Source organism: Pseudomonas sp. S2_B10 (genome assembly GCF_054668425.1).
The window spans coordinates 3,605,457-3,662,327 of the sequence record NZ_CP162768.1 but is presented as its reverse complement, the minus strand read 5'-3'; the positions used below and the strand labels follow the sequence as shown (position 1 = coordinate 3,662,327).

At 61.1% G+C, this 56,871-nt stretch carries 53 protein-coding genes (2 of these 53 running past the window's edge); 29 read left to right on the top strand and 24 right to left on the bottom strand.

Annotated features, from left to right (window positions below; genetic code table 11):
- From cobJ to AB4O45_RS16315, 7 genes are all read right to left on the bottom strand, one after another.
- Positions 1–379, bottom strand: partial view of a precorrin-3B C(17)-methyltransferase gene (gene cobJ, locus AB4O45_RS16345; RefSeq protein WP_460142672.1) — the beginning only. The gene continues 1,322 nt to the left of window position 1, outside the view; only the first 379 of its 1,701 coding nucleotides appear in the window; the start codon lies at positions 377–379; its stop codon lies beyond the left edge, outside the window.
- On the bottom strand, positions 379–1,113 hold the full coding sequence (locus AB4O45_RS16340) for a precorrin-2 C(20)-methyltransferase (RefSeq protein ID WP_370695113.1): 735 nt from the start codon (positions 1,111–1,113) through the stop codon (positions 379–381). The genes cobJ and AB4O45_RS16340 overlap by 1 nt, the downstream gene beginning before the upstream one ends.
- Positions 1,110–1,736 carry a precorrin-8X methylmutase gene (locus AB4O45_RS16335; RefSeq protein WP_056787678.1) on the bottom strand — a complete coding sequence of 209 codons (627 nt, stop codon included), beginning with the start codon at positions 1,734–1,736 and terminating at the stop codon, positions 1,110–1,112. The genes AB4O45_RS16340 and AB4O45_RS16335 overlap by 4 nt, the downstream gene beginning before the upstream one ends.
- Positions 1,729–3,027 carry a precorrin-3B synthase gene (gene cobG, locus AB4O45_RS16330; RefSeq protein WP_460160304.1) on the bottom strand — a complete coding sequence of 433 codons (1,299 nt, stop codon included), beginning with the start codon at positions 3,025–3,027 and terminating at the stop codon, positions 1,729–1,731. The genes AB4O45_RS16335 and cobG overlap by 8 nt, the downstream gene beginning before the upstream one ends.
- 154 nt (positions 3,028–3,181) lie before the next feature.
- Entirely contained in the window at positions 3,182–3,832 is a 651-nt protein-coding gene (locus AB4O45_RS16325) for a hypothetical protein (RefSeq protein ID WP_460059859.1), read from the bottom strand.
- 52 nt (positions 3,833–3,884) lie between these two features.
- Positions 3,885–4,922 carry a hypothetical protein gene (locus AB4O45_RS16320; protein WP_460059858.1) on the bottom strand — a complete coding sequence of 346 codons (1,038 nt, stop codon included), beginning with the start codon at positions 4,920–4,922 and terminating at the stop codon, positions 3,885–3,887.
- A complete protein-coding gene (locus AB4O45_RS16315) occupies positions 4,846–5,517 on the bottom strand; it encodes a hypothetical protein (RefSeq protein ID WP_150638214.1) in 672 nt (223 codons plus the stop codon). Before AB4O45_RS16315 ends, AB4O45_RS16320 begins: the two co-directional genes overlap by 77 nt.
- Before the next feature lie 225 nt (positions 5,518–5,742).
- On the opposite strand from AB4O45_RS16315, the gene cbiE reads away from it, so the two are divergent.
- From cbiE to AB4O45_RS16275, 8 genes are all read left to right on the top strand, one after another.
- Entirely contained in the window at positions 5,743–6,954 is a 1,212-nt protein-coding gene (gene cbiE / locus AB4O45_RS16310) for a precorrin-6y C5,15-methyltransferase (decarboxylating) subunit CbiE (RefSeq protein ID WP_460160303.1), read from the top strand.
- Complete coding sequence (locus AB4O45_RS16305) at positions 6,947–8,044, top strand: cobalt-precorrin-5B (C(1))-methyltransferase (RefSeq protein WP_460160302.1); 1,098 nt, start codon at positions 6,947–6,949, stop codon at positions 8,042–8,044. The genes cbiE and AB4O45_RS16305 overlap by 8 nt, the downstream gene beginning before the upstream one ends.
- Entirely contained in the window at positions 8,041–8,757 is a 717-nt protein-coding gene (locus tag AB4O45_RS16300; RefSeq protein WP_460160301.1) for a cobalt-precorrin-6A reductase, read from the top strand. Before AB4O45_RS16305 ends, AB4O45_RS16300 begins: the two co-directional genes overlap by 4 nt.
- Before the next feature lie 317 nt (positions 8,758–9,074).
- Positions 9,075–9,473 carry a DUF2946 domain-containing protein gene (locus AB4O45_RS16295; protein WP_041480684.1) on the top strand — a complete coding sequence of 133 codons (399 nt, stop codon included), beginning with the start codon at positions 9,075–9,077 and terminating at the stop codon, positions 9,471–9,473.
- 48 nt (positions 9,474–9,521) lie between these two features.
- A complete protein-coding gene (locus AB4O45_RS16290) occupies positions 9,522–10,001 on the top strand; it encodes a copper chaperone PCu(A)C (RefSeq protein WP_041480685.1) in 480 nt (159 codons plus the stop codon).
- Positions 10,002–10,022: 21 nt separating this feature from the next.
- On the top strand, positions 10,023–10,469 hold the full coding sequence (locus AB4O45_RS16285; protein WP_150638222.1) for a DUF2946 domain-containing protein: 447 nt from the start codon (positions 10,023–10,025) through the stop codon (positions 10,467–10,469).
- Positions 10,470–10,553: 84 nt separating this feature from the next.
- Complete coding sequence (locus tag AB4O45_RS16280) at positions 10,554–12,674, top strand: TonB-dependent copper receptor (RefSeq protein WP_256808221.1); 2,121 nt, start codon at positions 10,554–10,556, stop codon at positions 12,672–12,674.
- A gap of 144 nt (positions 12,675–12,818) precedes the next feature.
- A complete protein-coding gene (locus AB4O45_RS16275; RefSeq protein WP_256808224.1) occupies positions 12,819–14,192 on the top strand; it encodes a PepSY-associated TM helix domain-containing protein in 1,374 nt (457 codons plus the stop codon).
- 51 nt (positions 14,193–14,243) lie between these two features.
- Here AB4O45_RS16275 and AB4O45_RS16270 read toward each other — a convergent pair whose 3' ends face one another.
- Positions 14,244–19,112 (bottom strand): DUF4329 domain-containing protein, encoded by a 4,869-nt coding sequence (locus AB4O45_RS16270; protein WP_460160300.1) that lies wholly within the window; start codon positions 19,110–19,112, stop codon positions 14,244–14,246.
- Positions 19,113–19,413: 301 nt separating this feature from the next.
- Between AB4O45_RS16270 and urtA the strand changes: the two genes are divergently transcribed.
- From urtA to ureC, 11 genes are all read left to right on the top strand, one after another.
- Positions 19,414–20,679 (top strand): urea ABC transporter substrate-binding protein, encoded by a 1,266-nt coding sequence (urtA, locus tag AB4O45_RS16265; RefSeq protein WP_056787644.1) that lies wholly within the window; start codon positions 19,414–19,416, stop codon positions 20,677–20,679.
- 216 nt (positions 20,680–20,895) lie between these two features.
- Entirely contained in the window at positions 20,896–22,398 is a 1,503-nt protein-coding gene (urtB, locus tag AB4O45_RS16260) for an urea ABC transporter permease subunit UrtB (protein WP_150741643.1), read from the top strand.
- Positions 22,398–23,477 (top strand): urea ABC transporter permease subunit UrtC, encoded by a 1,080-nt coding sequence (gene urtC, locus AB4O45_RS16255; protein WP_056787639.1) that lies wholly within the window; start codon positions 22,398–22,400, stop codon positions 23,475–23,477. The genes urtB and urtC overlap by 1 nt, the downstream gene beginning before the upstream one ends.
- Positions 23,474–24,343: an urea ABC transporter ATP-binding protein UrtD gene (gene urtD, locus AB4O45_RS16250; protein WP_370593504.1), complete on the top strand. Its 870-nt coding sequence runs from the start codon at positions 23,474–23,476 to the stop codon at positions 24,341–24,343. Before urtC ends, urtD begins: the two co-directional genes overlap by 4 nt.
- 135 nt (positions 24,344–24,478) lie before the next feature.
- The gene (gene urtE / locus AB4O45_RS16245) at positions 24,479–25,177 is read left to right on the top strand and encodes an urea ABC transporter ATP-binding subunit UrtE (protein WP_150741644.1); all 699 of its coding nucleotides are present in this window, start codon (positions 24,479–24,481) and stop codon (positions 25,175–25,177) included.
- Positions 25,178–25,220: 43 nt separating this feature from the next.
- Complete coding sequence (locus AB4O45_RS16240) at positions 25,221–26,060, top strand: urease accessory protein UreD (RefSeq protein WP_256808234.1); 840 nt, start codon at positions 25,221–25,223, stop codon at positions 26,058–26,060.
- A 227-nt stretch (positions 26,061–26,287) separates the two neighbouring features.
- Positions 26,288–26,590, top strand: a complete 303-nt coding sequence (gene ureA, locus AB4O45_RS16235) for an urease subunit gamma (protein ID WP_003221215.1) — start codon at positions 26,288–26,290, stop codon at positions 26,588–26,590.
- A 9-nt stretch (positions 26,591–26,599) separates the two neighbouring features.
- A complete protein-coding gene (locus AB4O45_RS16230) occupies positions 26,600–27,133 on the top strand; it encodes a GNAT family N-acetyltransferase (RefSeq protein ID WP_095180934.1) in 534 nt (177 codons plus the stop codon).
- A gap of 5 nt (positions 27,134–27,138) precedes the next feature.
- Entirely contained in the window at positions 27,139–27,675 is a 537-nt protein-coding gene (locus AB4O45_RS16225; RefSeq protein ID WP_095180935.1) for a GNAT family N-acetyltransferase, read from the top strand.
- Positions 27,672–27,977, top strand: coding sequence for an urease subunit beta (locus AB4O45_RS16220; RefSeq protein ID WP_095180936.1), 306 nt, complete (start codon positions 27,672–27,674; stop codon positions 27,975–27,977). The genes AB4O45_RS16225 and AB4O45_RS16220 overlap by 4 nt, the downstream gene beginning before the upstream one ends.
- 139 nt (positions 27,978–28,116) lie before the next feature.
- On the top strand, positions 28,117–29,817 hold the full coding sequence (gene ureC, locus AB4O45_RS16215; RefSeq protein WP_041480696.1) for an urease subunit alpha: 1,701 nt from the start codon (positions 28,117–28,119) through the stop codon (positions 29,815–29,817).
- A gap of 60 nt (positions 29,818–29,877) precedes the next feature.
- On the opposite strand, the gene AB4O45_RS16210 is transcribed toward ureC, so the two are convergent.
- The 3 genes from AB4O45_RS16210 to AB4O45_RS16200 form a co-directional block, all read right to left on the bottom strand.
- On the bottom strand, positions 29,878–31,278 hold the full coding sequence (locus AB4O45_RS16210; RefSeq protein WP_460160299.1) for a hypothetical protein: 1,401 nt from the start codon (positions 31,276–31,278) through the stop codon (positions 29,878–29,880).
- A 203-nt stretch (positions 31,279–31,481) separates the two neighbouring features.
- A complete protein-coding gene (locus tag AB4O45_RS16205; protein ID WP_016771896.1) occupies positions 31,482–31,787 on the bottom strand; it encodes a chaperone modulator CbpM in 306 nt (101 codons plus the stop codon).
- A 23-nt stretch (positions 31,788–31,810) separates the two neighbouring features.
- Positions 31,811–32,755, bottom strand: a complete 945-nt coding sequence (locus tag AB4O45_RS16200; RefSeq protein ID WP_024011397.1) for a DnaJ C-terminal domain-containing protein — start codon at positions 32,753–32,755, stop codon at positions 31,811–31,813.
- A 290-nt stretch (positions 32,756–33,045) separates the two neighbouring features.
- On the opposite strand from AB4O45_RS16200, the gene AB4O45_RS16195 reads away from it, so the two are divergent.
- A complete protein-coding gene (locus tag AB4O45_RS16195; RefSeq protein ID WP_130929365.1) occupies positions 33,046–34,320 on the top strand; it encodes an Hsp70 family protein in 1,275 nt (424 codons plus the stop codon).
- A gap of 154 nt (positions 34,321–34,474) precedes the next feature.
- Here AB4O45_RS16195 and AB4O45_RS16190 read toward each other — a convergent pair whose 3' ends face one another.
- The 3 genes from AB4O45_RS16190 to AB4O45_RS16180 all read right to left on the bottom strand — a co-directional run bounded on the left by AB4O45_RS16190 (position 34,475) and on the right by AB4O45_RS16180 (position 36,986).
- The gene (locus AB4O45_RS16190) at positions 34,475–35,488 is read right to left on the bottom strand and encodes an AI-2E family transporter (RefSeq protein ID WP_016771899.1); all 1,014 of its coding nucleotides are present in this window, start codon (positions 35,486–35,488) and stop codon (positions 34,475–34,477) included.
- Positions 35,489–35,822: 334 nt separating this feature from the next.
- Positions 35,823–36,128, bottom strand: coding sequence for a PsiF family protein (locus AB4O45_RS16185; RefSeq protein ID WP_460160298.1), 306 nt, complete (start codon positions 36,126–36,128; stop codon positions 35,823–35,825).
- 63 nt (positions 36,129–36,191) lie between these two features.
- Positions 36,192–36,986, bottom strand: a complete 795-nt coding sequence (locus AB4O45_RS16180) for an AraC family transcriptional regulator (RefSeq protein ID WP_282387441.1) — start codon at positions 36,984–36,986, stop codon at positions 36,192–36,194.
- Positions 36,987–37,083: 97 nt separating this feature from the next.
- Between AB4O45_RS16180 and AB4O45_RS16175 the strand changes: the two genes are divergently transcribed.
- Positions 37,084–37,971: a DMT family transporter gene (locus AB4O45_RS16175; RefSeq protein ID WP_460094293.1), complete on the top strand. Its 888-nt coding sequence runs from the start codon at positions 37,084–37,086 to the stop codon at positions 37,969–37,971.
- Between the two features lie 96 nt (positions 37,972–38,067).
- On the opposite strand, the gene AB4O45_RS16170 is transcribed toward AB4O45_RS16175, so the two are convergent.
- Positions 38,068–38,946 carry an esterase/lipase family protein gene (locus AB4O45_RS16170; protein ID WP_282387437.1) on the bottom strand — a complete coding sequence of 293 codons (879 nt, stop codon included), beginning with the start codon at positions 38,944–38,946 and terminating at the stop codon, positions 38,068–38,070.
- Between the two features lie 282 nt (positions 38,947–39,228).
- Here AB4O45_RS16170 and AB4O45_RS16165 point away from each other — a divergent pair, with 282 nt between their 5' ends.
- Positions 39,229–39,759, top strand: a complete 531-nt coding sequence (locus AB4O45_RS16165; RefSeq protein ID WP_016771904.1) for a ferritin-like domain-containing protein — start codon at positions 39,229–39,231, stop codon at positions 39,757–39,759.
- Between the two features lie 119 nt (positions 39,760–39,878).
- On the opposite strand, the gene AB4O45_RS16160 is transcribed toward AB4O45_RS16165, so the two are convergent.
- The gene (locus AB4O45_RS16160; protein ID WP_315435382.1) at positions 39,879–41,954 is read right to left on the bottom strand and encodes an AsmA family protein; all 2,076 of its coding nucleotides are present in this window, start codon (positions 41,952–41,954) and stop codon (positions 39,879–39,881) included.
- Between the two features lie 383 nt (positions 41,955–42,337).
- Between AB4O45_RS16160 and AB4O45_RS16155 the strand changes: the two genes are divergently transcribed.
- From AB4O45_RS16155 to AB4O45_RS16125, 7 genes are all read left to right on the top strand, one after another.
- Entirely contained in the window at positions 42,338–42,721 is a 384-nt protein-coding gene (locus AB4O45_RS16155) for a hypothetical protein (protein WP_041480705.1), read from the top strand.
- A gap of 154 nt (positions 42,722–42,875) precedes the next feature.
- Positions 42,876–43,508, top strand: coding sequence for a TetR family transcriptional regulator (locus AB4O45_RS16150; protein WP_056787610.1), 633 nt, complete (start codon positions 42,876–42,878; stop codon positions 43,506–43,508).
- Positions 43,509–43,808: 300 nt separating this feature from the next.
- Complete coding sequence (gene ureE / locus AB4O45_RS16145; RefSeq protein ID WP_039756959.1) at positions 43,809–44,309, top strand: urease accessory protein UreE; 501 nt, start codon at positions 43,809–43,811, stop codon at positions 44,307–44,309.
- Positions 44,306–44,980, top strand: a complete 675-nt coding sequence (locus AB4O45_RS16140) for an urease accessory protein UreF (protein WP_460142659.1) — start codon at positions 44,306–44,308, stop codon at positions 44,978–44,980. Before ureE ends, AB4O45_RS16140 begins: the two co-directional genes overlap by 4 nt.
- 23 nt (positions 44,981–45,003) lie before the next feature.
- Positions 45,004–45,618, top strand: a complete 615-nt coding sequence (gene ureG / locus AB4O45_RS16135) for an urease accessory protein UreG (protein WP_460142658.1) — start codon at positions 45,004–45,006, stop codon at positions 45,616–45,618.
- 27 nt (positions 45,619–45,645) lie between these two features.
- Positions 45,646–46,218, top strand: a complete 573-nt coding sequence (locus AB4O45_RS16130) for a HupE/UreJ family protein (RefSeq protein WP_041480708.1) — start codon at positions 45,646–45,648, stop codon at positions 46,216–46,218.
- Between the two features lie 197 nt (positions 46,219–46,415).
- Positions 46,416–47,549: an AGE family epimerase/isomerase gene (locus AB4O45_RS16125; RefSeq protein WP_460160297.1), complete on the top strand. Its 1,134-nt coding sequence runs from the start codon at positions 46,416–46,418 to the stop codon at positions 47,547–47,549.
- A 95-nt stretch (positions 47,550–47,644) separates the two neighbouring features.
- Here AB4O45_RS16125 and AB4O45_RS16120 read toward each other — a convergent pair whose 3' ends face one another.
- From AB4O45_RS16120 to amaB, 8 genes are all read right to left on the bottom strand, one after another.
- Entirely contained in the window at positions 47,645–48,409 is a 765-nt protein-coding gene (locus tag AB4O45_RS16120; RefSeq protein ID WP_016771914.1) for an SDR family oxidoreductase, read from the bottom strand.
- An 829-nt stretch (positions 48,410–49,238) separates the two neighbouring features.
- Positions 49,239–49,955: an ABC transporter ATP-binding protein gene (locus AB4O45_RS16115; protein WP_016771915.1), complete on the bottom strand. Its 717-nt coding sequence runs from the start codon at positions 49,953–49,955 to the stop codon at positions 49,239–49,241.
- Entirely contained in the window at positions 49,952–50,824 is an 873-nt protein-coding gene (locus tag AB4O45_RS16110) for an ABC transporter ATP-binding protein (RefSeq protein ID WP_041480710.1), read from the bottom strand. The genes AB4O45_RS16115 and AB4O45_RS16110 overlap by 4 nt, the downstream gene beginning before the upstream one ends.
- Positions 50,821–52,122, bottom strand: a complete 1,302-nt coding sequence (gene livM, locus AB4O45_RS16105; protein ID WP_236168123.1) for a high-affinity branched-chain amino acid ABC transporter permease LivM — start codon at positions 52,120–52,122, stop codon at positions 50,821–50,823. Before livM ends, AB4O45_RS16110 begins: the two co-directional genes overlap by 4 nt.
- A gap of 3 nt (positions 52,123–52,125) precedes the next feature.
- Positions 52,126–53,040, bottom strand: coding sequence for an ABC transporter permease subunit (locus AB4O45_RS16100; RefSeq protein WP_041480712.1), 915 nt, complete (start codon positions 53,038–53,040; stop codon positions 52,126–52,128).
- 241 nt (positions 53,041–53,281) lie between these two features.
- The gene (locus tag AB4O45_RS16095) at positions 53,282–54,415 is read right to left on the bottom strand and encodes an ABC transporter substrate-binding protein (RefSeq protein ID WP_041480713.1); all 1,134 of its coding nucleotides are present in this window, start codon (positions 54,413–54,415) and stop codon (positions 53,282–53,284) included.
- A gap of 368 nt (positions 54,416–54,783) precedes the next feature.
- On the bottom strand, positions 54,784–56,067 hold the full coding sequence (gene amaA / locus AB4O45_RS16090; protein WP_460160296.1) for an L-pipecolate oxidase: 1,284 nt from the start codon (positions 56,065–56,067) through the stop codon (positions 54,784–54,786).
- Positions 56,068–56,264: 197 nt separating this feature from the next.
- On the bottom strand, positions 56,265–56,871 hold the end of the coding sequence (amaB, locus tag AB4O45_RS16085; RefSeq protein ID WP_024011383.1) for an L-piperidine-6-carboxylate dehydrogenase. Its footprint extends 884 nt past the window's final position; the window shows 607 of its 1,491 coding nt (coding positions 885–1,491); the start codon falls outside the window, past its right edge — the gene reads right to left on this strand; it ends in the stop codon at positions 56,265–56,267.

Here is a 56,871-nt window from a genome sequence, read left to right as displayed (position 1 = left end):
TGGTGATCGCCGGCGCCACTTGCAACGCCGCCGCGATCTCCCGGGCCATGACGTTGACCCCGCCGAGGCCACCGAGCAACGGCACCACCGCGCTGCCGTCTTCGGCCACCGCCAGCACCGCTGGTTCGGCGCCTTTCTCCAGCAACAGCGGCGCCAAGGTGCGAATGACAATCCCCGCCGCGCACAGGGCAATGATCGGCGTGTCCTGTTGATACAACGCGCGCAGGGTCGCGCCGAATTCCTGATAGCTGCTGTCGGCGCCTTCAACCCGTCCGGCAAGGCCATGGATTTGCGCCGCCGGGTAGACCTGCTGAATGCGCCGCGCCGTCGCGAGGCTGCCCTGGCCGAGAATGACGATGGCGGGAGTCGCTTGGCTCATCAACCTTGCCACCGTTCGCCCGGGACGATGATCAGCGAGAAGTACGGCGAGGACATCGGCTCGACCTGATCCATCGGCACGATCTTCTGGTTGGCCATGGTCGCGCGCTCGACATACAACGCACGCTCGGCGAGGCCGAGTTCTTCCAGCACCTGACGGACCTTGGGAAAGTTGCGCCCCAGTTTCATGATCACCGCCGCATCGGCATCGGCCAGACGCCGTTTTAGTTCTTCGTGGGGCAGCACGCCGGAAAGCACCGACAGGCTCTGATTGCGATACACCAGCGGCGCGCCGAGCACCGAAGCGCCGCCGAGCATCGAGCACACGCCGGGCACGACTTCGGCCTCGTAACGGCTGGCGAGACGATCATGCAAATACATGTAGGAGCCGTAGAAGAACGGGTCGCCTTCGCAGATCACCGCTACGTCGCGGCCGGCGTCCAGATGCTCGGCGACCGCCACAGCGGCTTCGTCGTAGAAATCACTGATCACCTGCTCATACGACAGCGGCGCCGGCAACGCCTCGGTGGTCACCGGATAGACCAGCGGCAGCAGGTTCTGCGCCTCGACCAGATGCGCCTCGATGATGCCGAACGCATTGCCCTTCTTGCCCTTGGCCACGAAATACGCGACCACCGGCGATTCGCGCAGCAGGCGCAAGGCTTTGACAGTGATCAGTTCCGGATCACCGGGGCCGACACCGAGGCCGATCAGACGTCCTTTGGCCTGCATCATTCGATCTCCGTGGCGAGGGCATTGACGGCGGCGGCGGCCATGGCACTGCCGCCCAGCCGGCCTTGCATGATCACGAACGGCACGCCGCGACTGTCGGCCGCCAGCGCCGCTTTCGATTCGGCAGCGCCGACGAAGCCAACCGGGAAGCCAAGGATCAGTGCCGGTTTTGGCGCGCCGGCGTCGAGCATTTCCAGCAAGTAGAACAGCGCGGTCGGTGCGTTGCCGATCACCACCACACTGCCTTCGAGGTGCGGGCGCCACAGCTCCAGCGCGGCGGCCGAGCGGGTGTTGCCCAACTCGCGGGCGAGCTCCGGCACGCTGTCGTCGCGCAAAGTGCAGATCACTTGGTTATTGGCCGGCAGGCGCGTGCGGGTCACGCCTTCGGAGACCATCCGCGCGTCGCAGAGAATCGGCGCACCGGCCGCCAGAGCATCGCGCCCGGCCTTGCCCGCGCCCTCGGAGAATTGCAGACCGTCGATGGCCTCGACCATGCCGCAGGCGTGGATCACTCGCACCGCAAGTTTTTCCAGATCGGCGGGAATGCGCGCCAGATTGGCCTCGCGGCGAATGATCGCGAAGGAGTTGCGATAGATCTCCTGACCGTCGCGGATGTAATCAAGCATCAAGGGGGCTCCGGGAGCGGGCGTCGAGCAAAGTCGCGGCCGCTTCAATAGTAAGGTTGCAGGCGTGCAGCGTGCCGAATCCGGGCTGTGCTGCATCGCGAAAATAGAGGTCGTAATGACCGGGGGCAACGGCCAGCAGCGTCGCTGGCGCGCAGTGGGCGGCGGCGCAGGAGCGCGAGCAACCCGACAGGTGCACGCTGAGGCCTGCGGGCAGCAGAGGTGCAAGTTGCCGGGCATCCTGTTTGGTGTCGGCAAGGCCTTTGCCGCAGCCATCGGCGCCGGTGCAGGCGATCAGGCGAGCCAGTGGCTCGGCCTCGGTCGTCAACAGGCCCAACGCCCGCAACTGCTCAAGCACGTTGTCGGTATCAGTGGCTTTCACGTTCGGCAGCAGCAGGCTCTGCCACGGCGTGAAGCGCAGACTGCCATCGCCAAATTGACGGGCCAGTTGTGCCGCGCCCCGCAGCATCGCCGGATCAAGTCGGCCCAGTGGCGGCACCGCGCCGACGTAGCAGAGACCTTGCGTGTTTTGCTGATGAGCGCCGATGTGCAGCGCGTCTGCCGACGTCGGGCGCTGCCAATTGCTGATCGCCTTGAGCGATACGCGCTCGCGCAACGACTCAAGGAACGCGAGCCTGGGCAACTCGTCGAGCAGATGGCGCATCCGTGTTTGCTCTGGCTGGGCCAGGTCGAGGAACAACTCGAGCGCGGCGACCACCAGCGCGTGAGCGTTGTCCAGGCTCACAGCGCCGAGCGGGCGATCGGTCGGGCAACCGGCCAGACCGAATGCCCAGAGGATTTCCCCGTCACGTTCGAACGCCGACAGCCACAGATCATGCGGATGTTCGAGCATCGCCAGCGCTTCGCCGCCATCGAGTTGCACGGCGAACTTGGCGCTCAACTTATGGAAACGTGGATGGCATTGCAGCGTGTCGAGGATTTGCCCGGCGAGCGGGCGTGTATCGATACGCATCTGCCGATCGACTCCGGCGGCCGGGCTGAGCATCAGATTGCGCACATCGTCGCCGGCAGCGTTCTTTGGCCCGAGGCCAGCGGCCAGCAAGCGCTCGATCAGCGCCGCCGATTGCGCACCGATACCACGAATCTGCAGGTTGCCGCGATTGGTCGCTTCGATCGCACCGCTCGCAAACGCTTCGGCGGCAGCGGCCACCGCATCGGCCTGATCGGCACTGATCGAACCGCCATCAAGCTTGATCCGGCAGATACCGCCGTCCAGTGCCTGGACGATACGCAGCAACCCCGGGCAGGCCGAGGGGCGTAAGGCAGTGGACATCGGGCGTTCGTTCAAGGGGCTGACCGGTTGTGTGGCAGAAGCGCTTCGCGGGCGAAGGCGCAGTATTATGCCTGCTTTGCCCACCGGTATGAAAAGTCTGCCCTCTGTCTCGACCGGTGGGGCAGGCAGGCGTCAGTTGTTGCCTCTGCCGCGCTCAGGTCAGGGCGATAATCTGCTTTTCGCGCCGCTCACCCAATAACGCAATAATCCTGGCTCTCGAGAAACAGTAATCATCGGCATCTATAAGAGCCTTGTAGCAATCAACAGCAACGTTGCCCACTATCTGCTCGGCATTGAAGCGTCGCTCAAGCACATTGCCCGGAACAGGCTCTTTGACGGCAAACGAAATGACGACCATCGTAATTGTTGATCCCTTGGATACGCTGCCAAGCATGAAGCGAATCGACTTGCCCTCTTGCAGAGTATTTCGCTGAAGCAACTCAAGGGCCGCACCGTTGCTCTCCAGTTGCGAGGTCAGATTGGCAATTACCTGTTGGTTCAAAACTGCCGGCGCCCAACCTTGCAAGAGTTCTTGAGCCAACTCCAGCAGAGTAAAAGTATCGGGCGTAGTGACCGGCGCGCTGATAACCGGATCGTCGAAAAACAAAGCACCGGTGACTTTCAAAGCCGTTTTATTGGCGTCATTCCATGCCTCGTATTCAACAGCACCGGGAACTTTATGCGAGGCGACCGTTTGTGAATAAAGCAGCGCATCGAGACTGTCGTTAATGTCAGATGCCGACAGCTCTTTACTCACCAGCACTAATGCCCCTGCGCATACGAAAACCTTCGAAATCGCGAACATTTGCATCTCCCACAAAAAAACCAGAGGCTTGCGCCTCTGGCATTAATCACTTTCAGACCGATTGGCCAAATTCGTAGCTGAGCGCTTTCTCACGCTGCTCAGTCAGAGCCTTGACAATCAACGGTTCAACCATTGCATAGTCTTCCTCATCCATATACATAGTGGCGCCAGCGTTATAAATCTCCACAGCAGATGTTGCCCATTCTACAAACAGTACTTTGGTAGGTTGAGCCGAAGCCAGATATTGCACAGCGGCGATTGCCAGGGTGATACCACCCTCATCATCCTGCGAAGCCGCACTCATGCAAAAGTTGCCACCTTCGGCTTTCTTCGAGTTGTTCTCGAACAGCGTCAGGGCCTGTGGTTCATTTTTCAGTGCATCCATGGTCGCATCTGCCACAGAGGACAATACTTTAAGGGCTGCCTGGCCCTGTCCTACTGCTGCACCAACAGCGGTATGCAGAACAGACAGGACAACATTATCCATGGTCAATTTTTGCGAAGTAGCGGTATATCGATTATAAGGCTGGCTGAAAGCAAACCAGCCAGCCAGTTTCATCAATCGCATAAACTCGTTATAGCGCTGTTCCTTTTGGTTGGACGCCGGATATTTGAGCAAGGCAACCAGATCGGCATACATGTAGGTGTTTTTAACGATTCGCTTGCTGCGTTTGGACATGCTTGCATCAAAGCCTGCAATACCCGAGCCCATGATTGCAGCATTCAGTTCATCTTTATCAATCGGCAAGCTACTGCCAACACTTGCCGAACGCGAGCGCAGCACTGGCTGCGCAGCGATAAACTCATTGGTTTGTGCAATCAAACTAAACCGCTCAACAGCGGAGATTACATCTTTATTCAGCTCAGTCATAAATGAATTCCTTTCATGATTAAAACACCGACTTGGTGTGGAAAACAAACTAACCACAGCACCGGAGTTAATCAAATCGAAAATCCATGCATTTAATTTCAGACCGTCATACAAACCATCAAACAAAGCTGTACAACTAATATCAAGCGCCCCGAGCCAACTCAATTTCACGCGTGCGCATATCAAGCACTGCAGCAGCCAACTGAAGCCGATTTTCATTTATCGCGGCAGACCTGATCAAAAAGCGCCTGGAGCGGATATCAAGCTCCGAACCCGTATGCTGAATAGTCCAGAACAAATAGGTAGAGGACCACTTCGCATCAAGCAAGCGAACATTACTGACGACAATCTCCAACTCCCTATTGAAATTGTACTGAGCAGGAGAAAAACGAAAATCGCTCCATTCCCGAGCGCTGCCTCTAAATACGTCTATGGCGTCCGAATGTGTCTCAAGCATATGGAACGCTTCCTTCATTAGCGCGACTTTCTCCCGACTTAGTTGTTGCGACAAGGATCGCGCCCAGACGTCCAGCGCATTGCCGGTAAAGTTCTTGTCAACATGGATTACCGGAGCTTGCTCCAGGCTCCAGCCGACAGACCAAAGCACCCCGGAATAATATTCGAACCAAGCAGCTGGCTCACTGTTTCTGTTATGACGCAAATCGGCTCTGTATTCTGCCCAGCGCATACTGTCTTTGACGAATCGTTTGTCTTCCGCAGTCAACCCGGAAAAGTAGGACAACAGATTATTCCCCATCACCGTCGCACTGCCTTGGTCGGGCAGTGCTGAGATACTGTTCAAAACATCGCTCATTTCAATTATCCATTCGATTATTCAATTTACTAAAAAAGTACCTTCCGGATAGCCACAAGCACTTCCAGCGGAACGCCAATTCAATACTTGCGAAGAACTCGAAAAATCACAAAAGACAATGTAAACATTCAATGTCGGCGCTCCTCAAAAAAGGACAGCAGCCAGTTATCGATTGTCGCGTTATCATGTCGCCCGCTTCGCTGGACGCAGGATCTGGAGTATGAAATGGGCGATTGGCTGACCGTTGTGGGTATTGGTGAAGACGGCTTCAAAGGCCTGGGCAAGAACGCCCGGCGTGCTCTGATGGGCGCCTCGCGGATCGTCGGCGGCCAGCGTCAGCTGGATCTGCTGCCGCCGTGCATCGGCGGCGAGCGGCAATTGTGGCCGAGTCCGTTTTCCCTCGCGCCGGTGCTCGAGTCGCGTGGCGAGCCGGTCTGCGTGCTGGCCAGCGGTGATCCGATGTTCTACGGCGTCGGTGCCAGCCTGGCGCGTCAGGTGCCGAGCGCCGAGATGGCGATCATTCCCGCTCCTTCGTCCTGCGCACTGGCGGCGGCGCGCCTGGGCTGGCCGTTGCAGGAGGTGACGATTGTGTCGCTGGTGGCGCGTCCGCTGGCGGCGCTCAATGCGCATCTGTTCAGCGGCGTGCGTCTGTTGTTGCTGAGCAATGACGGCAGCAGCCCGGCCGCCGTTGCGCAATTGCTCTGCGAACGTGGTTTCGGCCCAAGTCGCATGACTGTTCTGGAGCATTTGGGCGGCGACGCCGAACGGCGGATCGATCGCAGCGCCAGTGACTGGGAAAATGCGCCGATTGCCGATCTCAACGTTATCGCTGTCGAATGTCTGGCCGAACCCGGTGTTACCGGCCTGTCACGCCTCGCCGGTCTGCCCGATTCGGCGTTCCGTCACGACGGCCAGCTGACCAAGCGCGACGTGCGCGCCATCACCCTCGCTCGCCTGGCGCCGAAGCACGGCGAACTGCTCTGGGATGTCGGCGCCGGCAGCGGCTCGATCGGCATCGAGTGGATGCGTGCGCACCCGAGCTGTCGCGCCATCGCGGTCGAGGCCGACGAGGGCCGTCAGCAATTGATCGAACACAACCGCGATGCGCTGGGCGTACCCGGCCTGCAACTGATTCGCGGCAAGGCGCCGCAAGCGCTCAATGGCCTTGAACGTCCGGAAGCGATTTTCATCGGCGGCGGCGTCACCCGTGAGGGTGTATTCGAGACCTGCTGGGACCAGCTCAAGCCCGGCGGCCGATTGGTGGCCAACGCCGTGACCCTGCAAAGCGAAGTCACCCTGATGCACTGGCGCGAACAATACGGCGGTGAGCTGACGCGCATCCATGTCGCCCAGGCGCAACCGCTCGGCGAGTTCGACACCTGGCGTCAGGCCTTGCCGATCACCCTGCTGGAACTGGTCAAACCCCTCGATGCGTGACGAAACCGCCGAACAGCCCGCGCCCCTGCGCAGCGGCCTCACCACCGGCAGCTGCGCCACCGCCACCAGCCTCGCCGCCGCGCGCCTGTTGCTCACCGGCATCAGCGCCGACGCGGTGCAGATCACGCTGCCCAAGGGCAGACAGGTGCAGATGCGCCTGGAGTTCTGCCGCTTGAGCGAGGGCGGCGCCGAGGCCGGTACGATCAAGGATGCTGGCGATGACCCTGACGTCACTCACGGCGCCCTGCTCTATTCACAGGTGCGACTGTCCGCCGAACCGGGAATCCACTTCAACGCCGGTGTCGGCGTCGGCACGGTGACCCGACCCGGTCTGGTATTGGCCGTCGGCGAACCGGCGATCAATCCGGTGCCGCGCAAAATGATCAGCGATCACCTGGCCTTGCTCGCCGTCGAAACCGGCTACGGCGGCGGCTTCGAGGTCACGGTCAATGTCGAGGGCGGCGCAGAACTGGCGCTGAAAACCATGAATCCACGACTGGGCATTCTTGGCGGCCTGTCGATCCTCGGCACCAGCGGCATCGTCCGGCCATTTTCCTGCGCCGCTTACATCGCCTCGATTCATCAGGGCATCGACGTAGCGAAAACCAATGGTTATCTGCACATCGCCGCGTGCACCGGCAACGCCAGCGAAGACACCATGCGCCGGGTCTACGACCTGCCGGAAATTGCCCTGATCGAGATGGGTGATTTCGTCGGTGCGGTCCTCAAGCATCTGCGCAAAGTGCCTGTGGATAAACTCAGCCTGTGCGGCGGCTTCGGCAAGATCAGCAAACTCGCCGCCGGGCATATGGATCTGCACTCACGGCACTCGAGCATTGACTTGCCGCAACTGGCCGAGTGGGCGGCGGCGATTGGCGCGGATGCGGCATTGCAACAGGGCATTCGCGAAGCCAATACCAGCCAACAAGCCTTGGCCATAGCCAGTGCGGCGGGCATCGCTTTAGGGGATGAGGTGTGTCGCCACGCATTGAATTTCGCCCGCAGCGTGGTACCGGCACTGGTCCAGGTCGAGGTGTTTGCCATTGATCGTCAGGGCGGGATTGTCGGGCACGCCGGAGGTTTTGCATGAAACGGATCCTGCTGCTTGGCGGTGTCACTGAAGCGCTGGCGATTGCCCGTACGCTCGGCCCGCAACATATCTACAGCCTCGCTGGCGTTGGCCGGGTGCCGAGCGATTTGCGCTGCCAGATTCGGGTCGGCGGCTATGGCGGCGCTGAGGGTCTGGCGCAGTTCATCGCCGATGAACGCGTCGATCTGCTGCTCGACGCCACGCATCCGTACGCCGCACAAATCAGCGCCAACGCCGCCCGCGCGGCACAGCTCGCCGGCATCCCCTGCTGGGCCTTGCGCCGGCCCGCCTGGCAACCGCAAGCAGGCGATGACTGGCGCGAGGTCAGTGACTGGGCCGAACTCATCGCCGCCCTCGAACCGTTCCACCGCCCGCTGTTCACGCTCGGCCGCGAACCGCTGCAACACCTCGACGAAATCCCGGCACACCAGTTCTGGACCCTGCGCGCCCTCGACGTCTATCCCGGCAACGCGCGCTGCGAAGTGATCGGCGCCCGTGGGCCGTTTCTGCTGGAAGACGAGCGCGCGCTGTTCGAGCGCAGGCAGATCGATGTGCTGATCAGCAAGAACAGCGGCAGCACCGCGACTGAGCCGAAGCTTGAAGTGGCGCGCGAGCGTGGCGTGCCGGTGCTGGTGTTGAAGCGCCCGGGGTTGCCGGGGGTTGATCGGGAGTTTGAATCAGTCGCTGAAGTCCTCGCTGCCCTTTCCCACTGAATCGGCACGGCGCTTTGTGGGAGCGAGCCTGCTCGCGAAGACGTCAGCACCAGTAGCCCATCAGTGCCTGACAAATCGCTTTCGCGAGCAGGCTCGCTCCCACAGGAACCGTGGATGTTGCTGATATCTGTGCACACTCACAAAATTTGTGGGAGCGGGCTTGCCCGCGAAGGCGTCAGGTCTGGCACTGCAAATTCAAGTAGCTACACTCCTTTAACAGCTCAATGCGACACCAAGCCGCACGACGCTTTTTTACTTATCGGCCCTGATCAGGCTAAATGGGCCGCGCCTGATCGCCCACCCAACGGACCTGTCCCATGAACCGACGCCGGTTAGCATTTGCCTGGATCGCCTGCTTTGCAGTGCTGTTCAACATGCTCGCCATGCCGCTGAGCGGGGCGATGGCGCAGGCGGCCAGTTCACCGGCCGAGCAGATACTCTGGAGCAGTTTCTGCACCGGCAGCGGCATGAAGATGGTGGCGATCGACATCGGTGCCACGGATCAGAAGGCCCCGCAAAACGACAACCATTCGAACATGCAGCACTGCTGGTGTTGCTCAGGCGGGGCGCCATTGCTGGCGCTGCCGGGGCATTCGCCGCAGCTGTATTTCGCGCAATTTGAAAGCAACCGCAGCGTTGCGCCCGCCTCCCTGCAAACCCCGACGCCGCGCCAGCAATGGCCGAGTCTCAATCCCCGTGCCTCCCCTCTGGTCTGATTGGTTCGCGCCCTGAATCCGCGTTTCAAATCGTTCTGGAGAACTGCCATGTTGAAGAAACTCTTCGTCCTCGCTGCGCTGCTTTTGCCGGCGTGCTTTGCCCATGCCCACGAATACAAGGTGGGTGCGCTGGAAATCGCCCATCCGTGGTCGCAGGAACTGCCGCCGAATGCGCCGACCGTCGCCGCCTACTTCATCATCCACAACACCGGCAAAAGCGCCGATCGCCTGCTCAGCGTCGACTCGCCCATCGCTGCACAAGCGCAGTTGCACGAGCACGTGATGCAGGGCGATCTGATGAAGATGCAGCAAGTGCCAAGCGTGGAAATCCCCGCCGGCGGCACCGTGACCTTCGCGCCGATGGCTTACCACGTGATGCTGCTCAACCCGAGCGATCGCAGCCTGCTCAGCGACGGCAAGCGTTTCCCGATGACCCTGCATTTCGAAAAGGCAGGTGACGTCAGCGTTGAAGTAGCCGTGCAGAAGAAACCGCCGGAATCGGCCCAGGGCCACGTGCACGCTCAGTAACTGTTTCGGCTGACTTCGCCCATGCGTCCGTTGCGCGCCAGGCCCGTCCCGCATCACCGTCAGACTCAAGCGCTGACGCGTGGCAGCTGGATCGCCCTGTTCGCCATGTTGATGATCTTCATCGGTCCACTGATTTCTCAGTCGATGCCGATGGATCAGCACGCCTCGACATCGATGCCAATGAGCATGGACATGTCGATGGACATGCCCGGCATGGATCACAGCGGCCACGCAGCCCAGCCTGCGGCCGAGCATTGCCCGCCGCAATCTTCGCATCACGTGCTGTGGGAAAAATGCGGCTATTGCAGCCTGCTGTTCAATTGCCCGGCACTGACCGGCGGCGGCGATTTCGTCGCTTTCAACATCCCGCCACCCAACACCTTCACCCCACCCTCCCCGCGTCTGGGCCATGCCCGCCAACCCTTCTTCCCCGGCGCCCGCACCCGCGCCCCGCCCATCGCCGCGTAAACACACACCTCTGATTGCACACGGTTGAGAAGACAGCACCAGGCTGCCGGCCGTGGTGTTCACGACTGTTCGATGGAAATTGTCATGTCCAGGTTTACTGCTGTCCCCTGCGCGGAATCTGCCCGCGCGCACTTTGCCCTGAATGAATCGCCGATTCGTTGCAGGCACGCTATTGCCGTCCTTTGCGGCGTACTGCTGACTCCGCTGGCGCTGGCCGACGATCACGCTGGCCAAGAAAATGAATTGAGCCCGACGGTGATCACTGCCATCGCTCCAAGCTCACCACTGACGATCGTCACCGACCCCAAGGATCCGCGCCAACCGGTGCCGGCCAGTGACGGCGGCGATTACCTGAAGACCATTCCCGGCTTCGCTCTGGTGCGCAATGGCGGCACCAACGGCGATCCGGTGCTGCGCGGCATGTTTGGTTCGCGGCTGAACATCCTCACCAACGGCAGCATGATGCTCGGCGCTTGCCCTGGCCGGATGGACGCGCCGACTTCGTACATCTCGCCGGAAACCTACGACAAGCTCACGGTGATCAAAGGTCCGCAGACTGTCCTGTGGGGGCCGGGCGCATCGGCCGGTACGGTGCTGTTCGACCGTGAGCCGGAGAACTTCGGCGAACTCGGCACTCGCGTCAACGCCAGCCTCCTGGCGGGCTCGCATGGGCGTTTCGACAAGGTTGTCGACGCCGCTGCCGGCGGTCCTCTGGGTTACGTGCGGGTGATCGGCAACACTGCGCATTCCGATGACTATCGCGACGGCAACAACGACATCGTCGCCTCGCGTTACGACAAGTGGAACGGCGATATCGCACTGGGCTGGACGCCGGATGCCGACACCCTGATCGAACTTACCGCCGGCAAGGGCGATGGCGAGGCACGGTATGCCGGGCGCGGCATGGACGGTTCGCAATTCCTGCGTGAAAGCCTCGGCCTGCGCTTGGAAAAATCCAACATCAGCGAGGTGCTGGAAAAACTCGAGGCACAGGTTTACTACAACTACGCCGACCATGTGATGGACAACTACACCCTGCGCACCCCGTCCGGCACCGGCATGATGGCAGGACCGATGGCGTCCAACGTCGACCGTCGTACCCTCGGTGCACGGATCAAAGCAACCTGGCGCTGGGCTGATGTTCAGCTGATCACCGGCCTCGACGCACAGACCAACGAGCACCGTCAGCGCAGCTCAATGGGCATCGATACCTACAAGGACCTGCCTTACAGCAAGGACGCCGATTTCCACAATTACGGTGTGTTCAGCGAAATGACCTGGTACGCCGCCGAGCGTGATCGCTTGATCACTGGCGCTCGGGTCGATCGCGCCTCGGCGAAGGATTATCGGCAAACCACAGGGTCGGGGATGATGTCCCGCCCCAACCCGACCGCCGACGACACCCGCGCCGACACGCTGCCCAGTGGCTTCGTGCGCTATGAACACGATCTGGCCGACAGCCCGACCACGCTTTATGCAGGCCTCGGCCATGCGCAACGCTTCCCGGATTACTGGGAGTTGTTTTCGCCCAAGTCCGGCCCGGCAGGATCGGTCAATGCGTTCGACTCGATCAAACCGGAAAAGACCACGCAGTTCGACTTCGGCGTGAACTACAAGAGCGCCGACCTCGAAGCCTGGGCCTCGGGTTACATCGGTGTGGTACGCGATTACATCCTGTTCGACTACACGCCGGGAATGATGGGCATGAGCACCTCGCGCGCCGAGAACATCGACGCGCGGATCATGGGTGGCGAACTCGGAGCTGCCTACAACCTGACCGACCACTGGAAAGCCGATGCGACCCTGGCCTATGCCTGGGGCAAGAACAGCAGTGACGACTCGGCATTACCGCAGATGCCGCCGCTGGATGCGCGCTTCGGCCTGACCTACAGCGAGGCCAAGTGGAGCGCCGGCGCATTGTGGCGAGTGGTCGCCGCGCAGCACCGCATCGACGCGAACAAGGGCAACGTGGTCGGCAAGGATTACGCCCAGAGCTCCGGCTTCGGCGTGTTCTCGCTCAACGGCGCGTACCGCATCAACCAGCACTGGAAGGTCAGCAGCGGCGTCGACAACCTGTTCGGCAAAGCCTACGCCGAACACCTGAATCTAGCCGGCAATGCCGGGTTCGGCTATCCGGCCAACGACCCGCAAGCGCTCAATGAACCGGGGCGCACGCTCTGGACCAAAGTGGATATGAGTTTCTGACACCCACCCATGTGGGAGCGAGCCTGCTCGCGAAGACGGCACCACGGTCGGCATCGATATCGACTGAACAACCGCTTCGCGAGCAGGCTCACTCCCGCAGGTAAACAGACAACGAAAAGAACCAAGCCCAGCGGAGCACACGTGATGCAAAAGCCTCAACCCAATTTCTACAACCTGGCCTGGCGCTGGCATTTCTATGCCGGGCTGTTCGTCGCGCCGTTCATGGTGATGCTGGCCCTGACCGGGATCATTTATCTGTTCAAACCGCAGCTCGATTCGCTGATGTACAGCAGCCTGCTCGAAGTGCCGGCCGGGCACCACACGGTGCCGGCCGATGACTTGCTGCAACGGGTGAAAAGCGCTTACCCACAAGGCCAGGTCACCCAGTACCTGCCGCCGGTGAATGCCGAGCGCAGCGCGCAATTCGTGGTGAAGAACGCCGGTCATGAACTCAACGTGTTCGTCGATCCGTACCACGGTGACATCCTCGGCGAGCAGGATGCCAAGCAGAACCTGCAAGCCATCGCCCGCGCGATCCACGGCGAATTGATGATCGGCACAGTCGGCGATCGCCTGATCGAAATGGCCGCTGGCTGGGGCGTAGTGCTGGTGGTGTCGGGGCTGTTTCTGTGGTGGCCGCGCGGTCAGGCGGCGGGCATTCTGTGGCCGCGCCTGAGCAGTCGCGGTCGGGTGTTGTGGCGCGACCTGCATGCCGTCACCGGTTTCTGGGGCGCGACATTGCTGTTGGTGATGTTGCTCAGTGGCATGACCTGGACCGGTTTCTGGGGCAAGCAATACGCGCAGGTGTGGAACGTGTTTCCGGCAGCGATGTGGGACAACGTGCCGACCTCCGACATCGAGGCACGCAGCCTCAACAGCGCCACCCGCCAGACCGTGCCATGGGCGATGGAAAATACGCCGATGCCGATGTCCGGCGACCACGCCGAACACATGAATCACGGCAATGCCCATGCCGGCCCCGCAGCACCCGCGATCAGCCTGCAGGACGTGCAGAACATCGCCAGTGAACGCAAGGTTGAACCCGGCTACAGCATCACCCTGCCGACCACCGCCACCGGCGTGTTCACCATTGCCGTGTTCGCTGATGACCCGCGCAACGACGCCACCCTGCACGTCGATCAGTACACCGGCAAGGTCCTCGCCGATGTCCGCTTCGAGCACTACGGCACCGTCGCGCGCGCCACGGAAATCGGCGTGATGTTGCACGAAGGCAAGATGTTCGGCACCTTCAACCAGATTGTCGTGCTGCTGATCTGCCTGATGATTCTGCTCAGCGCCGTCAGCGGCGTGGTGATCTGGTGGAAGCGTCGGCCTGAAGGCAAATTCGGTGTGCCGCCGCTGCGCCATGACCTGCCGAAGTGGAAAACCGGCGTGGCGATCATGCTGGTGCTGGCGGTGGTGTTTCCACTGGTGGGGGCGTCGCTGGTGGTGGTCTGGTTGCTCGACCGGTTTCTCGTGCCCCGACTTGGCGAGCGTTCCGCGCAGGTGCAGCGTTGATGTGACGGGCGCGGGCCGTTGCGGCGGCCCACGCCTGTTCATTCATTTCACTTACAACTCGTCGCGCAAGCGCACGGTTCCGGGTGTCGGGGTCTGCTGACGACGGCTTCGCCAGGTAGTGTTCATGCGGCCGGTCTGGCGCCAGTAATAACCGCCGATCAGCACCCGAAACTCACCCAGCGCCATAAGCCGCGAAAGAAACTCTCCAGGGCTCAGCCGGCTGATCCAGCGTCCGCCCTCGAAAGTGGCTGAGCGGGTCAGCAACAGATCTCTTTCCGCCCTTGAATAGATGGGTGTGTACTTGAGCAGCACATCGTGCGGTGTTGAATAGTAGTAGTGCAGGATATGCACGCCTTTTTCCGTGGGTGCATGGGTGTGCGCATGCACCAGCGAAGGCGCAGCGTAATTGGCATAGACCTGATCCACGTCCGCCGCCAGCGTGGTGTTGCCCGAGACATGCAATTGATGGGTGGCCATCACCGAGTAACCCTCGGGATAACGCGGCGCCGGATCGCGCCAACTGACAGCCGGATCCGCGACGGTACGCAGTATGCGCAACAGCGGATTGTCCTCGTTGGCCAGATACACGATCGGCTCAAGCGGAACGAAGCGAAGGCTGGACGGGTTCGCCAGAATCGCACTCTCATAACCGGTGCCTATTACCGCCTGGCCGGCTACCCGCCCATGAACATGGCAGGCGGCATCATCGGGATGATGAAAGACAGGTCCCAGCGCTGGCGCCGGATGCTCGCGCCAGCGTTGCTCACTGGACACCTCGGTCAGCCGTGGCTGCCAGTGTTCATCCACCTGACCATGCCGCGACCAGTATTCACTGGTTTCGATTACCTCAAGTCGACCGGCATGAGCCATCCGTTGGACATAGTCGACAAATCTGAACGTACCGCTGGCAATGCCCCGCTCATCGACCGCCGCTTCCACCTTCGACACAAAGGCATTGGGGCGCAGTTGCACTTGCCCGAACTCATCGTAGAAAGTGCCGGGCTCGAATGCATGCAGTTGCAATTTCAACAACGCGCCATCGGCGCAGGAGAAGTAGATCGGCCGGTACCCCTGGGGCGTGTTGGCCCATGCGCAGGCTGCCTGGACATCGTTGGGCAGCAGAAAAAAGTGCCGCATATCGTCCGGCCGCGCGCCCAGAGGTGGCAGCGCTGCTCGCAAATAAATGGCGCTCAGACTGAAACCTGACGGCAGCTTGCCCTGTTCGAAAACCCGATCCAGCGCCAACCCCGAACGCTGCACCGCAACTGGCAGAGTGGACACCAACAGGTCTTCAGGGCCGTTCAAAACGTAGCCGAAGGTCTGCGCATCCCTGCTCAACGACAGTTGATGAGCGTAACGCGCGGCAGCGTCTGCCTGGATGAACAGCGGGCTGCCGACCTGGCTGCTCAACGCCTTGTCATAATCTGCGGCCGGCAACAGATCCCCGGAGTATGGTGCCCACTGGATAATCTGGCGCGGTTGCCCCCAGATCGCGCTTGCGGCGACTACCCACAGACGTCCGGCCCTGGCCAGATCGTTCACCCATTCGACGGGTTTCAATTGCCGATCGCGCAGGCGCTGTCTTATCGCTTTTGCATCGACGACGGACAGCCGCTCGCCCTGATCAAGCAGCTGCGAAAGCAGTTCGGCTTGCGGCCGATAGCCAATCACCGCGCCATCCGGACAGAACAGGTACTCATCCCGTGGGGCGGGTGTATAGCGAACCAGCGAACCGTCCGCCGCCACCCGGTATTCCTCTTTAATGCCGCGTTTGTTGAACGCCGACTCCAGCACCTCGACCGAAAACACGTTCTGGTACACCTGCTTTTGCACAGGCGCCAAGACCAACGACACCTCCTGGGCGACGCGCGAGCGGTACCGCGCCACGATGCGACAACCCGCAGGAAACAATCCGGCGGCGCGACTTTCCTCAGGGCAGATATCGGTGAAATCGAAATCCTCATGGCTGACTTCAACGGGCACTGTGGCGACGTAGCGCTTATCGACCGTCTCCAGAATCAGCCCGCCATGCACTCGGTCGGTCACCAGAGGCACGAGTGTCCTGGCGTGGACGGCCGCGTCGTCAGCTGTCTGAAAAACCGGACCGAGCCTGCGCCGTTCGAGATTTGCGTACGGTTGCCAGGTGACATTGATCTGCCCCGTCCGGTCCCAGCACAGACCGGTGCGCATGACGGAGAGCTCGCCGCTGCTGGCGACCTCATGGATAAAGTCGGTCGGTAGACGGTTGCCAGCGGCCAGATCGCTTTTGATCTGTTCAAGCGTGCGCTGGGACGAGGCGTCATGAAACAGCTTGCTGGACTTGCTCCACACATATTTGAGCAACGCACCATCGCGCACTGCGAGATAAAGCGCTGCGGGAACGTCCGGCACCATGACCGGGCGCCGGCCGCCGTAATACATCGAGGCTGTCAGGTGGTCCGGCGAGATGAAGTAATGCGCCAGCCATTCATCCGGGCTTTTCGTCGGATCACCGGCTCGTTGCGACGCATAAAAATTGCCGTGCAGTTCGAAGCCCTCGGGCAACGCATGCCAGGGCTCTGAGGGCAGGTCGGCGAAAACCGAATCGAGCCTGAACAGATTTTTGCCTTGATCACTGACGGGCACCAGCTCGGTAGCCACATACTCTGGCCGGCTCTTGTGCCTGAGAATGAAGCCGAAGTACGCGCGCGTTTCGCCCTGTGGACGAAAGTCCCCCATGCATCGGTCCCGTGCAGCCTCATCCGCCGAGGGAAAAATCGCGCCGAATGCCACACCTTCCAGGCGTTTCCAGGGCAACGGCAACGTCAGCGGCGGCAACGGTATTTGCGGCTGCGGGAGTGGCGTGGGTTTGGGCAGGATCGGCTTGTCTCTGTCCGGCTGGGGATACAGAAGCGGCGGCAGTTGCACCACCGGCAACTGCGGCACGGGCAAAGGCGCGGGCGTGGTGCGCAGCGACCAGGCGGGCGGCACCCGCCCGCGATAGCCCCACAGTTCATTATCGATCAGAACCGTTAAACGTCCGGCCGCTGCCTGTTCACGAATGAAGTCCTGCGGGCGTTTACGGCCGCTGTCCAGTTCCAGCGCCAGGGCGCCCGGATGCTGGCGCGTGCCCAGGCGCCGGGCCAATTCCGTGGAGCCCGCAGATCCGATGACCTCATACCTGACGAGGCTGTCCGGCGCCGCGCTGACATACAAGGCAATCTCGTCGAGCAGGACTTGCCTGACCTCCGCCACACTCAACATCTGCAAGCTCACAGCCGCTTCCTGATACGCCCAGCCAAAAAGCTCTGCATCCACCGGCAAAAGTTGTGACAGCGCCGTGTGTGAGACGTAACGGGCGTGCAGCGCATGGTCGTCGGGAAAGACCGGACGCCCATGATTGTCCATCGGATAAAGCCTGCCCTGACTGAGCGTGTCGATATCTCCCGGCAACGGTTCGGTCACCACGAAGCGCTTGTCGCTGCGCTGAAAAACATACCCGGCGTACGGTTTGTCACGGCGCAGGCCGGCGAGTTCATGGGCATGGCGCACGGCATCATCGGCGCACAGAAAAGCGCCGCTCAATCGCGGCCAGGGGAAGTTCGCGAAGGGTTGCCATTGCAGATCCACCGGCCCCAGATGCGCCCACAGCGCACTGCCGCGCACGACCTCCAGGGTCCCGGCCAGTACCAGCATCGAGACAAATGCGCGGGTATCCAGTGTGCCGGCCAACAGCCTTGCCTGCACTCCATTGTCACCGACCGTGCCGTCCGACTGCGTAACGCTCAGTGCCGCTTCGATCGAATCGCCGCTGAAGCGGTACTTCAACATCGCATGATCCTGCGCCCGCATGTATAGCGACAACGCATGCCCTGCTTTCGCCAGATGTTTGCTGCGGGCATTCGCTTCGATAGCGACGGCGATCTCCCGGGGCGTGAAGAAGTTCTCGTAGAGCCACGGCTGAGCGGGTGGAAACTGCGCAGGGTCGGGCCGCGAGGCGAAGTAGAAACCCTCCAGCAAATAACCCCTCGGCAGCTGCAATTGCCCTTGGGCATCAACCGGAAATATTCGCTCAGGATCCCATGCAGCCAGTCCGGCCGGGCGCGCATGGGTGGCGACATACTCCTCGCCAATCAATTTTTTCAATATCAGGCCCGTCGTCTGTGCGCCTCTGGATTTCAAGGCGGCAAGCACGGCGCGTTCGGCATTGACGCATACCCGGGTCATCAGCGGCAGTTCGGTGACCACACCCGTGGAGAACGACGCGCCGGCCTTCCAGTCCGCAGGTACGCGCCCCACCGAGTAGCCCCAGTCGGCATTCGAAACAATGACTTTGAGTTCACCCACGGTCGCCAGCCTGTTGATCACCGCCATCACGTCATAGGCCCCAGCCGGATGGCCCGACGGCCCGCCGGACTGCTGCCAGAGGAAGTAGTCGCGTTCCTCGGGCGAGCCGCTCGAGACGTATTTGAGCAAGCTGCCATCCGGGCCTGAAAGGTAAGCGTTGCGGAAAAAATCCCGCGCCGACACATCGCCAATGAAATCGCCGCCTGAATAGAAGCTCATGAACAGCCTGAGCAGGGTTTCGTCCTGACGCCGATTGCCATTGCGGAACTGGTCATGTATCGGCGGATGGCTGTGTACGCTGGCGATACATCGGTAGCCCAGCGGATGGAGCATGCCGCCAAGGGCATCGGTCTGCACAATCGTGCCGAAGTCGAAGCGCGTGGCTTCACCTGCGATGGGAGAGGTGGCGAGGAATTTCCCGTCCGGTCGCAGCAGGATCACGCTGCCGTACTCTTTGTCCGGGTTCAGTGGAATCCGCGTGTGCACCCAATAGGCGGCGTCCTCTTCAGTCAGAAAGGCCGGGCTCAGTGGCGGCAGCTTGAACGTTGCTGAAGAACTTGCGGTACGACCGGATCGGCCTGAGACATGACTCATAAAAACCTGCGCTGAGAATCGGGATGAGCGCGTGAGTGTGGGCCGTCGGGTTTCACCTGCTGTGGTACATGTTTATCGTTTCTGTATCCGCATCTGCGCGACAGCCCGCGCCCCAATCTGGCGCAGCTGGACGCACCACCGCCCGACTACCGTCCCCTCCTGGTGCACGCATTCAGCACGCAAGCGCTCTGGCACGACATTTTCTTGCCTGAACGCGACCGGGCACAGCCTTTGCAAAACACACCTTCAGTCGTCCGCATCTGCCAACCAGAAAAAATCGAATGTTCATGGAGATCGCACAATGAAGCGTCGCAGTTTGATCAAGGCTTTCACACTCACGGCATCCATTGCCGCGATGGGCATGACCTGGACTGTCCAGGCCGCCGAGACCATCAAGGTCGGGATTCTGCATTCGTTGTCCGGGACCATGGCGATCTCCGAAACGTCGCTCAAGGACATGGCGCTGATGACCATCGATGAGATCAACGCCAAGGGCGGTGTGAACGGCAAGATGCTCGAGCCGGTGGTGGTCGACCCCGCTTCCAACTGGCCGCTGTTCGCCGAAAAAGGCCGGCAGCTGCTGACCCAGGACAAGGTCGCGGTGGTGTTCGGCTGCTGGACCTCGGTATCGCGCAAATCGGTATTGCCGGTGTTCGAAGAACTCAACGGTCTGCTGTTCTACCCGGTGCAGTACGAAGGCGAAGAGATGTCGCCGAACGTCTTCTACACCGGCGCCGCGCCGAATCAGCAAGCGATCCCCGCCGTTGAATACCTGATGAGTGAAGAAGGCGGCAGCGCCAAGCGCTACTTCCTGCTCGGCACCGACTACGTCTACCCGCGCACCACCAACAAGATCCTGCGCGCGTTCCTGCATTCCAAAGGCGTGGCCGACAAGGACATCGAAGAGGTCTACACGCCGTTCGGTCACAGCGATTACCAGACCATCGTTGCCAACATCAAAAAATTCTCCGCCGGCGGCAAGACTGCCGTCATTTCCACCGTCAACGGCGACTCCAACGTGCCGTTCTATAAAGAGCTGGCCAACCAGGGCCTGAAAGCCACCGACGTACCGGTGGTGGCTTTCTCGGTCGGCGAAGAAGAACTGCGCGGCATCGACACCAAACCGCTGGTGGGCAACCTCGCGGCGTGGAACTACTTCGAGTCGGTGGAGAATCCTGCGAACAAGAAATTCGTCGCGGACTGGAAAGCCTATGCGAAGAAACACAACCTGCCGGGTGCCGATAAAGCCGTGACCAACGACCCGATGGAAGCCACCTACGTCGGCATCCACATGTGGGCGCAGGCGGTCGAGAAAGCCAAATCCACTGACGTCGACAAGGTTCGTGAAGCACTGGCCGGGCAGACCTTTGCTGCGCCGTCCGGTTACACGTTGACCATGGACAAGACCAATCACCACCTGCACAAGCCCGTGATGATCGGCGAAATCCAGAGCGACGGGCAGTTCAACGTCGTGTGGCAGACCGAAGGCCCGATCCGCGCGCAACCATGGAGCCCGTTCATTCAGGGCAACGACAAGAAGCCGGATTATGCGGTGAAGAGCAACTGAGGCGAATTCAGTTTTTGAGGCGAGCATGAGACTTCCCCCTCACCCCAGCCCTCTCCCTCAGGGAGAGGGGGAAAGGGAGCCGATCTTCATGCTCTTCAGACCCTGAGTTCGACTCGAGTTCGCAGGTCGCAGCACATCGTCCAGACACCTCGGTCAGTCCCCTCTCCCCTCCGGGAGAGGGTCAGGGTGAGGGGGCGGTTGAACAGGACACCACTAATGCCCACTGCCATACACCGCGTACTTCTCGCCATCGCACTGTTGCTGCCACTCCTGGCCCACGCCGGCGACGCCGAAGACTTCGTCGCGGCCAACCCGATGCAACAGGCCAAACTGCTGGAAGCCTGGGCCGCGCAGCCCGATCCGGCGCGTATCGAATTGCTCAACGCCCTGCAACAAGGCGAACTGACGATCGACGGCCAAGCGAAAACCCTGCGCCTGAACAATCGCCTGCGGGGTCTGATCGACACCGCAATGGCCAGCCATCAATTGCTCGCCGCTGACAGCAAGATCCGTCTGAGCGCCGCGCAGCAATTGCAGAAAAGCGCGAAACCCGCGCAGCTGAAATTTCTCGACCGGCAACTCGCTGGGGAAAAAGATCAAAGCGTGCATGCCGCCTTGAGCCTGGCGCTGGCCAATCTGCAACTGGTCGACAGCGACCCGGCGGTGCGCCTCGCGGCGGTACGTCTGCTCGGTGAAACCGGCGACCCGCTGGCACGCACACGCCTCGAAGGCCTGCTCGAACCGGGCGTGGAAAGCGATGCCGGCGTGCGTACCGCCGCTGAAACCAGCCTCGCTCAGGTCAAGCGCAAGCTGCTGATCGGCGAAGTGCTCGGCCAGGCCTTCAGCGGCATGTCGCTGGGCTCGATTCTGCTGCTCGCGGCCCTCGGCCTGGCGATCACCTTCGGCCTGCTCGGGGTGATCAACATGGCCCACGGCGAGATGCTGATGCTCGGTGCCTACTCGACCTACGTCGTGCAGTTGATGTTCCAGCGTTACGCGCCGCAAGCCATCGAGTTCTATCCGCTGATCGCGCTGCCGGTGGCGTTTTTCGTCACCGCCGCCATCGGCATGGCGCTGGAGCGCACGGTCATCCGCCACCTTTACGGTCGGCCACTGGAAACCCTGCTGGCAACCTGGGGCATCAGCCTGATGCTGATTCAGCTTGTGCGTTTGTTGTTCGGCGCGCAGAACGTTGAAGTCGCCAACCCGGCGTGGCTGTCCGGCGGCATCCAAGTGCTGCCCAATCTGGTGCTGCCGTACAACCGCATCGTCATCATCGCTTTCGCATTGTTCGTGGTGGTGCTGACCTGGCTGTTGCTGAACAAAACCCGCCTCGGCCTCAACGTGCGCGCCGTCACCCAGAACCGCAACATGGCCGCCTGCTGCGGCGTGCCGACCGGGCGCGTCGACATGCTCGCCTTCGGCCTCGGCTCGGGCATCGCCGGGTTGGGCGGCGTGGCGCTGAGCCAGATCGGCAACGTCGGTCCCGACCTTGGCCAGAGCTACATCATCGACTCGTTCCTGGTGGTGGTGCTCGGCGGCGTCGGCCAATTGGCCGGTAGCGTGCTCGCCGCATTTGGCTTAGGGATCGCCAACAAGATTCTCGAACCGCAGATCGGTGCGGTGCTCGGCAAGATCCTGATCCTCGCGCTGATCATTCTGTTCATTCAGAAACGTCCGCAAGGCCTCTTCGCACTGAAAGGACGGGTGATCGACTGATGAACCAGCCTCTGTTAGTCACGGCCACACAAAAGGCCGGGCCGAAAGTCACGCTCGCGGTCGGCGGGGTGATCCTCGCGCTGCTGATCGTTCTGCCGCTGCTCTCGTTGTTGTCGCCAGACAATGCCCTGCACGTCTCGGCCTACACGCTGACGCTGGTCGGCAAAATCCTCTGCTACGCCATCGTTGCTCTGGCGCTGGATCTGGTCTGGGGCTATGCCGGCCTGCTGTCGCTGGGCCACGGTCTGTTCTTCGCCCTCGGCGGTTATGCGATGGGCATGTACCTGATGCGTCAGGCGGCCGGCGATGGCTTGCCAGCGTTCATGACTTTCCTGTCGTGGAGCGAATTGCCGTGGTACTGGACCGGCACCAGCAGCTTCCTCTGGGCCATGTGTCTGGTGGTGCTGGCGCCGGGGTTGCTGGCGCTGGTGTTCGGCTTCTTCGCCTTCCGTTCGCGGATCAAAGGCGTGTATTTCTCGATCATGACCCAGGCCCTGACCTTCGCCGGCATGCTCCTGTTTTTCCGCAACGAGACCGGTTTCGGAGGCAATAACGGCTTCACCAATTTCCGCACGATCCTCGGCTTCGGCATCACCGAACCGGGCACCCGCGCGGTGCTGTTTCTGGCCACGGTGTTGCTGCTGGTGGCGAGCCTGTTCATCGGCTGGCGCCTGGCGCAAAGCAAGTTCGGTCGGGTGCTGACGGCGTTGCGTGATGCGGAAAACCGTTTGATGTTCTGCGGCTACGACCCGCGCGGTTTCAAGCTGTTCGTCTGGGTGCTGAGTGCGGTGTTGTGCGGTCTCGCCGGAGCGCTGTACGTGCCACAAGTGGGCATCATCAACCCCAGCGAAATGTCTCCGACCAACTCAATCGAAGCGGCGGTGTGGGTCGCCCTTGGCGGGCGCGGCACGCTGATCGGGCCGCTGCTCGGCGCCGGCGTGGTCAACGGCATGAAGAGCTGGTTCACCGTGGCCTTCCCGGAATACTGGCTGTTCTTCCTCGGCGCGCTGTTCATCGTCGTGACGTTGTACCTGCCCAAGGGCGTGATCGGTCTGCTGAAGAAACGAGGTGAACAATGAGAGTCACAGCGAGTGCTGAATTCATGCTGGAGCCGGCGTTTTTCCCCGTGGAACCGAACAAGGACGAAGGCACCAGCCGCGACTCGATCGGCCTCGGCCAGCGCGTCGGCCCGGGCCTCGACACCCGCCACGGCACGATCCTCACCCTGGAAGACATCAGCGTCAGCTTCGACGGCTTCCGTGCGCTGAACAATCTCAACCTGTACATCGGCGTCGGCGAACTGCGCTGCATCATCGGCCCCAACGGCGCGGGCAAGACCACGCTGATGGACGTGATCACCGGCAAGACCCGGCCCAGCCACGGCAAGGCCTGGTTCGGTGAAACCCTCGACCTGACGCAGATGAGCGAAGTGCAGATTGCCCAGTCCGGCATCGGCCGCAAGTTTCAGAAGCCAACGGTGTTCGAAGCCTTGAGCGTGTTCGAAAACCTGGAGCTGGCGCAGAAGACCGACAAGTCGGTGTGGGCCAGTTTGCGTGCACGCCTGAGCGGCGAACAGAAGGACCGCATCAGCGAAGTGCTTGAGACGATTCGCCTGACCACCTCGGTCAATCGCCAGGCCGGCCTACTGTCCCACGGCCAGAAGCAGTTCCTCGAGATCGGCATGCTGCTGATGCAGGACCCGCAGTTGCTCCTGCTCGACGAACCGGTGGCGGGCATGACCGACGCCGAAACCGAGTTCACCGCCGAGCTGTTCAAATCGCTGGCGGGCAAGCATTCGTTGATGGTGGTCGAGCACGACATGGGTTTCGTCGGCTCGATTGCCGACCACGTCACGGTGCTGCATCAGGGCAGCGTGCTGGCCGGGGGCTCGCTTGAGCAAGTGCAGGAAAACGAGCGCGTGATCGAGGTCTACCTCGGCCGCTGAAGACCTAGATCGTTCCCACGCTCTGCGTGGGAATGCCGCCATGGACGCTCTGCGTCCGCCGTTATGTGACGCGGAGCGTCACGGGATGCGTTCCCACGCAGAGCGTGGGAACGATCACCGGGGGAGAATTCGAACATGCTGCAAGTCGACAAGCTGCATCAGTACTACGGCGGTAGCCACATCCTGCGCGGCCTCAGCTTCGAGGTGAAAGTCGGCGAAGTCACGTGCCTGCTCGGGCGTAACGGCGTGGGCAAGACCACTCTGCTCAAATGTCTGATGGGCCTGCTGCCGGCCAAGGAAGGCGCGGTGAACTGGGAAGGCAAACCGATCACCACGTTTAAACCGCATCAGCGTGTGCATGCCGGTATCGCCTACGTGCCGCAGGGCCGTGAGATCTTCGGGCGCCTGACGGTAGAAGAAAATCTGCTGATGGGCCTGTCGCGCTTTCCAGGCTCAGAAGCCAAGGAAGTTCCAGGTTTCATCTACGAATTGTTCCCGGTGCTGCTACAAATGAAGCAGCGCCGTGGCGGTGATCTGTCCGGCGGTCAGCAACAGCAACTGGCAATCGGCCGGGCGCTGGCCAGCCGCCCGCGCCTGCTGATTCTTGATGAGCCGACCGAAGGCATTCAACCGTCGGTGATCAAGGAAATCGGCGCGGTGATCAAGCAGCTCGCGGCGCGCGGTGACATGGCGATTCTGCTGGTCGAGCAGTTCTACGACTTTGCTGCAGAATTGGCCGATCAATACCTGGTGATGTCGCGGGGCGAGATCGTTCAACAGGGTCGCGGTGAAAATATGGAGGCCGAAGGTGTACGCGGGCTGGTCACGATCTAACGCGCCGGTCTAATCTGTAGCTTCCTAACGATAATCACAAACCATGAATTCGATTGTTGCACCTGCCCTGTTTACCCCGAGCTGGCACGCCGAGCTGGAACTGGCCTACGCGCGTTTCGGCGATTGCACGCGTCCGGTCATGCGCCGCCATCTCGGCCCGCTGCGCGTGCAAAAGCATCTGTACGCCGAAGGCCCGCAAGTCTGCCAGCACATCATCGTCCATCCGCCGGGCGGAATTGCCGGTGGTGATCGACTGAACATCAAGGCCCGCGTCGAACACAACGCCTGGGCGCAAATCACCAGCCCCGGCGCCGCCAAGTGGTATCGCGCGGGTGGGCCGGCGTATCAACAGCTCGACTTGAAAGTCGCTGCCGGTGCGACACTGGAATGGCTGCCGCAGGAAACTATCGTCTACAGCGCCGCGCAGGCCGAGTTGACCACAACGATCGAGCTTGAAGGCGATGCGCGGCTGTTCTACTGGGACGTGGTGGCGCTCGGTCGGCCGGCCAGCGGCGAGCGTTTTGACCTCGGGCATTTTCAGGCGCATCTGGACATCCGCCGCGACGGTCGGTTGCTCTGGCACGAACGGCAGCGCATTGTCGGCAACGATGGTTTGCTCGACTCGCCAATCGGGCTGGATGGGCAACCGGTGTTCGCGACGATGCTGGTGACCGGTGAGATAGACGCCGGGTTGCTGGAGCGTTGCCGCTCGCTGGGGCATGAGGTGCGCGGGGATCTGACGCAATTGCCGGGACTGCTGGTGGCTCGTTGCCTGGCCAGTGAGGCGTTGCTCGCCCGCGCCTGGCTCATCGATTTGTGGCGATTGCTCAGACCTGCGCTGCTGGGGCGCGAAGCTATCGCGCCAAGAATATGGAGCACCTGAAACCCCGACCCTCACCCCCCGCCCTCTCCCGGAGGGAGAGGGAGCCTGACCGAGTCGTCTGAAATAAATTTATCTGCCTGAACGAATATTGCTGACTGAATTGGCCATTGAAAACAACCAAGATCAGTCCCCTCTCCCTCGGGAGAGGGCTAGGGTGAGGGGCTGCTCCAACTGGCACCCCACACTTCTCGAGAGCCACCCGAATCTGCCCTGATGGAACCCGAACCATGGACCTGACCCCACGCGAAAAAGACAAGCTGCTGATCTTCACCGCCGGCCTCGTCGCCGAGCGGCGGCTGGCCCGTGGCGTAAAACTCAACTACCCGGAAGCCATGGCCTACATCTCCGCCGCGCTGCTGGAGGGTGCCCGCGACGGCCAGACCGTGGCCGAGCTGATGCACTACGGCACCACCCTGCTCAGCCGCGAACAAGTGATGGAAGGCATCCCGGAAATGATCCCGGAAATCCAGGTCGAGGCGACGTTCCCCGACGGCACCAAACTGGTCACCGTTCACCAGCCGATCGTCTGAGGCCGCGCCATGACTTACGCCATTCGCGATGCAAGCCGGGCCGACCTGCCGGCGATCCGCGACATCTACAACGACGCCGTGCTCAACACCACGGCGATCTGGAATGAACAAGCGGTCGACCTCGGCAATCGCCAGGCATGGTTCGACGCGCGTCAGTTGCAGGCGTACCCGATTCTGGTGATCGTCGACAGCCACAACGCGGTGCTGGGTTACGCCTCGTTCGGCGATTGGCGGCCGTTCGACGGTTTCCGCCACACCGTCGAACACTCGGTGTACGTGCGCAGCGATCAACGCGGCAACGGCCTCGGCCCGCAACTGATGACCGCGTTGATCGAACGCGCCCGCGCCTGCGGTAAACACGTCATGGTCGCTGCCATCGAAAGTGGCAACGCCGCGTCGATTCGCCTGCACGAGCGCGCCGGTTTCAGCATCACCGGGCAGATGCCGCAAGTCGGCACCAAGTTCGGCCGCTGGCTCGACCTGACCTTCATGCAGTTGACCCTCAATCCCGGCGCACAGCCGCCGGATACTCACAAGGAGTGATGTCGATGAACGCCGCCCAGTTGCGCCGCGTCAACGCTGAAAGCTTTGCCCACTATCGCCAGGGCCTGATCGATCTGCTGCTCGACGCCGTCGGTTACGGCGCCAGCGTCGGTTTTATGGCCGACCTCGATGAGGTGCAGGCGCGCGCATATTTCGATGAGGTGCAGGACAACATCAACAAGGGCAGCACGCTGCTTTGGGTGGTGGTCAAGGACGAGCAGGTGCTGGCCAGCGTGCAATTGGGCCTGTGCCAGAAGGCCAATGGTCTGAACCGCGCCGAAGTGCAGAAACTGCTGGTGCGCGAACACGCGCGGCGCCGTGGCCTCGGCCAGCAACTGATGCAGGCGCTGGAACTCGAAGCGCCCAAGCACAAGCGCGGCATGCTCTATCTCGACACCGAGGCCGGCTCGCCGGCGGAAGATTTCTACAAGGCGCTGGGCTACGTGCGCGCCGGCGAAATCCCTGATTACGCCTGCGACCCCAACGGCACCTATCGCCCGACCGCGCTCTATTACAAAGTCCTGCAAGGAGCCCAGCGATGATTCCTGGCCAATACCAGATCCAGCCCGGCGACATCGAACTCAACGTCGGCCGTCGCACCCTCAGCCTGAAAGTCGCCAACAGCGGCGACCGGCCGATTCAGGTCGGCTCGCATTTCCACTTTTTTGAAACCAACGACGCGCTGACCTTCGATCGCGCCGCCAGTCGCGGCATGCGCCTGAATATTCCGGCGGGCACGGCGGTGCGCTTCGAGCCGGGGCAAAGCCGTGAAGTCGAACTGGTGGATTACGCCGGGCATCGCCGGGTGTTCGGCTTTGCCGGCCGCATCATGGGTGATCTCTAAACAACACGGTGCCCGCTCTGGCCCCTTCGCGAGCAGGCTCGCTCCCACATGAGAACGCGATCAAATGTGGGAGCGAGCCTGCTCGCGAAAGCGAGTAATGCGAGCGATTTCAGACCCAATTGAATCTCAAGGCATGCCCATGAAAATCTCCAGACAAGCCTACGCCGACATGTTCGGCCCCACCGTCGGCGACAAGGTGCGCCTGGCCGACACCGAGCTGTGGATCGAAGTCGAAAAGGACTTCACCACCTACGGCGAAGAAGTGAAATTCGGTGGCGGCAAAGTCATCCGCGACGGCCAGGGCCAGAGCCAATTGCTCGCCGCCGAAGTGGTCGACACGCTGATCACCAACGCACTGATCATCGACCACTGGGGCATCGTCAAGGCCGACGTCGGCCTCAAGGACGGGCGCATCGCCGCGATCGGCAAGGCCGGCAACCCCGACGTGCAGCCCAACGTGACCATCGCCATTGGCGCCGGCACCGAAGTGATTGCCGGCGAAGGCATGATCCTCACCGCTGGCGGCATCGACACGCATATCCACTTCATCTGCCCGCAGCAGATCGAAGAAGCGCTGATGAGCGGCGTCACCACCATGATCGGCGGCGGCACCGGGCCTGCCACCGGCACCAACGCCACCACCTGCACCTCCGGCCCGTGGCATCTGGCGCGCATGCTCCAGGCCGCCGATGCTTTCCCGATGAACATCGGTCTGACCGGCAAGGGCAACGCCAGCCTGCCGGAGCCGTTGATCGAACAGGTCAAGGCCGGCGCCATCGGCCTCAAGCTGCACGAGGACTGGGGCACCACTCCGGCGAGCATCGACAACTGCCTCAACGTCGCCGACCAGTACGATGTGCAGGTGGCGATCCACACCGATACCCTCAACGAATCCGGCTTCGTCGAAACCACCCTTGGCGCGTTCAAGGGCCGCACCATCCACACCTATCACACCGAAGGTGCCGGTGGCGGCCACGCGCCAGACATCATCAAGGCCTGCGGCTTTGCCAACGTGCTGCCAAGCTCGACCAACCCGACCCGGCCGTTCACCCGCAACACCATCGACGAACACCTCGACATGCTGATGGTCTGCCATCACCTCGACCCGAGCATTGCCGAAGACGTCGCCTTCGCCGAAAGCCGGATCCGCCGCGAAACCATTGCCGCCGAAGACATCCTCCACGACCTCGGCGCGTTCTCGATGATCAGCTCCGACAGTCAGGCCATGGGCCGCGTCGGCGAAGTCATCACGCGCACCTGGCAGACCGCCGACAAGATGAAAAAACAGCGCGGCCCGCTGCCACAGGACGGCGCAGGCAACGACAACTTCCGCGCCAAGCGTTACATCGCCAAGTACACGATCAACCCGGCAATCACTCATGGCATCAGCCATGAAGTCGGCTCGATCGAAGTCGGCAAGTGGGCCGATCTGGTGCTCTGGCGCCCGGCGTTCTTTGGTGTGAAGCCGACGCTGATCCTCAAGGGCGGTGCGATTGCCGCCAGCCTGATGGGCGACGCCAACGCTTCGATTCCAACACCGCAACCGGTGCATTACCGCCCGATGTTTGCCAGCTACGGCGGCTCGCTGCACGCCACCAGCCTGACCTTTATCAGCCAGGCGGCGCAGGAGGCCGGATTGCCGGAAGCCTTGGGATTGAAGAAGCAGATCGCTGTGGTGAAGGGCTGCCGAGACGTGCAGAAAACCGACCTGATCCACAACGACTATCTGCCGAACATCGATGTCGATCCACAGACCTATCAGGTCAAGGCCGATGGCGTGTTGCTGTGGTGCGAACCGGCGGAAACGCTGCCGATGGCGCAGCGCTACTTTCTGTTCTGATGAAGGCGTGCGCTGAATACGGACGCGCCGGTCCGTATTCAGTCGCGATCGCTCAGGCAATCACGGGAACAGTTTCGCGATGTCCGCATCGCTGTAGTTGTAATCGATGCGTAACTCGGTTCCCGCCGGAATGTCTTCGGTAGCGAAGATGGCGTTGAGAATGAAGTCGCGGGTGACCAGTTCCTTGCCTATCCACTGTTGCGCTTCGACATCGAACGGTACGAACTCGACGTTGTAACCCTCCGTAGCCTGACGAACCGGCTTGCCCGTTGCGTCATACCAAAAGCGCGTGTTGATCCGGGAAATAATCGTGTCACCGACCAGCGCGAATTCGTAGGGGATCAAATATCCAGGCCCTGGTTGATAACGGACGCCGACCTTCATGGTGTATGACTGCTGGGGCAGCGGCACAAGACGTCCCGGCATGATCGCGCCAGCATAGACACCGACCACCTCGCCTCGGGTGATGCGCCGGTTGGCGACCACCATTGACTGGCCGACCAGGGCCTGCTCTCCGGGCACCGTCATGTCGGCCTCGGTGAACAATCGCCATTGCAGCTTTTCTTCATACAACCGCGCGACATGCTCGTAGGCGCCAAACTTGATGTAGGGCTTGATCTGCTCGGAGGTATAACGGCTGCCGTCTTCGAAACGCGCCAGGGTCTGGAGCTTCTTTATCCTGACAGGCCGGCCGGCCATGTCCCGGAAAGGGTATTTGCCGTTATTGGCACGGTCGTAGACCCCGGGCCGATTGGTGAGGAACGAAAACCGTGTTTCGCTGCGCATTGCACGCAATTCCTCAGCGGTGAAGGGTTTGACGGGCATCGACTCGGACGCCAGATAAAAATGTTCCTGCGTTACACCGCCATCGTCGGGCAGCTCCTCAACGGCAGACTCATAGTCTTCATCGCTCTGGCGCGCCACCCTGCGGCTTTTACCCGGGACAGCGGCAGCGTCCGGCGACGCGCCGGATTCTTCAAGCGCGTACCAGTGCTTGTTCAACGGATCGTAGGCAAGCACAGGGCCGGACGGCTGCAGCTCGCTGGACAATCTGGCCCGATGCAGACCGGTCTCGGCATCGACGCCGATCAGCACCGTACCACCGCCCTGCAGGTGCGCGTATTGGCGTCCTTTGAATACGCGAAACCCGTCAACGTCCGCTTGCGGTAGAGGGGCTGTCGAGGCAATCAGGTAACGCTCCAGAGCCGAGGTTTTAAGCTTCGGGACGGGACCAGATGTAGACGGCGTCGGGTCGACGTGCACGCTGTGCGGGGCAACTGCAGTTTCCATTTGCTGCGTGTTGCTGCCGGGCTCACTGGCATCGGGCGGGGTCTTGCGAATGAACGGACCGGGGGTCAGGTGCGACGACTCGATCCCGTGCGCGGCGGGATCCCGGGATGTGCGCCCAGGGGTGGTGATATCGACTGCGCCCGGCTTGGGCGGCTTGGGTCTGACTGGCATTGACAGGCTTCCTTGCAAAGATTGCGCAGCGCTGGCCAGTCTGGCTGGCGCTACGACCGTCGGCATCCATTGCCAACATGTGCCCGGAAAACTATCAGACCATCCTGCCGGTTCATACCGGACGAAACACCCGCAAACATTAATCAGGCGGGAGCGGGCCGGCACGCGATGAGGCCAGCTAGGACCTCACGGCCTCAAACAATTCATTCGACCACCAACCGCCCCAAACGCTGGCGCAACATGCGGTTCTCGGCACGCAACTGCTTCACCTCGTCCAGCAGATCCAGCGCCAGCGCCACGCCTTCCCACTCCAGTTCCAGATCACGGCGCAGCTTCGCCGCACGCTTGGCCAAGGCCAATTCGTAATCGGTGAAGCGCCATTCCCGGGGCTGTGCGCCCTGAGGTTCGAGGATGCCGTGCTCGACGATTTCGATCACGTAGACGTCCGACAAATCGGCCGCCTCACAGAATTCTGCCAGGTCCAGTTGAACGATCAGGGGGCTGCTCATGATGGGCTACTCCGTCGTCGGGTTCAGAAGTTCTCTCGCGGATTGAAGGCGGCTTTCTTCGCCAGTTCCTGCCACAGCGCCTTGACCTCATCGTCGGAGGCTTTGGGCATCACGGCCTTGAGCTGCACGAACAGATAACCGCGTTCGCCGGCCTTGTTCAGCAGGCCATGGCCCTTGGCGCGCATGCGCTGGCCGTTCTGGCTGCCGGCCGGGACCTTGAGGTTGATCTTGCCGGTCAGGGTCGGCACGGCCACTTCAGTGCCCAATGCCAATTCCCACGGAGCCAGGGGCAAGGTGATGATCAGGTTTTCGCCTTCGACATCGAATTTCGGGTGCGGCGCAAAACGAATGGTCAGGTACAGGTCGCCATTCGCCCCGCCACCGATGCCCGGTGCGCCCTGGCCCTTCAGGCGAATTCGCTCGCCATCGGTCACGCCGGCCGGAATCTTCACGTTCAGGCTCTTGCTGGTGTTGCTGACATGCTGGCCGTGCGCGTTGTATTGCGGCACCTGAAAGGTGACTTTCTTCGATTCGTTCGACAGGGTTTCTTCGAGGAAGACCGGCAGTTCCATTTCCACGTCTTGCCCTCGGCGTCCGCGTGATTGGCGGCTCTCGGCGCCACCGAAACCGGGGCCGCGATTGCCGAAGATCGAACTGAAGAAGTCCGAGAAGTCGCCCGTGTCGCCACCGCCGCCACCGAAGCCGCCACGGCTCTGCCAGCCCGGTGGGCCCTGAAACGGCTGACCGTGCTGGCCATAACGGCGCAGTTCGTCGTATTCGGCGCGCTTGTCGGCGCTTTTCAGCGCTTCATAGGCTTCCGAGGCATCCTTGAACTTGGCCTCGGCGTCTTTTTCCTTGCTGACGTCGGGGTGGTATTTGCGCGCCAGCTTGCGATAGGCCGCCTTGATGGCCTTGTCGTCGGCTGTCGGCTCCACGCCGAGTATCTTGTAATAGTCTTTGAAGTCCATGGAAGGATCACCATCCGTTATCGATTTCGCGCCGAGACCAGCATGCGCCGATTGGCACGTGCCGGGTTGACCGATCTCAAGTTTGTGACCGGGTGGCGCCGCAGAAGTTTATCGGCAGTGGACGACGGTTCTTGCGACCGCCGGTGTGTCTGCCGGCCCATGCCAGCAAGTTTGGGGCGATGCGGTGGTTTTCAACTGTCAGGTGGCGAAATAGCGGATGACCGGCCTTCGAATCTGCCGCGCACTGACATACACTGCGCGGCCGTTTTTTTGACCGGAAACCGAAAGACATGAAAGACGCCTCTCCAGCCCGTGCCTGCGGCATCGACTTCGGCACGTCCAACTCCACCGTCGGCTGGCTGCGCCCCGGCATGGACACCATGATCGCGCTGGAAGACGACAAGATCACCCTGCCGTCGGTGGTCTTCTTCAACATCGAGGAACGTCGCCCGGTCTACGGTCGCCTGGCCCTGCACGAGTATCTGGAAGGCTACGAAGGCCGGCTGATGCGCTCGTTGAAAAGCCTGCTCGGCTCCAAGCTGATCAAGCACGACACCAGCGTCCTCGGCACGGCGATGCCGTTCAAGGATCTGCTCGGGCTGTTCATCGGCCAGCTCAAGAGCCGCGCCGAAACCGCCGCCGGTCGGGAATTCGAGCAAGTGGTGCTGGGTCGCCCGGTGTTCTTCGTCGACGACGATCCGCTGGCTGACCAGGAGGCCGAAGACACCCTGGTCGAAGTGGCGCGCAAAATCGGCTTCAAGGACGTGTCGTTCCAGTACGAGCCGATCGCGGCAGCGTTCGACTACGAGTCGACCATCGAGAAAGAAGAGCTGGTACTGATCGTCGACATCGGCGGTGGTACCTCCGACTTCTCGCTGGTGCGCCTGTCGCCCGAGCGTCGCGGTGTCGACAACCGTCACGATGACATCCTCGCCACCGGCGGTGTGCACATCGGTGGTACCGACTTCGACAAACAGCTCAGCCTGCAAGGCCTGATGCCGCTTTTCGGCTACGGCAGCCGCATGAAGAGCGGCGCGTACATGCCAACCAGCCACCACATGAACCTGGCGACCTGGCACACGATCAACTCGGTGTACTCGCAGAAATCCACGCTGGCACTGGGCAGCATGCGTTACGACATCGAAGACACCGGCGGCATCGATCGCCTGTTCAAGCTGATCGAACAGCGCGCCGGGCACTGGCTGGCGATGGAAGTGGAAGAAACCAAGATCCAGCTGACCCACGCCGACAGCCGCCACGTGCCGCTGGACCGCATCGAAGCCGGGCTGAGCGTAGAGCTGAGCCGCGCGCTGTTCGAATCGGCGATCGAAGCCTTGCTCGAGCGCGTGCGCGGCAGCGTTACGCAGCTGTTGAATGACGCCGGCGTAGCAGTCGATCAGGTTGATACGGTGTTCTTCACTGGGGGCTCCAGCGGCATCCCGGCCCTGCGCAACAGCGTGTCGGCAATGCTGCCGAACGCTCGGCATGTCGAAGGCAACATCTTTGGCAGCATTGGTAGCGGTTTGGCGATTGAAGCGATGAAGCGTTACGGTTCGATGGCCTGATCACAATCTCTGTGGCGAAGAGCCTTTGTGGCGAGGGGATTTATCCCCGTTGGGTCGCGAAGCGGCCCCCGATTTATGAAAGCAGGGGCCTGCTGCGCAGGCCAACGGGGATAAATCCCCTCGCCACAGATGCATTCAATTCAGTTGCTTGGCCTTAGACCATCCCGCCCAGCTTCAGCTCACTCTTCAGATACGCGTAATAAATCGGCCCTGCCACCACCCCCGGCAAACCGAACGCGGCTTCGAACACCAGCATCGCCAGGAGCAACTCCCACGACTTGGCACTGATCTGCCCACCAACGATGCGCGCGTTGAGGAAGTATTCGAGCTTGTGAATAACGATCAGATAGCCCAGCGCGGCGATCGCCACCCAGATCGACAGCGACAGACCGACGATGGTGATCAGCGTGTTCGACATCAGGTTGCCGATCACCGGCAGCAGGCCGAGCAGGAAGGTCAGCACGATCAGGGTTTTGGTCAGCGGCAGCTTGATGCCGAACATCGGCAGGATCACCGCGAGGAAGATCCCGGTGAACACGGTGTTGAGCAGGGAAATCTTGATCTGCGCGAAGACGATATTGCGAAACGCCTGCACCAGCAGATGCAAACGGTCGAACAAAGCGGCGGCCAGCGGCTTGCGCTTGGTCACGTCGGGGATGCGCTGCAGGGCGATGATCGCGCCGAGCACCATGCCGATCAGCAGGGTGACGAACATGTGCGCGGCGTCCTTGCCGACCAGTTGCAGGTCGGCCAGATGCTTGCTCGCCCACTCGCCGATCGCCACGCGAAATTCCGCTGCACTCGCCGGCAGGTAGGCATCGATGAACGGCGGCAACTGCCCGCGCGCGCGATCGACTACGCCCATGAATTTGTCGAGTGAAGCGCCGGGGTTTTCCGCTTCATGCAGGAGGAAACTGATAGCCCCGGCGAAAATCAGCGCCAGCGCACTTACTACCAGCGTGCCGAGCAGCGCCACCGCCAACCAGCGGGCACGCCGCCCTTCGATCAGCCGTTGCAGTTGCGGGGTGAGCATGTTGACCAGCTCGAACACCAGCAACCCGGCCAGCAGGCTGGGCAACAGGCGCAGCGGCAGCACCAGCAGCAGACCGCCAAAAATGATGATGCAACTGACCCAGAACACAACATGACGCTGAGAAAACGTTGGCATACAGCCTCAAAACGAACGGCGTGAAAGGATGGGCAGTCTGCCAGCGATCCTGGGTTAGCACTAGGGATATGCGGGGTTTCGGATTTTCGTGCAAGGCTTGCGAATTTCCCCCTCACCCTAGCCCTCTCCCCAGAGGGAGAGGGGACCGATTGGGGGTTGCTCGAAAAATTTTCCGACCTGAACGTGCAGTGCCGAATCCGCAATCGACCCGGTATTTCAGACCCCAGTTCCTGTCGGCATCAATGCGGTCGGTCCCCTCTCCCCTCCGGGAGAGGGTTAGGGTGAGGGGAAAATCTCAAGCCGACCGAGTCAATCGGACACCCATGGCGCCCCCTTATTTTTTCTTCAGACACTCACTCATGAACGCCTTGCGCGCATCGCCGGTCAGTGCCTTGGTTTTCGCATCGGCATTGCAGGTGGTCATCTTCTGCTGCTGCGGGGTCAGCTCCTTGCCATCGTTGGCCGCTGATGCCGCTTTCAGGCAGGTGCTCATGAACGCCTTGCGCTCATCGCCCTTCAAACTCTTGGCGGTCGCATCGGCATTGCAGGTGGTCATCTTGTTCTGTTGCGCCGTGGCGGCGAAACCCTGGGAACACACAAGCAGCCCGATCATCAACAACGGCACACGCAACATCTTCATGGAGTTTTCTCCTTGTTGCCGCACCGATGGATGCGGCCTCTGTCGCAGTGTAGTCAAAGCTTGTTACACCTTCCTGCCCTCGAGGTGGCTGCGCCGATACTGCTCCGGCGTACAACCCGCCTGACGGGCAAACATGGCGATGAATGCCGAGCCGCTGCTGTAGCCGAGGTCGAAAGCGATTTCCTGCACCGAACGCGAGGTCTCAAGCGCCTCGATCGCCGCCAGATAACGCAAGCGCTGACGCCACTCGCCAAAACTCATGCCCAGCTCACGAACGAACTGCCGCGCCAGCGTGCGCTCGCTGACATGCACTTGCGCGGCCCAATGCGCCAACGGTTGGTTGTCGCCCGGCGCGGCCTGCAAGGCGTCGAGAATCGTCAGCAAGCCCGGGCTGCTCGCATACGGCAGGTAACATTCCTGCACCGGCGCCTGTTGCAGTTGATCGACCAATACCTGGGCCAGACGCTGATCGGCCTCATGCTCCGGAATCTTCACATCGCGGGCAGCGAAGTCCTTGAGAATCGCCTTGAGAATGTCACTGATCGCCAAGGTGCAGGCATGCGCCGGCAACCGTGTGCAAACACTTGGATCAAGACACACCGCGCGATAGTTGACCGGCTGATGGCTGTAGAAACTGTGCTCGACCTCGGGCGGCACCCACACCGCGTATTGCGGCGGCGACATGAAGCGACTGCCGTCGACATCCATGTGCAACACGCCATGGGCGGCATACTCGAGCGTGCCCCACGGATGGCGATGCGGCGCGGCATATTCGTGGGCATTGAAATCGGCGTAGCGGAAATACACCGCTGACGGCAATTCGCTGAAATCGAGCAGATCGATGTGTTTGCTGTTCATGCTGTCCGGATGCAGAGGCAGGTTGTCCGGTTCGCAGTATAGGCCTGCATCCAGACAGGCGATAATCGCGCTTCATCAACGTTCTGGTTTTTGTCCCATGCAATACGCGTTTCCCCTGCTGGCGATTTTCATCTGGGCCGGCAACACCGTGATCAACAAACTGGCGGTCGGCGCGATCTTCCCGGCCGAGATCGGTTTCTATCGCTGGCTGCTCGCCGGCGTGCTGTTCACGCCATTCATGCTGAAGAAAGTCATCGCCCACTGTCCGCAGATTCGGCCGAACCTGGGGCGGATTTTCATCCTCGGCGTGCTCGGCATGGCGGTGTATCAGAGCCTCGCCTATTTCGCCGCAACACTGACCACCGCGACCAACATGGGCATCATCCTGTCGTTGATGCCATTGATGTCGCTGGCCATGGCGATCATCAGCCTCGGCCAGCGCCTGACGGCTGGTGCGCTGGTCGGTGCGGTGCTGTCGTTCGCTGGCGTGCTGGTGGTGGTGTCGTCCGGCAGCCTCGGTGCGCTGCTGCAACACGGGGTCAATCTGGGCGATGCGATGATGCTGGTCGCGACGCTGGCCTACGCGGTTTACAGCACGCTGCTGAAAAAGTGGCAACTGCGCCTGCCGCCACTGGTGCTGCTGTACTTGCAGGTGCTGGTGGCGATTGTGGTGTTGTTTCCGTTGTTCGCTGTTTCGCCGAAGACCGGTTTGAATCTGCAGAACGTGCCGCTGGTGCTCTATGCATGCCTGCTGGCTTCGATGGTCGCGCCGCTGGCGTGGATGCAAGCGGTGCAGCGGCTGGGACCGAGCCGGACGACGTTGTTCTTCAATCTGCTGCCGCTGATTACCGCGTTGATCGCAGCGCTGGTGCTGAAGGAACAGTTGGCGATGTATCACCTGGTGGGCGGATTGCTGACCTTGGGCGGGGTGGTTTTGTCGGAGCGCTGGACCACCGTGTTGGGCCGCCGGGTCAGCGTTGCCTGATAAGACCCCTTCGCGAGCAGGCTCGCTCCCACATTGAAATGCAGACACCTGTGGGAGCGAGCCTGCTCGCGAAGAACGATGACGCGGTCTGTTTGGCTATAACCCTGCAGCCTCCAGCCGCGCCGCATGCTCGACAAACAGCCTTACCGGATCTGCGCCCTTGCCCACCAGTCCCAGTGACTGATTGACGATGTCGAAATGATCCAGCGGATAGTCATCACCGATCACCGTGCCCAGATGCGAGCTGTAACGGCCGACCATGCCATCGCACTGCCCCGGCTCACGGACGAAGGTCCTGGCGAACAAGCGACAACTGCGGTTGGTGCCGTCAAAAAGATTGCCGCCACGATCGGTCTTGCCCGGTTGCAGCGTCCCTGACCAGGAGTAATAGCGCACACCATTGACCTCTTCCGGCCCCTGCCCGCCCCACGTTTGCGGCAGCCCCTGTGGATAACGTTGATTGAATAATGCGACGCCCGCCGTGGTCAGCGATTGGTGGGAAGCGTGGATATCCACCGGCAGTTTCGGCCCGTGATAACCCGTGTCGAGCAGTGCCATGATCCAGCCGATCAGGCGCAGCAACGCTTCGAGCAAGCGCCCCTTGGCGCTGTTGGCGGGATAGTGCTTTTCCAGATAATCCGCCAGTTCGGAGCCATGATTCGGCCCGGCGACCGATGTTACCGAGGCGACCAGGTCCGGACGCTTCGCCGCCGCATACCGTGCAGTCAACGCGCCTTGGCTGTGGCCAAACAGATTGACCTTTTGCGCCCCGCTCTCGCGCAGGATTTCCTCGATCCGCGCCAGCAACTGCTCGCCGCGCACTTCAGTAGAGTTGAGCGGCGAGACCTGCACCGCGACCACCGTCGCACCACCACGGCGCAAGGCCTTGATGATGCCGAACCAATACGGATAAAGCACCAGCCGGACAAAGCCGAGCATGCCCGGCACCAGCACCAGTGGATAACGTGTCGACATGGGTTACATCCTTGTGCGCGGTGAGTGGATGCCAGACCTGCAAGACGCCCGCCAAGCATCCAGCGTGCCGATGACAACTGAACGATTAGCCTACTTCAGCCCGCCACGATCCGCTCCACCGAAACCGGTCTGACTCTCCCGACATCGCAGTCTTCAGCAGTTCCTGCAGCGCGTCCGGCGTAAATCGCATAAAACTTTTCGCTTCGCTCAAGACTCACAACCTGGGTAGCGACCGCGTCTTCAGAACGTGGCGCCTATCGGATTAGCCTCCAGGAGAATGAAATGAGTGACGTGCATTTGTCTGATGTTCAAACCCTGCGCGAACGCGCGCGGCAACACGTGGAAAACGGCGCGGTCACCGAGGGCTACAACGCCAACCGTGAGGAAATACTGCGTTTGCTCAATGAGTCGCTGGCCACCGAGCTGGTGTGCACCTTGCGCTACAAGCGCCACTACTTCATGGCCAACGGCCTGAAAGCCAACGTCGCCGCCGACGAATTTCTCGAGCACGCCAACCAGGAAGCCGAGCACGCCGATCGCCTCGCCGAACGCATCGTGCAACTGGGCGGCGAACCGGAGTTCAACCCTGACCTGCTGAGCAAGATGTCCCACGCGCAATACGTGGCCGGCAACACGCTCAAGGAAATGGTTTACGAAGATCTGGTGGCCGAGCGCATTGCTATCGACAGCTATCGCGAAATCATCCAGTACATCGGTGACAAAGACCCGACCACCCGCCGCATCTTCGAAGACATCCTCGCCCAGGAAGAAGAACACGCCGACGACATGGCGGATATCCTCAACGACCTATAATCCCGTCACACCGCTTTCGCGAGCAGGCTCGCTCCCACACTGGAACGTATTTCGATTGAAGAAACGCGTTCGAATGTGGGAGCGAGCCTGCTCGCGAAGGCGCCCTCAGAGACGCCGCATTACTTGCTGGGTTTAACGGTCACCGGCGCCTTGCCCTGCTTCATCTGCTCGAGCAACGGCGCGCACTGATTCGGCTCGCCCCCGCTCGGCGCCACCAGCGCCAGCAATCCCGCCGCCGGTGCGGCAATCACGCCCAGCGCAACCATCCCCGCCCCGCGCAGCATCAACGGTACGGCTTTGACGCCGGCATCCGGTTTGATGAACTTGCCGCGCACATACAGCGGCGAGCGCAGCGAGATCAGACGCCAGCCCTTGGATTCCGGGGTCACGGTCAGATCGAGTTGTTCGGTGGCCATGTTCGCCGTGCCATCGATGTAGATGATTGCGTTCTCGGTATCGAAGACAAACAGCCGTGTCGTGGCCAGGCCGGTCTTGATGTCGAAGTCCGCCGCCGCGCAATTGATCTTCACTTCCTTGTCGCCAAAGATCTTGCCGACCACGTAGTTACCGACGTTGAGCCCGGCCAGCTCCATCAACTCACGGCTGATTGCACCGTCGTTGATCAGCATCTTCAGATTACCGTTGGCACCACCGAGCAGCTTGGCCACGGAGTTGCCCCGGCCACTGATGTCGGCATCGCCATTGAGCTCACCGAAACTGGTCTTCATCGGCTCGAAGGTCGGGAACAGCTCTTTGAGTTTGAATTTGCGTGCGGTCAAACGCGCGCGGCCTTCCAGCGGCTCGGTGCGGCCATTGAGGCGAATCAGCGCATCCAGCGTGCCGCCGGCGACACCAAAGCGCAGCGGTTCCAGGCTGAGCTCGCCGTCGTTGAGTTTCAGATGGGTATAGAGGTCGTTGAACGGCAGCTTCTCGCTGTGGACGATGCGTTTGCCGGTGAACTCGACATCGGCGTCCATGGCCCGCCAGCGATCGGTTTTGAATTCTTCGACCGGCAGGACTTTGTCCGCCGGTTGCTTGCTCGCGCCGCCACGGGCCTTTTGCTCGGTGTTGGAGTCGGCGCCGATCAGTGGCGCGAGGTCGGCAAACAGCAGTTGATTGGAGAGCAGCGCACCGCTGAGTTTCGGCCGTGGCTGGCTGGCCACGTAGGTCAGGTCGCCGTGGATGTCGCTGTCGCCGATCTTGCCGTTGAATTTTTCATAAGTGAATTTCGCCCCGGCTTCGTCATGCAGCCTGGCGATCAGGTGGCCGTCGGTGGAGTACGGTGGGGTGTCCGGTAGGGTCACGCCGGTCAGCGGGTAGAGATTGCCGAGGCTGTCTCCAGCGAGCTTGAGGCGCAGATCAAGAGCGCCAAGATTCAGCGGGTCAGTCAGGGTGCCGGCCAGTTCGATACGGGTGTCGCCGATCTTCGCCTGGGCCTGCAACGGGAACGGCTTGCTCGCATCCTGCAACGCCAGCAACCCGCCGATCTTGCCCTGCCCGGTGAGGTTCTGCCCGTGGTACTGGCCTTTGACCTTGAGCGCAAAGGCGTAATCCTGCGGTGCGCCGCCCTTGTCCTGAGCAGTTTTCGCCGCTTTGTCGCCGACGATCTCGCTGAATGGAATCGGCTTGCCGAGCGGGTCGATCAACACATCGAGATTGGTTTTCAGGGTCTGATCGTCGAGGGTCACGTGGCCCTTGTCGAAACCGATCGCGCCGATGTCGACCACCCAGCTCGAAGGCTCGGCGTTCGGGTCCTTGGGATCGAATTTGAACGTCCAGTTGGCGCGGCCATCGGCCAGACGTTGCAGCTCGGCATTCGGCTCGGTCAGGTCGATGCGCGGAATCACCACGCGCTGGGCCAGCAGGGCCAGCGGCGAAATGCGCAGTTCAACGCGTTTGAGCGTGACCATCTGCGGCTGCTTCGACCAGTCAGGATTACCCAGGCTCAGATCCTCGGCGACCACGTGCGGCCAAGGCACCCAAGAGCGCCAGCCGCCCTCTTCCGGCTCGCGCTGCCAGATCACCGCGAGGTTGCCATTGATGGCAAACGCCCGGTGCAGTTCTTCCGAGACTTTGGCATTGATGGTCGGTTTGATCCGGTTCCAGTCGAAGAACACGATGATCAGAATCAAGGCTGCCAGCAGCAGCACGAGGATGGCGAAGATCCAGCTGAAGATTTTTCCAGTGCGCGTCATGCACAAAGCTCCTGATCACGACCGCACGCCGATTACCCGACGCACAGCTGAAACGGCAGACCTAAGCGGCCCCTATGCAGTCTGTGACTGGCGAAAGGCCCGCAGGTTTAATCGAAAGGCAGTTTAAGCCATAAAAAGCGCAGCAAAACTGACCGATCGGTCGAGCAGTGTTACCGCGACCCGCACTTTTGCGAGGCACGAGTGAGTTGAAAATACCCACGACGGTGCAAAACCGTCGCCCGCAAAGGCCCGATCTAGAGCCTTCGCGCCGAACAATCAATTCTGTTGATTATTACCATTGCGTTTATGAACTTTTATATCGACATATCGAGAGTAGCATTGCCCTCGTACCCACTTTATCGCCCTCCCAAGGAGCCACTATCATGAAACGCCAATTACTGCTCAGCCTTACCCTGTCGATGCTAGCCAGCACTGCTTTTGCCCTGCCCGCTGCCGATCAGGCCACTCCGCAAGTCAAAGACAGCCACTCGGTGTTCAGCCAGACGCTCGCTGAAGACGGCTACGACAAAACCCCACAAGGCCAGACTCTGGCTGAAGACGGCTATGACAAGACCCCTCAAGGTCAGACTCTGGCTGAAGACGGCTATGACAAAACCCCACAGGGCCAGACCCTGGCTGAAAACGGCCGCAATCGTCTCGAAGAAAAAGGTCTGGTGGAAGACGGCTACGACAAGACTCCCCAAGGTCAAGCCCTCGCCGAAGGTGGTGGTGATCGTGTAATCGAACGCAACAGCGCCGTGAGCTGAGCCTATGACGGCCCAGCGAAAAAGCCCAATCAGCGGATTGGGCTTTTGACTTTTCAGCTTCTGTGAATCCCTCGCTGCATGACTCCCCGTTCGACGCCGACAAAGCCGATTTGCTAGAGTGCGGCGCTTGTCCTGCCGAAGAACACACCCTGCGATGCTGCCCCGCGCCGAACAGAAACAACAGACCCGCAACGCCTTGATGGACGCTGCCCGCCACCTGATGGAAAGCGGCCGAGGATTCGGCAGCCTGAGCCTGCGCGAAGTGAGCAAGACCGCCGGCATCGTGCCCACCGGTTTCTACCGGCACTTCGCCGATATGGACGAGTTGGGGCTGGTGCTGGTCAGCGAAGTCGGCCAGACCTTCCGCGAGACCATCCGCCTGGTGCGGCACAATGAATTCGTCATGGGCGGCATCATCGACGCTTCGGTGCGCATCTTCCTTGATGTGGTCAACGCCAACCGCTCGCAATTCCTGTTTCTCGCCCGCGAACAATACGGCGGCTCGCTGCCGGTACGCCAGGCGATCGGACGCCTGCGGGAGAACATCAGCGCCGACCTCGCGGCGGACCTGGCGCTGATGCCCAAGCTGCAACATCTGGACATCGCCGGTCTGAGCGTGATCGCCGACCTGATCGTCAAATCGGTGTTCGCCACCCTCCCCGACATCATCGACCCGCCCGCCGAGGCCTTGCCGGAGCATCTGACGCCGCAGGCGAAGATCACCCAGCAACTGCGCTTCATCTTTATCGGCCTCAAGCACTGGCAAGGGCTGGGCAGTACCGAGTAATCCCCTTCTCTATCTGACACAGCGCAAAGCCTCTGTGGGAGCGAGCCTGCTCGCGAAAGCGCTGGGTCAGCTGAATACATCTGTCTGACACGGCGCATTCGCAAGCAGGCTCGCTCCCACATTGAACATCCGTCACGGCATCGAATTGGTGCATGACAAATCCTTCATGCACCAAAACCTTCCAGAATCGCCGCGCCTGTTGAAAGATCAGGCAAGCGCCGACAGCTATTTCCTACAGATCACCCGATTGGCGCGGCGCTTGCTCTAGCCCATTCAACGTTCATTGCTGGAAGCTTTCCGATGCTGGTGATTCATCGCAGAATCGACCCTCAACCCGTCTGGGCCGCCGAGCTGCACCTGACCTTCGAAGCGCGCAGCAAAAGCCGTTTGCGCTGTTTCAGTGCCGAAGGCGAAGACGTCGGGTTGTTTTTGGAGCGCGGCCAGCCACCGCTGTATGACGGCGAATGCCTGCAGGCTGAAGACGGCCGTGTCGTGCGCGTCTGCGCCCGCCCTGAACAACTGCTCCATGTCACTTGCGCCAATGCGTTCGAACTGACCCGCGCGGCCTATCACCTCGGCAACCGCCATGTCGCCCTGCAAGTCGGCGATGGCTGGCTGCGCCTGCTCGACGATTACGTGCTCAAGGCGATGCTCGAACAGCTCGGCGCGCAGGTCGAGGCTATCGAAGCGCCGTTCCAGCCGGAACACGGCGCTTACGGCGGCGGCCATCATCATTCCCGCCACGGCGACGAAGACTTCAACTACGCGCCGAAACTCCACCAGTTCGGCGTGCGCCTGTGAATCCGGCCTGGGCGCTGCTGCGTCTGGCCAGTCCGCAATTGCCGATTGGCGGCTACAGCTATTCCCAGGGTCTGGAAATGGCGGTGGATAATGGCCGGGTCCACAACCCGGACGGCGCCCGCCGCTGGATCAGCGATCAACTGCTGCTCAACCTCGCGCGCTTCGAAGCGCCGCTGCTGTTGGCGCATTGCCAGGCCGCAGCAGATGAAAACTGGGCCGAATTACGACAACTCTGCGAGAGCCACCGCGCCAGTCGCGAAACCCGCGAGTTGCATCTGGAGAGCCGGCAGATGGGCTACTCCCTGCAGCAGTTGTTGAACGGTTTGCCGGAACTCGATGCGCCCGCCCGCGACTTTCTTGAACAGACCACAGAACCGCATCTCGCCCTGTGCTGGGCACTGGCGGCACGCGCCTGGGGCATCACCCCGCAGGACGCTCTTGCCGCGTGGCTGTGGAGCTGGCTGGAAAACCAGCTCGCCGTATTGATGAAAACCCTGCCGCTGGGCCAGCAAGCCGCCCAGCGCCTGACCAGCGAACTGCTGCCGCTGCTGCAACAGGCGCAGTACGACGCGACCCACATCAACCCCGAACACATCGGCAGCGCCGCGTTTGGCCTGTCTCTGGCGTGCATGGCCCACGAGCGCCAGTACAGCCGTCTCTTCCGCTCTTAGGGCTGTTTATTTTGGAGAATGAAATGGATACACAACCTCTGCGCGTCGGCATCGGCGGCCCGGTCGGTTCCGGCAAAACCGCACTGACCCTGGCCCTGTGCCTGGCCCTGCGCGAGCGCTACAACCTCGCCGTGGTCACCAACGATATCTACACCCGCGAAGACGCCGATTTCCTGGTGCGCAACGAAGCCCTCGCGCCGGAGCGGATCATCGGCGTGGAAACCGGCGGCTGCCCGCACACGGCGATCCGCGAAGACGCCTCGATCAACCTTGAAGCGGTCGACCAACTGAACCGGCGCTTTCCCGGGCTGGATCTGATTCTGGTGGAGTCCGGCGGCGACAACCTCTCGGCGACCTTCAGCCCGGAGCTGTCGGACCTGACCATCTACGTGATCGACGTCTCCGCCGGCGACAAGCTGCCGCGCAAGGGCGGCCCGGGGATCTGCAAGTCCGACCTGCTGGTGATCAACAAGATCGACCTCGCGCCACTGGTGGGCGCCTCGCTGGAAATGATGGACAGCGACACCAAACGCATGCGCAACGGCAAGCCGTTCGTGTTCAGCAACCAGAAAACCGGTCAGGGCCTTGAAGAAATCATCGCCTTCATCGAACGCCAGGGCCTGCTGACCGCCGTCTGATCCACTTATCAACAAGGAAGCTTATCCATGACACTCAAACGCATTCTTGGCGCCGTGGCGCTGCTGCTGACACCGGCACTGGCCTTCGCGCACCCTGGGCATGGCGACAGCGGCCTCGTCGCGGGCATCAGCCACCCGATCGGCGGGCTCGACCACTTGCTGGCAATGCTCGCCGTCGGTTTGTGGGCGGCGCAGCAACAAGGCGCGGCGCGCTGGGCGCTGCCGTGCACGTTTGTCGGCACCATGCTGCTGGGCGGCCTGCTCGGTTTTGAAGGGCTGGAGTTGCCGGCGCTGGAAAGCGGGATTGCTGCTTCGGTATTGGCGCTGGGCCTGGCCGTGGCACTGGCCGTGCGTCCGCCGCTGGTGATGGCGGTGGCAGCGACGGCGCTGTTTGCGCTGTTCCATGGCGTGGCGCATGGGCTGGAGCTGCCGGAAATGAGCAGCCCGTGGGCGTATGCGGCCGGGTTTGTCGCGGCGACAGCGGTTTTGCATGCGCTCGGTTATGGCGTGGTGCGAGTTCTTCCGCAGGCAGCGGCGCCGCTGGTGCGGTTGGCGGGTGCGGCTTCGGCGGCGACTGGGGTGTGGTTGCTCGCAGGCTAATCTCTATCGCCTGAGCCGGCCTCATCGCTGGCAAGCCAGCTCCCACAGGTTATTGGGTAAGTCCACAATTGTGTGAACACTCAATTTCCTTGTGGGAGCTGGCTTGCCAGCGATGACGGCCGATCAGACACCAAACCTTTAAAGGCTGCCTCTCTGCTACCATGTCGCGCAATCGCCCCAGCCCGTGACGCCCGCCCATGCCCCACGCTTCCCGCTCCACCGCCCTGCCCGAATTGACCGCCCTGTTTGGCCAAGTGCAGCAGCACTTCCTCGACGTGATCGTGCCGCTGTGGCAAGGCCCGGGCTGGAATGCCGACATGGCGTTGCCGTACGAGGCGCTGGACGCCGCGCATCAACCGCTGCCAGTGCAGCGCTATCGGGCGATGGCCTGCGCACGGCAGCTGTATCTGTTCTCCAGCCTGATCGGGATTGTGGATAACGCCGAAGTCCGCGCCGCCGCGTTGTTCCGTTCGCTGCAACGGCATTTCCATGATGCCGAGCACGGCGGCTGGTTCTACAGCATCGACGCACAGGGCAAGCCGCTGGACCAGCGCAAGGATCTCTACACCCACGCCTTCATCCTGTTCGCCTGCGCGCATTACTGGGACAAGTCTCGGGATTCGCTGGCCGAGTCGACATTGAACGCCGCGCTGGAAATCATCGGCCGCCGATTCGCCACCGGCGACGGTTTATACGAAGCCTGCCTGGAGCATGACTGGCTCACCCTGCAAACCGGGCCACTGCAAAATCCGCTGATGCATCTGGCCGAAGCTTTTCTGGCGACCCTCGCCGTGCGTGAAGACCCGCAAACGCAGAAGGCCCTGCTTGAGTTATGCACAGCCATGCACAAGCAATTCGTCGATCCGCAATATGGCGTGTTGATGGAGAAGCCACTGGGTGCTGTGGATAACTGGTACGAGCCGGGGCACCAGTTCGAATGGTATTTCCTGCTCGAATCGTCGGCGCTGTTGCGCGATTCGAAACTGCACCGGGCGCTGGATCGGGCGTTTGCCTTTACCGAGCAGTATGGCGTGCTGGAGTCCTGCGGCGCGGTGCGGGCGATGCTTGATCTGGAAAGCAATGGTCGGCCCAGAGATTCCACCCAACGGATCTGGGCTCAAGCCGAATACCTGCGTGCGCTGACCTTGCGGGCGGACAGCGAAGCGGTGGTGCTGCGCCAGTTGCAGGCGTTGCAGCAGCGGTTTCTGCATGCCGGCGGCTGGCATGAGTGTCGCGATGAGAATGGAGAGGTCAGCCGTAAGGACATGCCTTCGACCACGCCTTATCATTTGGCGACTTGTTATAGCGGACTGGCTGAATATCTTCGCTGACCGAACAATTGCATTCGCGAGCAGGCTCGCTCCCACATTTTGGAATGCATTCCCCTGTGGGAGCGAGCCTGCTCGCGAATGGCCTCAGCGCGGTATCAAGCCTTGTTACGCTCGATGGCAAACCCGGCCCAGGTCTGGCTCACCGGCATCAGCTCCAGGCTGTTGATGTTGATGTGCGCCGGGGTGTTCATCACCCAGAAAATCGTCTCGGCGATGTCCTGTGGCTGGATCGGCTCGGCGCCGGCGTAAGTGGCGTTGTAGCGTTCCTGGTCACCGGCAAAACGTACCAGCGAGAACTCGCTTTCGCACAGGCCGGGTTCGATGTTGCTGACCCGCACGCCAGTACCCTGCAGGTCGCAACGCAGGTTCAGCGAGAACTGTTTGACGAAGGCTTTGCTCGCGCCATACACGTGGCTGCCCGGGTACGGGTAGTTACCGGCGATGGAACCGAGGTTGACGATACCGGCGCCACGGCCGTGGGCAATCAGCCGTGGCAGCAGCAGGCGAGTGGCGTACATCAGGCCTTTGACGTTGGTGTCGACCATGGTGTCCCAGTCATCCAGATCGCACTTGGGCGCCGGGTCGACACCGAGCGCCAGGCCGGCGTTGTTGATCAGGCCACGGAGTTTGGCGAACGACGGCGGCAGGTTGGCGATAGCCTCCTCCATCGCTTTGCGATCGCGCACATCGAGAACCAGACCATGCACTTCGGTCTGCTTCGACAGTTCGGCGCACAGGGCATTGAGGCGTTCTTCACGACGGCCGGTCAGTACCAGCTTCCAGCCAGCCTCGGCAAAACGCCGGGCACAGGCTTCACCAAAACCGGACGTCGCGCCGGTGATAAACAGGGTGTCGGACATCGTGTTCTCCTTGCTTCGGCCGCCACGGCAGCCCTTGGAATAGAAAATCAGCAGGCAGCATGCCCGCCCTCGCGAATACGGGCAACACTTGCCAGCTGTACAAAAATCAACCAAGTGCGCCAAGACCTTAGCCTGCGTGGCCTGCAGCCATGTGCACGCATGTTATCCACAATCTGCTCCACAGTTTCCGGGGGCAAGTTCAAACGTTCAAAGCCGCGCCACACAAGGCTTTGCGGGCGAAATGGAAAGTTTTTTGCTTGACCGTGAGGCGGGGGATGTGCGGGACAGGGCATTTTGCACGACGGACGATGTCACCGGATGATTGCGCGAGGCCAGCAATTACGGCGCTCCGCGAGGTCTTTCCAGAGTTTAGTCACAGACTTATCCACAGGCTTGCGCACATGGAATTGCCATGTCGCTGCTCCCCAGAAAAAGGTTGACAACGACGCCGCGCGCTCCAGCAAAAATGCCTGATCAAAAAACAAACACATCCCTGCAAGCCACGTTTCATAAGGCTTGCAGCCAGATACACCCACGTTATTCACAGCCAGCTCCACAGTAACCGGGGACAAGTCAAAACTGTGGAAAAACAGCCATTTGCAGCGTCTATATGTCGCGCTTTGGCAGCTGGGAGAATTTGTTTTCCACAATTCTGAATTCCGCTTGATGTCATGCCTTGATTCCATGTAGGAGCTGCCGAAGGCTGCGATCTTCTGATTTTTTTAAGATCAAAAGATCGCAGCCTTCAGCAGCTCCTACACAGTGAGTTTGAAGGATAAAAAAGCCCCGGGACTCTTGTCGCCGGGGCTGTGTGCAACCGCGAGAAGAATCAGTGCCCACCAAGATAGGCGTTACGCACCTCCTCATTCACCAGCAGTTCTTTGCCGGTGCCGGTCAGGCGAATCTCGCCGTTGACCATCACATACGCCCGGTCCGACAGCTTCAGCGCATGGTTGGCGTTCTGCTCGACGAGGAAAATCGTCATCCCGGTTTTCGCCAGCTCGCGCAGCGTGGCGAAGATCTGCTTCACCACGATCGGCGCCAGACCCAGGCTCGGTTCATCGAGCAGCAACAGCTTCGGCCGGCTCATCAGCGCACGGGCGATGGCGAGCATCTGCTGTTCACCGCCAGACATGGTCATCGCCCGCTGATTGCGTCGCTCTTCAAGCCGTGGAAACAGCTCGAACATGCGCTGCATGTCCTCTTTGGCGTACTTGTCGCCAATCGGGATGGTGCCCATCAGCAGGTTTTCCTCGACGGTCATGTCGGGGAAAACCCGCCGCCCTTCCGGCGACTGCGCGATACCGTTGGAGGCGATGTAGTGCGAGGACTTCTGCGTGATGTCGACGCCCTGATAGAGAATCTGCCCGCCCGCCGCTCTGGGCTGGCCGAAGATCGACATCAGCAAGGTCGACTTGCCGGCGCCGTTTGAGCCGATCAGGCTGACGGTCTCGCCTTCGTTGATTTGCAGAGAAACGCCTTTGAGCGCCTGAATCGGGCCGTAGAACACGTCCAGATTGCGCAGTTCGAGGATCGGTTGGCTCATACCAGCTCCTCTTCATCGGCGCCCAGGTAGGCCGCGATCACTTTCGGATCGTTGCGGATCGCTTCCGGCCCGCCTTCGGCGATGACGATGCCGTGGTCGAGAACCACGATGTGATCGGAAATGCTCATGACCATGCCCATGTCGTGTTCGATCAGCACCACGGTCAGATCGTGCTCGTCGCGCAGCAGCCGGATCATCGCGCTGAGCGCTTCGGTTTCCTGAGGGTTGAGGCCGGCGGCCGGTTCGTCGAGGCAGATGATCTGCGGCCGCGTGCACATGGCCCGAGCAATCTCCAGACGGCGTTGTTGGCCGTACGAGAGTTCACCGGCGAGACGGTTGGCGCAGTCGACCAGATCGACCACTTCGAGCCAGTAGAACGCGACATCCAGCGCATCGCTCTCGGCCTTGCGATAGCCCTTGGTATTGAGGATGCCGGCGAGCATGTTGCGGTTGACCCACATGTGCTGCGCCACCAGCAGGTTTTCCAGCACCGACATTTCCTTGAACAGGCGAATGTTCTGGAACGTACGGGCGAGACCGGCACGGTTCACCAGGTGAGTACCGCCAAACATTTTGTAGTACATGCGGCTGAGGAAGGATTTCGGCGAGACGAAATCGGTCGCTTTGAACGACTCGCCCAGCAACTGGATGACGTTGGTCTGCTGGCCGCGCACATTGAGTTCGATCTTGCCGCCCGTGGCCTTGTAGAAACCGGTCAGGCAGTTGAACACCGTGGTCTTGCCAGCACCGTTGGGGCCGATCAGGGCGAAGATCGAATTGCGTTTGACCTTCAGGCTGACATCGCTCAAAGCCTTGATGCCACCGAAATGCATCATCAGTTTTTCAACAGAGAGTACGACTTCACTCATGGCGCAGTCCTCTCGTAGTGAATGGCACCTTTGCGTGGTTTGACCCCGGTGCGGCTGATGCGGATCAGCCCGCGTGGTCGCCAGATCATCATCAACACCATCAGGATGCCGAACAGCAGCACGCGGTATTCAGCGAAGCCACGCAGCAGTTCCGGGGCGACGGTGAGCACGAATGCGGCGATGACCACGCCGATGGTCGAACCCATGCCGCCGAGCACGACGATGGCGAGAATCAGCGCCGACTCGAAGAAGGTGAACGAGGTCGGGTTGACGAAGCCTTGATAGGTGGCGAAGAACACCCCGGCCAGACCCGCCGTCGACGCACCGATGGTGAACGCCGAGAGCTTGACCAGTACGTGGTTGAGGCCCATCGAGCGACAGGCGATTTCATCTTCACGCAGGGCTTCCCAGGCGCGACCGACCGGCATCTTCACCAGCCGATGCTTGACGTACAACACCGCCAGCACCACCAGGAACAGCACCGCGTAGATGAAGTAATACTTCACGTCCGGGTTGTAGGTCAGGCCGAAGAACTCATGAAACGGCACCCCGCCATCCTTCGCCCGCTTGCCGAACTCCAGACCGAAGAACGTCGGCAATGGCGCCGGCATGCCGTTCGGGCCGCCGGTCAGGGACAGCCAGTTGTTCAGCACCAGACGAATGATTTCACCAAAACCCAGGGTCACGATCGCCAGATAGTCACCGTGCAGACGCAACACCGGGAAACCGAGAATGCAGCCAGCCAGGCCTGCGGTGATTGCCGCCAGCGGCAGCACCGTCCAGAAACCCAGACCCAGATATTGATAACCCAATGCCAGACCGTAGGCGCCGATGGCGTAGAACGCCACGTAACCGAGATCGAGCAGCCCGGCCAGACCGACCACAATGTTCAGCCCCAGCCCCAGCAGCACGTAGATCAAACCAAGGATGACCACCCCCAGCAGATAGGAGTTGGAGACAAACGGCACGATGATCGCCAGCACGATAATCAGCGGGATGATCCAGCGCAGCCGTGATTTGTAATCCGCCGGCAGCACGTGCACACCGGAACCGCTGCTCTCGAACCCGTCGAGGATCTTCAGGCCCTTGGGGGTTTGCAGGAACAGGCTGAGGGCAAAGCGACCGGCCATGACGATGGCAATGATCCACGCCACGCGGGTTGCTTCGAGGTTGAAGCTGTAGCCGTCGAGGACCACGCCGACAATCGGCCCGAACACGATCAGCGCAATCAGGCCGGCAAGAATCGCCTCGACCAGACTTTTTTTGATATCGATGGATTTTTCAATGGTTGCAGACATCGCTTACACCTTCGACACAAGAGGACGGCCCAACAGGCCCTGCGGCCGGAAGACCAGTACGAGGACGAGCAGCGAGAAACTGAACACGTCTTTGTAGTCGGAGTTGACCAGACCGGAGAACAGCGACTCGGAGATGCCGAGGATGATCCCGCCGAGCATCGCGCCGGGCAGTGAACCGATGCCGCCCAGAACCGCTGCGGTGAACGCCTTGATGCCGATGATGAAGCCGGCATAGAAGTCGAACGTGCCGTAGTTCATGGTGATCAGCACACCGGCCAGTGCCGCCATGGCTGCACCGATGATGAACACGTAGGAAATCACCCGGTCGGTGTTGATCCCCAGGATCGAGGCCATCTTGCGGTCTTGCTGGGTCGCACGACACATGCGGCCGAGCTTGGTGTATTTGATGATATAGGTCAGCAGCCCCATGCCGACAAACGCGGCGATCAGGATGAAGACTTTGGTGTAGGTCAGTTGCACGAAGCCGGTGCCGACTTCAACACGCCAGGCACCGGTCAGCAGCGTAGGCACGCCCTGTTGTTTGGCGCCCTGAGCGATCTGTGCGTAGTTCTGCAAAATCAGCGAAATACCGATAGCGCTGATCAGCGGCGCCAGGCGGGTCGAGTTACGCAGGGGTTTGTAGGCAACACGCTCGATGACCCAGCCATATACCGCCGTGACGACGATGGTGAAGATCAGCGTGCCGAGCATAAGCAGCGGGAAGGATTCGATACCGAAGTAAGCCAGCAGAGCCAGACTGATTGCCGCCAGGTAAGCGGAAATCATGTAAACCTCGCCGTGGGCGAAGTTGATCATGCCGATGATGCCGTAGACCATTGTGTAGCCGATGGCGATCAGGCCATAGACCGACCCGAGGGTCAGGCCATTGACCAGTTGCTGCAGGAAAATACCATCCATAACGCAATCTCACGCAGTGAGAACCTGCGCGCCCATGACGCGCGGTTCTTCTAGGAAAAATACAGATGTACGTCGGAGCAATGTCGGAGCGTGATCAGCCCGATCGCCACTGAATCCTGTGGGAGCTGGCTTGCCAGCGATAGCGGTGGATCAGCCAACTTGTGTGTCGATTGACCTGACGCCATCGCGGGCAAGCCCGCTCCCACAGGGTTTCAAGTGAGCCGAGTGATCGCTTCAGCCCTTACTTCTGCTTTTCCAGCTGGTGGTATTTGCCGTCCTTGTCCCACTGGTAAACCACGTAGTCGGAGACTTTCAGGTCGCCTTTGGCGTCCCAGGTCTTCTCGCCCATCACGGTTTTCACCGGGTTGGCCTTCAGCCACTTGGCAGCGGCTTCGCCGTCGTTTTTCTTCGCGCCATTGAACGCTGCCGCCAGGGTCTGAACCGAGGCGTAAGCGTACAGGGTGTAGCCTTCAGGCTCGGTGCCGGCCTTGCGGAACGCGTCCACTACGGTCTTGCTTTCAGGCAACAGGCGCGGGTCGGCGCCGAAGGTCATCAGCACGCCATCGGTGAATTGCGGGCCGCCAGCGGTGGTCACCAGTTCGTCGGTCACGATGCCGTCGTCGGACATGAACTTGACGTCTTTCAGACCTTGTTCACGCAGCTGACGAACCAGCGGACCGGCTTCCGGGTGCAGGCCGCCGAAATAGACGACATCGGCGCCGGCGCCACGGATCTTGGTGACGATGGTGCTGAAGTCTTTCTCGCCACGGGTCAGGCCTTCGTACAGCACAGGCTTGACGCCGCGTTTTTCCAGCTGAGCCTTGGTGGCGTCAGCCAGGCCTTGGCCGTAGGTGTCCTTGTCGTGCAGCACGACGACTTTCTTGCCCTTGAGCATGTCGACGATGTAGTCGCCGGCAACGATGCCTTGCTGGTCGTCACGTCCGCACATACGGAACATGGCGCTGAGGCCGCGTTCGGTCACTTGCGGGTTGGTCGAGCCCGGAGTGATCGCGATGATCCCGGCTTCGTCGTAGATTTCCGACGCTGGAATGGTCGAAGAGGAGCAGAAGTGACCGACCACGCCGGCGACTTTCTGGTTGGTGAGGTCCTTGGCGACCGTCACTGCCTGCTTCGGTTCGCAGGCGTCGTCGCCTTTGACCAGGACGATTTTTTCCCCGTTGACGCCACCCGCCGCGTTGACCGCATCGGCCGCCGCCTGTGCACCCTTCATGTACTGCTCGCCGAATGCCGCGTTGGCACCGGTCATAGGACCCGCTACACCGATCTTGATATCAGCTTGAGCAAACGCAGAAACACCCAGCGCAGTAGCGACTGCGAGGGCCAGAAAGCCTTTCTTGTAAAACGTCTGGGACATGAGGTGGTGCTCCAAGGTTTTTTTTAGTTGGCACTGCGACTTCACTTCACTCAAAGCTCAGAGCAAGGCCCGTGCCATCGGTTTTTTATTCTTCAAAAAGTCGCTGCATTGTTGTTATTTCGACTGTTTCGGTCCCATTTTCATTGGGCGTGCAACCGTCTAAACCGCGGAAGGTGAAACCATTTGTTTTTTCAGGCGCAACCCGCACGCGCCATCATTGCAACCGCAGCGACAAACGACGTGCAACCAGCCTGTAACAGCCCGCGTCACCGAACTGCACACTGCTGGTGCGGGACTGCTACAACCCGCACCATTACAGGCTAGTCGCTGGATGCAAAAGCGCCGCTTGCGGCAACAAATTTCAACACTCAAATAACGATGCGCAGGCACTGGCCCGCGTGATACAGGGAAAACCCGGCCTCGTACAGGCAACTGCGCAAGCCCACACCGGCCAGGGGCTGCATGGGTGCGAAGGGAATCGGCAGTGCCTGCGGATCGCCGTTGCACAGGTAATCGGCGAAAGCTTTGCCGACCACCGTGCCGGTGGTCACGCCGCGACCGTTATAACCGGTGACGGCCACCAGTCCCGGCGCCGGCTCGAACAGACGCATCAGGTGATCAGGTGTAAACGCAATGCGCCCGGTCCAGGTGCATTGCCACTCGACCGGCTTCAGATTGGGGAAATAATGCCGCTGCACCCGATCGGCCCAGGCCTTGAGAAACCAAGTCGGTTTCTGATTGCCATTGCCGAGGCTGCCGAGCAACAGGCGCCCGTCCTTGTCACGGCGGATGCTGCTCAATACCTGACGGGTGTCCCACGAGCCCTGCCCGCCCGGGAGAATTTCTTGCGCAGCGTCTTCGGTAAGTGGCACCGAGGCGATCTGGTAGTAATAGCCGGGAAAGAAATTGCGCTTGAGTTCGGTCCAGTCGCCTTCGGTGTAAGCATTGGAGGCGATGACCACTTGTTCGGCGAGTACCGAACCCTGGGCGGTTTGCACCGACCACTTCTGCCCGACGCGCTCGAGGCGAGTCACCGGCGAATGATCGAACATCTGCCCGCCGAGCCCGCGCACGGCATTGGCCAGCCCGGTGACATAGGCCATCGGATTGAGCGTGCCGGCGCGGCGGTCAAGCAACGCGGCGGCGATTTTCTGCGTGCCGGTGGCTTGCTCGCAGGCCTTGCCGGTGAGCAGTTCGACCGGCGCGCCACGACGTTTCCATTGCTGCTCGCGACTGCGCAGATCCGCCTCGCCCTTGGCGTTATGCGCCATGTGCAAAGTGCCTTCGCGGCGCAATTGGCAATCGATAGCGTATTTATCCACAAGGCTGAACACCAGCGCCGGCGCCGCACCGAGCATGCGGTTGAGCTGACTGCCGACCGCCTCGCCGAACCCCGCTTCGATCTCGTCCGGAGGAATCCACATGCCGGCGTTGACCAGCCCGACATTGCGCCCGGAGCCACCGTGCCCTGCGCGATGCGCTTCCAGCACGCAGACGCTTTTGCCTTTTTCCAACAGATGCAGCGCCGCTGACAACCCGGTGAACCCGGCGCCGATCACACAGACATCGACCTTGACCTCGCCCTTGAGCGCGGTGTTATCCGGGCGTTGTGGCGTGAGCGTTTCCCACAGACATTCTTCGCGTAACGGCATTGCCAGACTCCAACAGAAACCCAACAAACACACAAACCTGAGTGAGCCCCCTGTGGCGAGGGGATTTAGCGAAACGTCGCACCGCCCCGCTGGGTCGCGGAGCGGCCCCAAAATTTCAAAAGCGACGACTGCTTCGCAGCCGAACGGGGATAAATCCCCTCGCCACAGTGCTCACTCCTACAGAGGATCTCCACCTGTCAGTCGAATGTAATGCCCTGCGCCAACGGCAATTCCAGCGAGTAGTTGACGGTGTTGGTCTGCCGGCGCATGTACGCGCGCCAGGCATCGGAGCCGGACTCACGGCCGCCGCCGGTTTCTTTCTCGCCACCAAAGGCGCCGCCGATTTCCGCGCCGCTCGGGCCGATGTTGACGTTGGCGATGCCGCAGTCACTGCCGACCGCCGACATGAACCGCTCGGCCTCACGCACGTCGGTGGTGAAGATGCACGATGACAAGCCTTGCGGCACGGCGTTGTTCAGGCGCAGCGCTTCCTCGAAATCGCTGTAGCCGACCACGTAGAGAATCGGCGCGAAGGTTTCGCTGCAGACCACATCGCTCTGCTCGGGCATTTCCACGATGGCCGGCGACACGTAATAAGCATTGGGGAATTGCTCTTCCAGTTGGCGCTTGCCACCGAACACCCGGCCGCCTTCGCTCAGCGCCTGTTCCAGCGCATCCTGCATGTTTTCGAAGCTGTGCCTGTCGATCAGCGGGCCGACCAGATTGCCTTGCAGCGGATGGCCGATGCGTACTTTCGAATAGGCAGCCTTGAGGCGCGTGACGATTTCTTCCTTGACCGATTCA

What these genes read in the sequence shown, in the direction of transcription:
- AB4O45_RS16340 (WP_370695113.1), bottom strand. Translation starts at nt 1,113, where the DNA reads ATGATGCAGGCCAAAGGACGTCTGATCGGCCTCGGTGTCGGCCCCGGT.
- AB4O45_RS16335 (WP_056787678.1), bottom strand. Translation starts at nt 1,736, where the DNA reads ATGCTTGATTACATCCGCGACGGTCAGGAGATCTATCGCAACTCCTTC.
- cobG (WP_460160304.1), bottom strand. Translation starts at nt 3,027, where the DNA reads ATGTCCACTGCCTTACGCCCCTCGGCCTGCCCGGGGTTGCTGCGTATC.
- AB4O45_RS16325 (WP_460059859.1), bottom strand. Translation starts at nt 3,832, where the DNA reads ATGTTCGCGATTTCGAAGGTTTTCGTATGCGCAGGGGCATTAGTGCTG.
- AB4O45_RS16320 (WP_460059858.1), bottom strand. Translation starts at nt 4,922, where the DNA reads ATGAAAATCGGCTTCAGTTGGCTGCTGCAGTGCTTGATATGCGCACGC.
- AB4O45_RS16315 (WP_150638214.1), bottom strand. Translation starts at nt 5,517, where the DNA reads ATGAGCGATGTTTTGAACAGTATCTCAGCACTGCCCGACCAAGGCAGT.
- cbiE (WP_460160303.1), top strand. Translation starts at nt 5,743, where the DNA reads ATGGGCGATTGGCTGACCGTTGTGGGTATTGGTGAAGACGGCTTCAAA.
- AB4O45_RS16305 (WP_460160302.1), top strand. Translation starts at nt 6,947, where the DNA reads ATGCGTGACGAAACCGCCGAACAGCCCGCGCCCCTGCGCAGCGGCCTC.
- AB4O45_RS16300 (WP_460160301.1), top strand. Translation starts at nt 8,041, where the DNA reads ATGAAACGGATCCTGCTGCTTGGCGGTGTCACTGAAGCGCTGGCGATT.
- AB4O45_RS16295 (WP_041480684.1), top strand. Translation starts at nt 9,075, where the DNA reads ATGAACCGACGCCGGTTAGCATTTGCCTGGATCGCCTGCTTTGCAGTG.
- AB4O45_RS16290 (WP_041480685.1), top strand. Translation starts at nt 9,522, where the DNA reads ATGTTGAAGAAACTCTTCGTCCTCGCTGCGCTGCTTTTGCCGGCGTGC.
- AB4O45_RS16285 (WP_150638222.1), top strand. Translation starts at nt 10,023, where the DNA reads ATGCGTCCGTTGCGCGCCAGGCCCGTCCCGCATCACCGTCAGACTCAA.
- AB4O45_RS16280 (WP_256808221.1), top strand. Translation starts at nt 10,554, where the DNA reads ATGTCCAGGTTTACTGCTGTCCCCTGCGCGGAATCTGCCCGCGCGCAC.
- AB4O45_RS16275 (WP_256808224.1), top strand. Translation starts at nt 12,819, where the DNA reads ATGCAAAAGCCTCAACCCAATTTCTACAACCTGGCCTGGCGCTGGCAT.
- AB4O45_RS16270 (WP_460160300.1), bottom strand. Translation starts at nt 19,112, where the DNA reads ATGAGTCATGTCTCAGGCCGATCCGGTCGTACCGCAAGTTCTTCAGCA.
- urtA (WP_056787644.1), top strand. Translation starts at nt 19,414, where the DNA reads ATGAAGCGTCGCAGTTTGATCAAGGCTTTCACACTCACGGCATCCATT.
- urtB (WP_150741643.1), top strand. Translation starts at nt 20,896, where the DNA reads ATGCCCACTGCCATACACCGCGTACTTCTCGCCATCGCACTGTTGCTG.
- urtC (WP_056787639.1), top strand. Translation starts at nt 22,398, where the DNA reads ATGAACCAGCCTCTGTTAGTCACGGCCACACAAAAGGCCGGGCCGAAA.
- urtD (WP_370593504.1), top strand. Translation starts at nt 23,474, where the DNA reads ATGAGAGTCACAGCGAGTGCTGAATTCATGCTGGAGCCGGCGTTTTTC.
- urtE (WP_150741644.1), top strand. Translation starts at nt 24,479, where the DNA reads ATGCTGCAAGTCGACAAGCTGCATCAGTACTACGGCGGTAGCCACATC.
- AB4O45_RS16240 (WP_256808234.1), top strand. Translation starts at nt 25,221, where the DNA reads ATGAATTCGATTGTTGCACCTGCCCTGTTTACCCCGAGCTGGCACGCC.
- ureA (WP_003221215.1), top strand. Translation starts at nt 26,288, where the DNA reads ATGGACCTGACCCCACGCGAAAAAGACAAGCTGCTGATCTTCACCGCC.
- AB4O45_RS16230 (WP_095180934.1), top strand. Translation starts at nt 26,600, where the DNA reads ATGACTTACGCCATTCGCGATGCAAGCCGGGCCGACCTGCCGGCGATC.
- AB4O45_RS16225 (WP_095180935.1), top strand. Translation starts at nt 27,139, where the DNA reads ATGAACGCCGCCCAGTTGCGCCGCGTCAACGCTGAAAGCTTTGCCCAC.
- AB4O45_RS16220 (WP_095180936.1), top strand. Translation starts at nt 27,672, where the DNA reads ATGATTCCTGGCCAATACCAGATCCAGCCCGGCGACATCGAACTCAAC.
- ureC (WP_041480696.1), top strand. Translation starts at nt 28,117, where the DNA reads ATGAAAATCTCCAGACAAGCCTACGCCGACATGTTCGGCCCCACCGTC.
- AB4O45_RS16210 (WP_460160299.1), bottom strand. Translation starts at nt 31,278, where the DNA reads ATGCCAGTCAGACCCAAGCCGCCCAAGCCGGGCGCAGTCGATATCACC.
- AB4O45_RS16205 (WP_016771896.1), bottom strand. Translation starts at nt 31,787, where the DNA reads ATGAGCAGCCCCCTGATCGTTCAACTGGACCTGGCAGAATTCTGTGAG.
- AB4O45_RS16200 (WP_024011397.1), bottom strand. Translation starts at nt 32,755, where the DNA reads ATGGACTTCAAAGACTATTACAAGATACTCGGCGTGGAGCCGACAGCC.
- AB4O45_RS16195 (WP_130929365.1), top strand. Translation starts at nt 33,046, where the DNA reads ATGAAAGACGCCTCTCCAGCCCGTGCCTGCGGCATCGACTTCGGCACG.
- AB4O45_RS16190 (WP_016771899.1), bottom strand. Translation starts at nt 35,488, where the DNA reads ATGCCAACGTTTTCTCAGCGTCATGTTGTGTTCTGGGTCAGTTGCATC.
- AB4O45_RS16185 (WP_460160298.1), bottom strand. Translation starts at nt 36,128, where the DNA reads ATGAAGATGTTGCGTGTGCCGTTGTTGATGATCGGGCTGCTTGTGTGT.
- AB4O45_RS16180 (WP_282387441.1), bottom strand. Translation starts at nt 36,986, where the DNA reads ATGAACAGCAAACACATCGATCTGCTCGATTTCAGCGAATTGCCGTCA.
- AB4O45_RS16175 (WP_460094293.1), top strand. Translation starts at nt 37,084, where the DNA reads ATGCAATACGCGTTTCCCCTGCTGGCGATTTTCATCTGGGCCGGCAAC.
- AB4O45_RS16170 (WP_282387437.1), bottom strand. Translation starts at nt 38,946, where the DNA reads ATGTCGACACGTTATCCACTGGTGCTGGTGCCGGGCATGCTCGGCTTT.
- AB4O45_RS16165 (WP_016771904.1), top strand. Translation starts at nt 39,229, where the DNA reads ATGAGTGACGTGCATTTGTCTGATGTTCAAACCCTGCGCGAACGCGCG.
- AB4O45_RS16160 (WP_315435382.1), bottom strand. Translation starts at nt 41,954, where the DNA reads ATGACGCGCACTGGAAAAATCTTCAGCTGGATCTTCGCCATCCTCGTG.
- AB4O45_RS16155 (WP_041480705.1), top strand. Translation starts at nt 42,338, where the DNA reads ATGAAACGCCAATTACTGCTCAGCCTTACCCTGTCGATGCTAGCCAGC.
- AB4O45_RS16150 (WP_056787610.1), top strand. Translation starts at nt 42,876, where the DNA reads ATGCTGCCCCGCGCCGAACAGAAACAACAGACCCGCAACGCCTTGATG.
- ureE (WP_039756959.1), top strand. Translation starts at nt 43,809, where the DNA reads ATGCTGGTGATTCATCGCAGAATCGACCCTCAACCCGTCTGGGCCGCC.
- ureG (WP_460142658.1), top strand. Translation starts at nt 45,004, where the DNA reads ATGGATACACAACCTCTGCGCGTCGGCATCGGCGGCCCGGTCGGTTCC.
- AB4O45_RS16130 (WP_041480708.1), top strand. Translation starts at nt 45,646, where the DNA reads ATGACACTCAAACGCATTCTTGGCGCCGTGGCGCTGCTGCTGACACCG.
- AB4O45_RS16125 (WP_460160297.1), top strand. Translation starts at nt 46,416, where the DNA reads ATGCCCCACGCTTCCCGCTCCACCGCCCTGCCCGAATTGACCGCCCTG.
- AB4O45_RS16120 (WP_016771914.1), bottom strand. Translation starts at nt 48,409, where the DNA reads ATGTCCGACACCCTGTTTATCACCGGCGCGACGTCCGGTTTTGGTGAA.
- AB4O45_RS16115 (WP_016771915.1), bottom strand. Translation starts at nt 49,955, where the DNA reads ATGAGCCAACCGATCCTCGAACTGCGCAATCTGGACGTGTTCTACGGC.
- AB4O45_RS16110 (WP_041480710.1), bottom strand. Translation starts at nt 50,824, where the DNA reads ATGAGTGAAGTCGTACTCTCTGTTGAAAAACTGATGATGCATTTCGGT.
- livM (WP_236168123.1), bottom strand. Translation starts at nt 52,122, where the DNA reads ATGTCTGCAACCATTGAAAAATCCATCGATATCAAAAAAAGTCTGGTC.
- AB4O45_RS16100 (WP_041480712.1), bottom strand. Translation starts at nt 53,040, where the DNA reads ATGGATGGTATTTTCCTGCAGCAACTGGTCAATGGCCTGACCCTCGGG.
- AB4O45_RS16095 (WP_041480713.1), bottom strand. Translation starts at nt 54,415, where the DNA reads ATGTCCCAGACGTTTTACAAGAAAGGCTTTCTGGCCCTCGCAGTCGCT.
- amaA (WP_460160296.1), bottom strand. Translation starts at nt 56,067, where the DNA reads ATGCCGTTACGCGAAGAATGTCTGTGGGAAACGCTCACGCCACAACGC.